The sequence below is a fragment of the Mesorhizobium sp. M0217 genome (assembly GCF_040321955.1).
GTDB lineage: Bacteria > Pseudomonadota > Alphaproteobacteria > Rhizobiales > Rhizobiaceae > Mesorhizobium.
The window spans coordinates 1-57454 of record NZ_JAMYSN010000029.1 but is presented as its reverse complement, the minus strand read 5'-3'; the positions used below and the strand labels follow the sequence as shown (position 1 = coordinate 57454).

Annotated in this window: 49 protein-coding genes and 2 pseudogenes (1 of these 51 cut by a window edge); 28 read left to right on the top strand and 23 right to left on the bottom strand. The window is 63.0% G+C overall.

All coding sequences use genetic code 11. The features are described 5' to 3' along the window. From NKJ18_RS28545 to NKJ18_RS28535, 3 genes are all read left to right on the top strand, one after another. On the top strand, positions 1 to 188 hold the end of the coding sequence (locus tag NKJ18_RS28545) for a right-handed parallel beta-helix repeat-containing protein (RefSeq protein ID WP_027049642.1). 778 nt of this gene lie to the left of the window's left edge; only the last 188 of its 966 coding nucleotides appear in the window; its start codon lies off the left edge, out of view; it ends in the stop codon at positions 186 to 188. A 433-nt stretch (positions 189 to 621) separates the two neighbouring features. After that, positions 622 to 1587, top strand: coding sequence for a right-handed parallel beta-helix repeat-containing protein (locus NKJ18_RS28540; RefSeq protein ID WP_023698007.1), 966 nt, complete (start codon positions 622 to 624; stop codon positions 1585 to 1587). 159 nt (positions 1588 to 1746) lie between these two features. Next, entirely contained in the window at positions 1747 to 2349 is a 603-nt protein-coding gene (locus NKJ18_RS28535; protein WP_352760977.1) for a YqhG/Tai3 family protein, read from the top strand. A 219-nt stretch (positions 2350 to 2568) separates the two neighbouring features. On the opposite strand, the gene queF is transcribed toward NKJ18_RS28535, so the two are convergent. Next, positions 2569 to 3030 carry a preQ(1) synthase gene (gene queF / locus NKJ18_RS28530; RefSeq protein ID WP_023682931.1) on the bottom strand — a complete coding sequence of 154 codons (462 nt, stop codon included), beginning with the start codon at positions 3028 to 3030 and terminating at the stop codon, positions 2569 to 2571. A gap of 140 nt (positions 3031 to 3170) precedes the next feature. On the opposite strand from queF, the gene NKJ18_RS28525 reads away from it, so the two are divergent. Further along, positions 3171 to 5216, top strand: a complete 2046-nt coding sequence (locus tag NKJ18_RS28525; protein WP_023734222.1) for an oxidoreductase — start codon at positions 3171 to 3173, stop codon at positions 5214 to 5216. A gap of 220 nt (positions 5217 to 5436) precedes the next feature. On the opposite strand, the gene NKJ18_RS28520 is transcribed toward NKJ18_RS28525, so the two are convergent. After that, positions 5437 to 5844 (bottom strand): hypothetical protein, encoded by a 408-nt coding sequence (locus NKJ18_RS28520; RefSeq protein ID WP_023745497.1) that lies wholly within the window; start codon positions 5842 to 5844, stop codon positions 5437 to 5439. Between the two features lie 192 nt (positions 5845 to 6036). On the opposite strand from NKJ18_RS28520, the gene NKJ18_RS28515 reads away from it, so the two are divergent. Next, a complete protein-coding gene (locus NKJ18_RS28515; protein ID WP_023672921.1) occupies positions 6037 to 6441 on the top strand; it encodes a MarR family winged helix-turn-helix transcriptional regulator in 405 nt (134 codons plus the stop codon). 21 nt (positions 6442 to 6462) lie between these two features. On the opposite strand, the gene NKJ18_RS28510 is transcribed toward NKJ18_RS28515, so the two are convergent. Further along, the gene (locus tag NKJ18_RS28510) at positions 6463 to 8529 is read right to left on the bottom strand and encodes a putative bifunctional diguanylate cyclase/phosphodiesterase (protein WP_023672920.1); all 2067 of its coding nucleotides are present in this window, start codon (positions 8527 to 8529) and stop codon (positions 6463 to 6465) included. Between the two features lie 309 nt (positions 8530 to 8838). Here NKJ18_RS28510 and NKJ18_RS28505 point away from each other — a divergent pair, with 309 nt between their 5' ends. Together NKJ18_RS28505 and tdh are read left to right on the top strand one after the other, a co-directional pair. Next, positions 8839 to 10026, top strand: a complete 1188-nt coding sequence (locus tag NKJ18_RS28505; RefSeq protein WP_023715232.1) for a glycine C-acetyltransferase — start codon at positions 8839 to 8841, stop codon at positions 10024 to 10026. Between the two features lie 169 nt (positions 10027 to 10195). Further along, positions 10196 to 11230, top strand: coding sequence for an L-threonine 3-dehydrogenase (gene tdh / locus NKJ18_RS28500; protein WP_023715233.1), 1035 nt, complete (start codon positions 10196 to 10198; stop codon positions 11228 to 11230). A gap of 224 nt (positions 11231 to 11454) precedes the next feature. Here tdh and NKJ18_RS28495 read toward each other — a convergent pair whose 3' ends face one another. Beyond that, a complete protein-coding gene (locus tag NKJ18_RS28495) occupies positions 11455 to 11889 on the bottom strand; it encodes a MarR family winged helix-turn-helix transcriptional regulator (RefSeq protein WP_031198143.1) in 435 nt (144 codons plus the stop codon). A 122-nt stretch (positions 11890 to 12011) separates the two neighbouring features. Between NKJ18_RS28495 and hmgA the strand changes: the two genes are divergently transcribed. The 6 genes from hmgA to NKJ18_RS28465 all read left to right on the top strand — a co-directional run bounded on the left by hmgA (position 12012) and on the right by NKJ18_RS28465 (position 16723). Then, on the top strand, positions 12012 to 13325 hold the full coding sequence (gene hmgA / locus NKJ18_RS28490) for a homogentisate 1,2-dioxygenase (RefSeq protein ID WP_023682923.1): 1314 nt from the start codon (positions 12012 to 12014) through the stop codon (positions 13323 to 13325). Between the two features lie 10 nt (positions 13326 to 13335). Next, a complete protein-coding gene (locus NKJ18_RS28485) occupies positions 13336 to 14223 on the top strand; it encodes an MBL fold metallo-hydrolase (protein ID WP_023715235.1) in 888 nt (295 codons plus the stop codon). Then, positions 14220 to 15233, top strand: coding sequence for a fumarylacetoacetate hydrolase family protein (locus NKJ18_RS28480; protein ID WP_023672913.1), 1014 nt, complete (start codon positions 14220 to 14222; stop codon positions 15231 to 15233). Before NKJ18_RS28485 ends, NKJ18_RS28480 begins: the two co-directional genes overlap by 4 nt. A 12-nt stretch (positions 15234 to 15245) precedes the next feature. Next, positions 15246 to 15542 carry a hypothetical protein gene (locus NKJ18_RS28475; RefSeq protein ID WP_023694415.1) on the top strand — a complete coding sequence of 99 codons (297 nt, stop codon included), beginning with the start codon at positions 15246 to 15248 and terminating at the stop codon, positions 15540 to 15542. Next, complete coding sequence (locus NKJ18_RS28470) at positions 15539 to 16090, top strand: DinB family protein (protein WP_352760961.1); 552 nt, start codon at positions 15539 to 15541, stop codon at positions 16088 to 16090. The genes NKJ18_RS28475 and NKJ18_RS28470 overlap by 4 nt, the downstream gene beginning before the upstream one ends. Positions 16091 to 16177: 87 nt before the next feature. Next, complete coding sequence (locus NKJ18_RS28465) at positions 16178 to 16723, top strand: hypothetical protein (RefSeq protein WP_023805054.1); 546 nt, start codon at positions 16178 to 16180, stop codon at positions 16721 to 16723. A 96-nt stretch (positions 16724 to 16819) separates the two neighbouring features. Here the strand turns inward: NKJ18_RS28465 and NKJ18_RS28460 are convergent. The 3 genes and pseudogenes from NKJ18_RS28460 to hppD form a co-directional block, all read right to left on the bottom strand. Beyond that, positions 16820 to 17142: pseudogene (locus NKJ18_RS28460) on the bottom strand (IS5 family transposase); the annotation flags it as partial. A gap of 75 nt (positions 17143 to 17217) precedes the next feature. Further along, entirely contained in the window at positions 17218 to 17583 is a 366-nt protein-coding gene (locus NKJ18_RS28455; protein WP_352760958.1) for a hypothetical protein, read from the bottom strand. Positions 17584 to 17720: 137 nt separating this feature from the next. Beyond that, positions 17721 to 18836: a 4-hydroxyphenylpyruvate dioxygenase gene (gene hppD / locus NKJ18_RS28450; protein WP_352760955.1), complete on the bottom strand. Its 1116-nt coding sequence runs from the start codon at positions 18834 to 18836 to the stop codon at positions 17721 to 17723. A gap of 139 nt (positions 18837 to 18975) precedes the next feature. Here hppD and NKJ18_RS28445 point away from each other — a divergent pair, with 139 nt between their 5' ends. Beyond that, on the top strand, positions 18976 to 19443 hold the full coding sequence (locus NKJ18_RS28445; RefSeq protein ID WP_023826112.1) for an Lrp/AsnC family transcriptional regulator: 468 nt from the start codon (positions 18976 to 18978) through the stop codon (positions 19441 to 19443). Between the two features lie 223 nt (positions 19444 to 19666). Here NKJ18_RS28445 and NKJ18_RS28440 read toward each other — a convergent pair whose 3' ends face one another. After that, a complete protein-coding gene (locus NKJ18_RS28440) occupies positions 19667 to 20005 on the bottom strand; it encodes a protein tyrosine phosphatase family protein (RefSeq protein ID WP_023672907.1) in 339 nt (112 codons plus the stop codon). A 207-nt stretch (positions 20006 to 20212) separates the two neighbouring features. On the opposite strand from NKJ18_RS28440, the gene NKJ18_RS28435 reads away from it, so the two are divergent. Beyond that, complete coding sequence (locus NKJ18_RS28435; protein ID WP_023682919.1) at positions 20213 to 20557, top strand: RidA family protein; 345 nt, start codon at positions 20213 to 20215, stop codon at positions 20555 to 20557. A gap of 124 nt (positions 20558 to 20681) precedes the next feature. Here NKJ18_RS28435 and hutC read toward each other — a convergent pair whose 3' ends face one another. Together hutC and NKJ18_RS28425 are read right to left on the bottom strand one after the other, a co-directional pair. Continuing rightward, a complete protein-coding gene (gene hutC / locus NKJ18_RS28430) occupies positions 20682 to 21422 on the bottom strand; it encodes a histidine utilization transcriptional repressor HutC (protein ID WP_023698022.1) in 741 nt (246 codons plus the stop codon). Beyond that, entirely contained in the window at positions 21419 to 22771 is a 1353-nt protein-coding gene (locus NKJ18_RS28425) for a formimidoylglutamate deiminase (RefSeq protein WP_352760951.1), read from the bottom strand. The genes hutC and NKJ18_RS28425 overlap by 4 nt, the downstream gene beginning before the upstream one ends. An 88-nt stretch (positions 22772 to 22859) precedes the next feature. Between NKJ18_RS28425 and hutI the strand changes: the two genes are divergently transcribed. From hutI to NKJ18_RS28375, 10 genes are all read left to right on the top strand, one after another. Next, complete coding sequence (hutI, locus tag NKJ18_RS28420; RefSeq protein WP_023682916.1) at positions 22860 to 24095, top strand: imidazolonepropionase; 1236 nt, start codon at positions 22860 to 22862, stop codon at positions 24093 to 24095. Beyond that, entirely contained in the window at positions 24092 to 25630 is a 1539-nt protein-coding gene (gene hutH, locus NKJ18_RS28415; RefSeq protein ID WP_023682915.1) for a histidine ammonia-lyase, read from the top strand. Before hutI ends, hutH begins: the two co-directional genes overlap by 4 nt. 1 nt (position 25631) lies before the next feature. Beyond that, positions 25632 to 26444, top strand: coding sequence for an N-formylglutamate deformylase (gene hutG, locus NKJ18_RS28410; RefSeq protein ID WP_352760948.1), 813 nt, complete (start codon positions 25632 to 25634; stop codon positions 26442 to 26444). 28 nt (positions 26445 to 26472) lie between these two features. Continuing rightward, positions 26473 to 28143, top strand: coding sequence for a urocanate hydratase (gene hutU / locus NKJ18_RS28405; RefSeq protein WP_352760945.1), 1671 nt, complete (start codon positions 26473 to 26475; stop codon positions 28141 to 28143). A gap of 12 nt (positions 28144 to 28155) precedes the next feature. Further along, the gene (locus NKJ18_RS28400; protein WP_352519332.1) at positions 28156 to 28734 is read left to right on the top strand and encodes a HutD/Ves family protein; all 579 of its coding nucleotides are present in this window, start codon (positions 28156 to 28158) and stop codon (positions 28732 to 28734) included. Between the two features lie 313 nt (positions 28735 to 29047). After that, positions 29048 to 37627: a glycoside hydrolase family 94 protein gene (locus NKJ18_RS28395; protein ID WP_352760943.1), complete on the top strand. Its 8580-nt coding sequence runs from the start codon at positions 29048 to 29050 to the stop codon at positions 37625 to 37627. Between the two features lie 344 nt (positions 37628 to 37971). Beyond that, complete coding sequence (locus NKJ18_RS28390; protein WP_352760940.1) at positions 37972 to 39744, top strand: glucan ABC transporter ATP-binding protein/ permease; 1773 nt, start codon at positions 37972 to 37974, stop codon at positions 39742 to 39744. Positions 39745 to 39910: 166 nt separating this feature from the next. After that, complete coding sequence (locus NKJ18_RS28385) at positions 39911 to 40672, top strand: heme ABC transporter permease (RefSeq protein ID WP_023715243.1); 762 nt, start codon at positions 39911 to 39913, stop codon at positions 40670 to 40672. A gap of 192 nt (positions 40673 to 40864) precedes the next feature. Continuing rightward, the gene (locus tag NKJ18_RS28380) at positions 40865 to 41536 is read left to right on the top strand and encodes an outer membrane protein (RefSeq protein WP_023816258.1); all 672 of its coding nucleotides are present in this window, start codon (positions 40865 to 40867) and stop codon (positions 41534 to 41536) included. A 35-nt stretch (positions 41537 to 41571) separates the two neighbouring features. Then, positions 41572 to 43203, top strand: a complete 1632-nt coding sequence (locus NKJ18_RS28375) for a tetratricopeptide repeat-containing sulfotransferase family protein (RefSeq protein ID WP_352760937.1) — start codon at positions 41572 to 41574, stop codon at positions 43201 to 43203. A gap of 47 nt (positions 43204 to 43250) precedes the next feature. Here NKJ18_RS28375 and NKJ18_RS28370 read toward each other — a convergent pair whose 3' ends face one another. The 3 genes and pseudogenes from NKJ18_RS28370 to NKJ18_RS28360 form a co-directional block, all read right to left on the bottom strand. Continuing rightward, complete coding sequence (locus NKJ18_RS28370; RefSeq protein WP_023672893.1) at positions 43251 to 43547, bottom strand: addiction module antidote protein; 297 nt, start codon at positions 43545 to 43547, stop codon at positions 43251 to 43253. Next, positions 43540 to 43838: pseudogene (locus NKJ18_RS28365) on the bottom strand (type II toxin-antitoxin system RelE/ParE family toxin). The gene NKJ18_RS28370 and the pseudogene NKJ18_RS28365 overlap by 8 nt, the downstream one beginning before the upstream one ends. A gap of 69 nt (positions 43839 to 43907) precedes the next feature. Continuing rightward, a complete protein-coding gene (locus NKJ18_RS28360) occupies positions 43908 to 44966 on the bottom strand; it encodes a D-TA family PLP-dependent enzyme (RefSeq protein WP_023750475.1) in 1059 nt (352 codons plus the stop codon). A gap of 150 nt (positions 44967 to 45116) precedes the next feature. Here NKJ18_RS28360 and NKJ18_RS28355 point away from each other — a divergent pair, with 150 nt between their 5' ends. Beyond that, positions 45117 to 45803, top strand: coding sequence for a D-lyxose/D-mannose family sugar isomerase (locus NKJ18_RS28355; protein ID WP_352760935.1), 687 nt, complete (start codon positions 45117 to 45119; stop codon positions 45801 to 45803). A gap of 315 nt (positions 45804 to 46118) precedes the next feature. Here the strand turns inward: NKJ18_RS28355 and NKJ18_RS28350 are convergent, their stop codons facing one another. Genes NKJ18_RS28350 through NKJ18_RS28320 form a run of 7 tightly spaced genes read right to left on the bottom strand, consistent with a single transcriptional unit; the run spans position 46119 to position 52536 of the window. Next, a complete protein-coding gene (locus NKJ18_RS28350; RefSeq protein WP_155929737.1) occupies positions 46119 to 46553 on the bottom strand; it encodes a hypothetical protein in 435 nt (144 codons plus the stop codon). Positions 46554 to 46579: 26 nt separating this feature from the next. Next, positions 46580 to 47446: an RDD family protein gene (locus tag NKJ18_RS28345; protein WP_352760933.1), complete on the bottom strand. Its 867-nt coding sequence runs from the start codon at positions 47444 to 47446 to the stop codon at positions 46580 to 46582. Continuing rightward, positions 47433 to 48452, bottom strand: coding sequence for a stage II sporulation protein M (locus NKJ18_RS28340; RefSeq protein ID WP_023730516.1), 1020 nt, complete (start codon positions 48450 to 48452; stop codon positions 47433 to 47435). Before NKJ18_RS28340 ends, NKJ18_RS28345 begins: the two co-directional genes overlap by 14 nt. After that, entirely contained in the window at positions 48449 to 49759 is a 1311-nt protein-coding gene (locus NKJ18_RS28335; RefSeq protein ID WP_352760930.1) for a DUF58 domain-containing protein, read from the bottom strand. The genes NKJ18_RS28340 and NKJ18_RS28335 overlap by 4 nt, the downstream gene beginning before the upstream one ends. Beyond that, complete coding sequence (locus tag NKJ18_RS28330; protein ID WP_352760928.1) at positions 49756 to 50712, bottom strand: AAA family ATPase; 957 nt, start codon at positions 50710 to 50712, stop codon at positions 49756 to 49758. Before NKJ18_RS28330 ends, NKJ18_RS28335 begins: the two co-directional genes overlap by 4 nt. Continuing rightward, positions 50699 to 51907 (bottom strand): DUF4350 domain-containing protein, encoded by a 1209-nt coding sequence (locus NKJ18_RS28325; RefSeq protein ID WP_352760925.1) that lies wholly within the window; start codon positions 51905 to 51907, stop codon positions 50699 to 50701. Before NKJ18_RS28325 ends, NKJ18_RS28330 begins: the two co-directional genes overlap by 14 nt. Next, complete coding sequence (locus tag NKJ18_RS28320) at positions 51904 to 52536, bottom strand: DUF4129 domain-containing protein (RefSeq protein ID WP_023682900.1); 633 nt, start codon at positions 52534 to 52536, stop codon at positions 51904 to 51906. The genes NKJ18_RS28325 and NKJ18_RS28320 overlap by 4 nt, the downstream gene beginning before the upstream one ends. A gap of 144 nt (positions 52537 to 52680) precedes the next feature. Between NKJ18_RS28320 and NKJ18_RS28315 the strand changes: the two genes are divergently transcribed. Next, positions 52681 to 53538, top strand: coding sequence for a hypothetical protein (locus NKJ18_RS28315; protein ID WP_352760922.1), 858 nt, complete (start codon positions 52681 to 52683; stop codon positions 53536 to 53538). A 77-nt stretch (positions 53539 to 53615) separates the two neighbouring features. Further along, positions 53616 to 54485 (top strand): hypothetical protein, encoded by an 870-nt coding sequence (locus NKJ18_RS28310; protein ID WP_352760920.1) that lies wholly within the window; start codon positions 53616 to 53618, stop codon positions 54483 to 54485. Positions 54486 to 54522: 37 nt separating this feature from the next. On the opposite strand, the gene NKJ18_RS28305 is transcribed toward NKJ18_RS28310, so the two are convergent. The 3 genes from NKJ18_RS28305 to NKJ18_RS28295 form a co-directional block, all read right to left on the bottom strand. Further along, on the bottom strand, positions 54523 to 54876 hold the full coding sequence (locus tag NKJ18_RS28305; protein ID WP_023821145.1) for a tetratricopeptide repeat protein: 354 nt from the start codon (positions 54874 to 54876) through the stop codon (positions 54523 to 54525). Positions 54877 to 54942: 66 nt separating this feature from the next. After that, positions 54943 to 55347, bottom strand: a complete 405-nt coding sequence (locus tag NKJ18_RS28300) for a hypothetical protein (protein WP_352760917.1) — start codon at positions 55345 to 55347, stop codon at positions 54943 to 54945. Positions 55348 to 55518: 171 nt separating this feature from the next. Then, positions 55519 to 57159, bottom strand: a complete 1641-nt coding sequence (locus NKJ18_RS28295) for an ABC transporter substrate-binding protein (protein WP_352760915.1) — start codon at positions 57157 to 57159, stop codon at positions 55519 to 55521. Positions 57160 to 57454 lie beyond the last annotated feature (295 nt).

Sequence of the window (57454 nt, the reverse complement as noted above, 5' to 3'; positions counted from 1 at the left end):
ACGGCGTGGTCGGCGGGCTGCGTGTCGATGGCGCCAACGCAACCATCCGCGTCGGCCGCTCGACGATCTCCGGCAATGGCACCGGCACGGTCATCGTCAACGGCGGCTTGATCTCGTCCTACGGCACCAACCAGCTCAACGGCAACACTGCTGAAGGTCCCAATCCGCCAACCATCGCGCTGAAATAGCTGCAGGGGTTAACTGTTGATAGCAACGCTTGGCGCGGCAACACCGCGCCAAGTGCATTTTATGGCTGGACGCGCAACCAGCTTGAATGACCGGGCGGGTCCCGGAGTACTGCCACCAGTCCTCTCTGTCGTTGTCGACTGCCAGTCCTGATGACATGATCTCGAGGCAGGACCACGCGAAGTAGGGCGTGGCTGACGGCCAGATTACAAGACGACCGAAATCGATGTCTTGCCAAGGGCGCCCGATTTGTCGGTCCGCTCCACCGGGCTGTCAGTGAGACCATCGCAATCTTCGCGGGGATCGCTTTTGCCGGCCGAGAAACAGAGCCGATTTCAGATTGAATTGTGGTCTAGTTGCTCTTTTGGCTGTGGTGTGTTAGATTTCTATTGCATATCTGCAATAGTAGTTGTTTTCCATTGAGGGGGTGAGAAGATGAATAAAATTGTATACATGGTATCTTCTATTTTAATCGCCATGGTGATGGCTTGTCTTGCCACGCCGGCGTCCGCGCAGGCGCCCCGGACGTGGGTTTCCGGCGTTGGCGACGACGTCAATCCGTGCAGCCGCACCGCACCTTGCAAGACTTTCGCCGGCGCGATTTCGAAAACGGCTGCCGGCGGCGAAATCAATTGCGTCGACCCGGGCGGCTTTGGCGCGGTGACGATCACCAAGTCGATAACGATCGCTTGCGAGGACGTCGAGGCAGGCATATCGAATGCGGGGACGCAAGTGACCATCAACGCGTTGGCGACCGACGTCGTCGTTCTGCGCGGTCTCGATATCGACACAGCGACGGCATCGCCTGGAATCAATGGCGTCCGCTTTCTCGTCGGCGCCGCCTTGCACATCGAGGATTGCGTCATTCGTGGCAACAGCTCTGCGGCGCCGAACGGCAACGGCATCCTGTTCGCACCGTCGGGCGCGTCCGAACTCTATATCACCAATAGCTTCATCACCGGCAACGGCGCGGACGGCGTTCATATCCAGCCGACCGCAGCCGGCGTTGCCAAGGTCATCATCGAGAACTCGACGATCGAGAACAACAACCTGGCCGGCGTGAAGGCTGACGGCACCAGCAACACGGGCGGCTCCAACACGACGATCGTGGATAGCAGCGTGTCGGGCAACACGAATGCCGGCATCAGCATCCTGAATCCGGTCGGCGGGCCTGCGATCAACATCATGGTTGACGGCGTTGCCGTGGCCAACAACGGAGCGGCAGGCGGCCTGCGTGCCGACGGCGCCAACGCGACCATCCGGGTCGGCAGATCGACGATCTCCGGTAATACGACGGGCACGGCCATCGTTAATGGCGGTGTCATATCGTCCTATGGCACCAATCAGCTCAACGGCAACACGGCTGACGGTCCGAACCCGCCAACCATTGCGCAGAAATAGGTTTGCGGATTGCAGCGCTTCGCGCGGGAACCACCCGGGCGAAGCAAGCAATCGAGGGCTTGTTAGCTTCCTCAAAGTCTGCATCTTTGCCGCCAGGCGCCGATGACATGGCTGAACGTTCGGCCGGTATGTGACTGATCGGGCCTGGAGTGATGCGTGATGGCCCATAGCGGTCTTCCGACTTTGTTGACTGTATGCCTGCTGGCAGGATTGAACACGGCTGCCGCTCAAGGGCTGCTCGGTCCGCCACCTGCAAATGCCCCGGCCGAGACAGTGCCGGGCGGCGCAGTACCGCCCGCAAATCCACCCGGGACAGCGGTGGAACCGGCGACACCGCCGGTTGGGTGGCCGCCGGCCGAGCCGGCCGCGCCCGTCCTGGCGGGCTCGCCGACGGCTGTGGTCAAGCCGTTCTACGAACATCTCGGACTGGAGCTCGATCCGACCCAGCGCAAGAACTTCGTCGACCCGGCCAAGACCGTACTCGACAAGAGCGACGCGTTGCGCAAATCCGGGCAGGGCGAATGCCTCGACCCCAACATGGCGCTCGACAATGCCGATTACGACAAGCTTGCGATCGACAAGAGCCTGAAGAGCATCGAGGCCGTCAATGGTGATCAGGCCAAGGTGGTGGTCGCCTTCGTCGTCGAAGGCAACCAGCACCGGCTGGAGTGGAAGCTGAAGAAGGTCGACGGCGACTGGAAGATATCCGATCTGCTTTCGGTGACCGGTGAATGGGCGCTCAGCCAGTATCAGTGCGAATAATGTTGATTGAGGGTCAGCGCCTGCGATCCTTCGCGCCCCCCTCTGTCCTGCCGGACATCTCCCCCACACGGGGGGAGATCAGCAGTTCCAGCGTCTCGCCCGCTCCGCATCATTTGAGATTAGCTAAAGCCTATGTGGCGGCCAATCTCCCCCCGTGTGCGGGAGATGTCCGGCAGGACAGAGGGGAGCGCTGTCCCGCTAAAGTTCCGCAAAATAGCTTCAGCCCCTTCCGCGATAGGGGGCAACGCCGGTGTCGGGCAACCAGGCGCCTTCGGGCGGAGCGCCGGTCTGCCAGAAGACATCGATCGGAATGCCGCCGCGCGGATACCAATAGCCGCCTATGCGCAACCACAGCGGCTTCGTTGCCGCCACAATGCGGCGGCCGATCATCACCGTGCAGTCTTCATGGAAAGCGCCATGGTTGCGAAACGAGGTCATGAACAGTTTGAGCGACTTCGATTCCACGAGCGTGGCATCGGGTGCGTAGTCGATGACGATATGAGCGAAATCCGGCTGTCCGGTTACCGGGCAGAGCGAGGTGAATTCCGGGCAGGTGAAGCGCACGATCGCCGGCGGTCCGTCGCCGCGCTGGAACGGCACGGTCTCCAGGACCGCGGTCTCCGGGCTCTGTGGCGTCTCGACGTGGGCGCCGAGCTGGGTGAGGGTTTTGGTATCGATCATCGTGGTTTTCCTGGGGATTTTCCGCGCTCATTAGCATCGGATCAAAAAGTGTGCAGCGATTTTCGGATAAATTCGATGCTCAAGACAAGAACTGGAGCAGCGCGCGCTGCTCCGACACAAACTGGAATGGCAGGAAGATGATGACCAGCAACGACCCGCTTCTCCAGCCTTACCAGCTCAAACACCTGACGCTGAAGAACAGGGTGATGTCGACCAGCCACGAGCCGGCCTATTCAGAGGACGGCATGCCGAAACAGCGCTACCGGCTCTACCACGCCGAAAAGGCCAAGGGCGGCATGGCGCTGACCATGACGGCGGGCTCGGCGATCGTCTCGCGCGACAGCCCGGCCGCCTTTGGCAATCTGCATGTCTATGACGACCGCATCGTGCCGTGGCTGGCCGAACTGGCGGACGCCTGCCACGAGCATGACTGCAAGGTGATGATCCAGATCACCCATCTTGGTCGCCGCACCGGCTGGAACAAGGCCGACTGGCTGCCGGTGCTGTCGGCTTCGCCGGTGCGTGAGCCGGCGCACCGCGCGTTCCCCAAAACCATCGAGGACTGGGACATCGAGCGCATCGTCGCCGACTATGCGTCGGCTGCGCAGCGCTGCCAGGCCGCCGGCCTCGACGGCATCGAGTTCGAATCCTACGGCCATCTGATGGACGGCTTCTGGTCGCCGGCCACAAACCATCGCGACGACGAGTTCGGCGGTTCGCTCGACAACCGGCTGCGCTTCACCGACATGGTGCTGGATGCCGTGCGGGCGGCGGTCGGCGAAAAATTCGTCGTCGGCATCCGTATGGTCGCCGACGAGGATTTTGACAAAGGCCTGTCGAAGGAGGAGGGCGTTGAGATCGCCCGGCGGTTGGCCGGTTCCGGCAAGGTCGATTTCCTCAACATCATTCGCGGCTCGATCGAGAGCGATGCGGCACTAACCAAGGTCATCCCGGTCGCCGGCATGCGCTCTTCGCCGCATCTCGATTTTGCCGGCGAGGTGAGGGCGGCGACGAAGTTCCCGACCTTCCATGCGGCGCGGATTTCCGATGTCGCCACGGCGCGCCACGCCATCGCCACCGGCAAGCTCGACATGGTCGGCATGACCCGCGCCCATATCGCCGATCCGCACATCATCAAGAAGGTCATGGAAGGCCGCGAGCACGAGATCCGGCCTTGCGTCGGCGCCACCTATTGCCTCGATCGTATCTATGAAGGCGGCGAGGCGCTGTGCGTCCACAATGCCGCGACCGGCCGCGAGGCCGAGATTCCGCATATCATCGTGAAGACCGAAGGGCCCAGGCGGAACGTCGTTGTCGTTGGCGCTGGCGCTGGCGGGCTCGAGGCAGCTCGCGTGATGGCCGAACGCGGCCATCATGTCACGGTGCTTGAAGCCTCCGGTCAGGCCGGCGGCCAGGTTCGGCTGGCGACGCAGAACCCGCGCCGCAAGGAGTTGATCGGCATCATCGACTGGCGGCTGGCCGAACTCGACCGGCTCGGCGTCGGGATCCGCTACGACACCTGGGCCGAGCAGGACGAAGTGCTGGCGCTGTCGCCCGACGTGGTGGTGATCGCCACCGGCGGCCTGCCACAGAACCCGCCGCTGACATCAGGCGACAATCTCGTCACGTCGAGTTGGGACATCATGGCCGGCAGCATCAAGCCGGCGGAGAACGTGCTGCTCTTCGACGACAATGGTGGCCACCAGGGCATGGGCGCGGCGGAGCTGATCGCCAATGCAGGGTCAAAACTGGAGCTGGTTTCGCCGGAGCGCTTCTTCGCCCCCGAAATGGGCGGCATGAACCACGTGCCCTATATGCGCGCCTTCCAGGAGAAGGGCGTCACCATCACCATCAACACCAGGCTGCGCTCGGTACGGCGCGAGGGCAACCAGCTGGTCGCCGAACTCGCCTCCGACTTTGCCGACGGCTGGCGCGGCGAGAGGCGGGTCGACCAGGTGGTGGTCGAGCACGGCACGGCGCCGCTCGACGATCTCTATCTTCAGCTGAAACCGCTGTCGAAGAATGGTGGCGCGGTCGACTATGAGCGGCTGGTCGGCGGCGGCGATATTTTTCCTTCACGCAATCCCGAAGGCGGCTTCGTGCTGTTGCGCATCGGCGATGCAGTCGCCTCGCGCAACATCCATGCCGCCATCTATGACGGCATCAGGTTCGGCTTGCGGGTTTGAGCCTACAAGCCGGCCTACGGCTTGTTCCAAAGCTCGATCTCACCCTTCCGGCGGGCGCAACTCGATCGATCAAAGTGATGGGTGGCGCGCAGCCAAACCTCTGTGCGGAGAGCCACCTTGCACATCCGTCCGAACTGCGCGCCGCGTACGCCATCAGCCGAGAGCCAGGCGACGCACGATGCGGAATGCTTTTCAACCGGGAGGCAACGCGCGGCAGGGCTCAAATCATCCTGGCCGTCGCCATGCAAAGTACGGTGAGTACCAGAAGCCAGGCGGCGATGCGCTCGCCGCGGGCCATTTTGGTGCGCAGCGCCGCTTCCGTTGCGGCGTCCGCGCCGGCAAGCTGCCGGCTGGTCTTGCGGACGACGACGCTGAGAACGCCGGCAGCGGCGAAGGCGGCCAGGATGCCCAGCGCCAGCACCATTTCCATCGAGCCGAAATAGGCGCCGTGGAAGAAATACCAGAGCAGGGCGCCGGTCACGAACACCATGCCGGCCGAGCCCATTTGCGGTCCGATAAAGCGCTCCGCCCTGATCTCGGGGTCGCGGGCAAGCGTGATGGTGGTGCCGGCCCAGAACACACCGGCCATGACGTGAAGGCCGATAACGACGATGTAGACATATTGCATGACCGCTTCCTCCTTGCCCGCCGCCCGTCCTCGGATCCCTGTCGAATGCAGGATGATACGAACTCGGCAGATCGACACGCATGATAGTTAGGTATCAAATGGTTCGATGTCAATGTATAATGCCGCGTTCCATCGCTCGGCGCCTTGTTCTACTGTCGGCGCATGACTCCCTTTGACCGTCCGCCAATCGGCATGAATCTCGCGCGCACCTCCAAGCTGGTGGCGCAGGCATTTGACGCCGCTTTGGTCGAGGCCGGGGGCACGCTGCCGGTGTGGCTGACCTTGCTTTCGGTCAAGTCGAGCGAGCTTGCCAACCAACGCGAACTTGCCGGCATGATCGGCATCCAGGGCGCCACGCTCACCCACCATCTCAACGCCATGGAGGCGCAAGGCTTGCTGACGCGCCGCCGCGATCCGGACAACCGCCGGGTTCATCTGGTCGAACTGACGCAGGCGGGCGAAACGATGTTCCTGAAGCTGCGGGCGGCGGCTCTCATCTTCGACAAGCGGCTGCGCGCGGGATTGCCGGACGACAGGCTGGCGGAGTTCGCCGAGGTGCTGGCGGCATTGCGGGCGAATGTCGCGCCGGCCAAATGACCGGCACCGGTGGGCAATAGTCTAGGCTAAATTGCCCTGAAGCACCTTAAGCTTGGCTTTCTTCGGGCTGCGCGCCAGCAGCCATTCGCGCGCTTTGTCCTGCGGCATCGGGAAGGCGATGGAATAGCCCTGCACCTGGTCGCAGCCGATTGCCATCAGCGAATCGAGCTCGGCTTCGGTTTCCGCGCCCTCGGCGACGATCGAAATGCCGAGACCGCGCGCCAGCTCGGTGATGGCGCGCACGATCTTGGTGTTGTCGCCATTCTCGTTGATGTTCTGGACGAAGCGGCGGTCGATCTTCAGCCGGTCGATCTCGTTGGGATTGACGTGGCTGAGCGAGGCATAGCCGGTGCCGAAATCGTCGAGCTCAAGATGGACGCCAGCAGCGCGGATGTGGCGCAGCTTCGCCGCGATGCCCGTCTTCTCGTCGTCGAGAATGACGGATTCGACGATTTCAAGCGACAGTTTCTGCGGCGCCAGGCCGGCCTTTTCCAGCGTCGCGAACAGGAAGCGGTCGAAGTCGGGTTCGCGCAGCTCGGTGCCGGACACGTTGACGGCGAGCCGGCCGAAGGCAATGCCGGCGCGATCCCATTCGGCTGCTTGCTCGATCGCCTTCGTAAAGACTATGCGGCCGATCTCGGGCATGAAGCCGCATTTTTCGGCGACCGGAATGAACTCGCCCGGCGCAATCATGCCGCGCTCGGCATGCTTCCAGCGCACCAGCGCCTCGATGCCGCTGATGGCGCCGTTGCTCAGCGACACCTGCGGCTGGAAATAGACCTGGAAGGCGTTCTCCGAAATGGCGACCTTGATGTCGTGCTCGAGCTGCTTGCGGTAATCGAGTTCGCGCCTGAGTTCCTCGGAGAAGAACGAGAAGCTGCCGCCGCCGAGCTTCTTGGCGGAATAGAGCGCGAGGTCGGCGTGGACGAGCAGATCCTCGGCATTGTCGGCGTCGATGGGATAGACGGCAATGCCGGCGCTGGCCCCCGGAAGGATGGTCGTGCCCTGGAAGGTAATCGGCTCGTTGATCTCCTCCAGGATGCGACGGGCCAGCATGTTGATGTCCTCGGGGCCGCCGGCGCCATTGAGGATCATCACGAATTCGTCGCCGCCAAGGCGCGCGCACAGATCCGACGCGCGGCAGGAATCACGCATGCGCTGCGCGGTGACGACCAGAACATAGTCGCCTGCGGCGTGGCCGAGCGTGTCGTTGATCTGCTTGAACCGGTCGAGGTCGAGCTGGATGACCGCCAGCCTCTCACGCCGGCGATGCGCGCCCTTGATCAGCGTTTCGAAGTGGTCGGTCAGGAAGGTGCGGTTGTGCAGGCCGGTCAGCCCGTCATGTACGGCGATGAAGGCCATCGAGTTGCGGGCATCGACAAGCTCATGGGTCTTGCGCAGGATCGCCTTCGACATCGGCCGGAAGATGAAAAGCGCCACCAGCACGATGACGCCGATGGTGGCGTAGAACAAGGTGCGGTGGAGATCGAGGAGCTTTTCCGACCGCTCGTCGGCAAATGCGGCGATGCGTTGGCCGAGCGCGGCATAACCCGACAGCGTCGCATTGGCGACGGAAGCATCGAGATTGACGCGCTCGCCGCCGCCCTTGTAGGCGGCATTGCCGGAGAGCTGGGATTCGAAGGACGAGATCAGCCTTTCGCCATTGGCGACCAGCCCGACCGAGAAATAGTCGAGGTGGAACGGCTTGCCGTAGAGCACGCTCTCGATCGACTTTGGATCGGACAATGCTGGCGACAGTGGGTCGGCTCCCGTCTGTTTGAGCAGCAGGTCGTAGTTCGTCTCGAACTCGGCGGTCGCCTGTTTCAGCGCGGCAACCAGGGCCGGCTGCTTGTCACGCGCGGCGGAGCCGGTTGCGCTGGTCAAAAAGACAATGCGCTGCGACAGCGCCTTCTGGGTGCTGACGATGTCGAGCAGAGTATGGTTGTGCTGTTGCGCCGCCATCATCTGCTGCAGCAGGATGAAGGAGGCCATCACCATGGCGGCGATGATCAGCAGCGCCAGCCAGTAGCCGCTCTTGATCAGCAGGATGAGTTTGCCCGAGACGGTTTGCGCCGGCTGCTGCGACATATTCTAGGTGACCCCTCGGTCGACGGATTTCTGCCACCGATTCGTGGCAAGAACACCATTGCCTTGAAAGGGTTAACAGGTCTGGAAGCCGGCGGAACTGCTGCTTCCGCAGTAAACGAAAGCTGCCGAGATGGTTATCATGTTATTTCGCGGCATGGCCGTATTCGCGTGCCTGCTACTCCAGCATGCTGGCCATGCGATCGGATCGCGCCAGGGTTGAGGCAGCCGCGCCACCGAAGCGGTCGCTTTTGCGGTGGATTTTTAGTGCGCGTAGCGCGACAGTCGCGCCAATCTCAACAGGACCTGATCATGAGCGCGGCATTCCTCTCCCATATCGACAACGAACTGCAAGGGCTGAAATCCGCCGGGCTCTACAAATCCGAGCGGGTGATCACCTCGACCCAGTCGGCTGAGATCGAAGTCGGCGGCGACAAGGTGCTGAACTTCTGCGCCAACAACTATCTCGGCCTCGCCGACAGCGCCGAGTTGCGCACCGCGGCCAAAGGCGCGCTCGACCGCTACGGTTACGGCATGGCCTCGGTGCGCTTCATCTGCGGCACGCAGGAAGAGCACAAGCAGCTTGAATCAACGATTTCATCCTTCCTCGGCCTGGACGACACCATCCTTTACGGCTCCTGCTTCGACGCCAATGGCGGCCTGTTCGAAACGCTGCTCGGCGAGGAGGATGCGATCATCTCCGATGCGCTGAACCATGCCTCGATCATCGACGGCGTGCGGCTGTCGAAGGCCAAGCGCTTCCGCTATGCCAACAACGACATGGCCGACCTCGAAGCGCGGCTGAAGGAGGCGAAAGACTGCCGCTTCCGCCTGATCGCCACCGACGGCGTGTTCTCCATGGACGGCATCATCGCCAATCTGAAAGGCGTCTGCGACCTCGCGGAAAAGTACGGCGCCATGGTGATGGTCGACGACAGCCATGCCGTCGGCTTCGTCGGCAAGAACGGCCGCGGCTCGGCCGAGCATTGCGGCGTCGAGGGCAGGGTGGATATCATCACCGGCACGCTCGGCAAGGCGCTCGGCGGCGCCTCCGGCGGCTACACCTCCGGCAAAAGCCAGGTCGTCGACTGGCTGCGCCAGCGTTCGCGGCCTTATCTCTTCTCCAACACGCTGATGCCGGCGATTGCCGGCGCTTCCATCAAGGTGTTCGAGCTGATCCGCAATGGCGACGCCCTGCGCGAACGCCTCTATGCCAATGCGGCGCGCTTTCGCTCCGAAATGGGCAAGCTCGGCTTCACGCTGGCCGGCGCCGATCATCCGATCATTCCGGTGATGCTGGGCGATGCCAGCCTGGCGCAGGAAATGGCGGCGCGCATGCTGAAGCGCGGCATTTATGTCATCGGCTTTTCCTTCCCGGTGGTGCCGAAAGGCCAGGCGCGCATCCGCACGCAGATGTCGGCGGCGCATTCCAGCGCCGACATCGACCGCGCCGTGGCAGCGTTCGCGGCGGTCGGCAAGGAACTGGGCGTGATTGGCTGAGAGTTTTACCCTCCCCCTTTGTGGGGAGGGTCGACTTCCGACCGCTTGCGAAGCAAGCGGGCGGGAGGCGGGGTGGGGGTCTGCAGGGTCACGACCTCCGCCAGTTTTTGACCCCCACCCGGCCCTTCGGGCCACCCTCCCCACAAGGGGGAGGGTAAGGAGTTGTAGCATGTCGAACATGATGAAGGCGCTGGTGAAGGCCAAGGCCGAACCGGGCATCTGGATGGAAGAGGCACCGGTGCCGGAGATCGGCCCCAACGACGTGCTGATCAAGGTCAAGAAGACGGCGATCTGCGGCACCGACGTCCACATCTACAATTGGGACCAGTGGGCGCAGAAGACCGTGCCGGTGCCGATGGTGACCGGCCATGAATTCGTCGGCACGGTGGCCGATTTCGGCGCTGCGGTCACCGAATACAAGGTCGGCCAGCGTGTCTCCGGCGAAGGTCACATCGTCTGCGGCCATTGCCGCAATTGCCGCGCCGGCAGGGGGCATCTCTGCCGTAACACGCTCGGCGTCGGCGTCAACCGCCCCGGCGCCTTCGGCGAATATCTGGCGATCCCGCAGCACAATGTCGTGCCGATCCCCGACGATGTGCCCGACGAGATCGCCGCGATCTTCGATCCCCTGGGCAATGCCGTCCACACCGCTCTGTCCTTCGACCTGGTCGGTGAAGACGTTCTGGTCACCGGCGCCGGGCCGATCGGCATCATGGGCGCGCTCGTTGCCCAATGTGTGGGGGCGCGAAAAGTCGTCATCACCGACATCAACCCGGTGCGGCTGGCGCTGGCCAAAAAGCTCGGCGTCCAGCATGTCGTCGACGCCTCGAAGGAAAAGCTTAGGGATGTCATGCCGGCGCTCGGCATGACCGAAGGTTTTGACGTCGGCCTGGAAATGTCGGGCGCCGCGCCCGCCTTTCGCGACATGATCGACACCATGAACAATGGCGGCAAGATCGCCATTCTGGGCATCGCGCCGACCGGCTTCGAAATCGACTGGAACAAGGTCATCTTCAAGATGCTGCACTTGAAGGGCATCTACGGCCGCGAAATGTTCGAGACCTGGTACAAGATGATCGCCCTGGTGCAGGGGCCGCTGGATGTGTCGGGTCTGATTACGCACCGCATTGGGATCGACGATTTCCAGACAGGGTTCGATGCGATGAGGAGCGGCAGTTCGGGTAAGGTGGTGATGGATTGGTAGGCGCAGAGGCACGTTCTAGCTGGAGAAGCCGGCGGGACAGCACCCCCCTCTGGCCTGCCGGCCATCTCCCCCGCAAGGAGGGAGATTGGCAGCTTTGACGGCTCGCCAACCTCTGCAACATTGGAGATTGGCGAAAGCCTTCGCGACATCTGATCTCCCCCCTTGCGGGGGAGATGTCCGGCAGGACAGAGGGGGGTGTGAAGGATCACGGCGGAGCAGATTCTTTATTCACCCAACGCTCCCTCCAGCGCCGCCACGCCGCTCACAATCGCTGTCCGCTCCTCTGTGCTCAGCCTCTCCAGCAACTCCCGTTCAAACGCCCTCGCCAGCGGCACCATCTCTTGATAGGCGGTCAGCCCGGCCTTGGTCAGCGCCAAATGATCCACACGCCGATCATTCTCGTCCGGCGTGCGCGTCAGCCAGCGCCGCCGCTCAAGCTCCGCCACCGCCCGCGAAACCTTGGTCTTGTGCATGGCCGACTGCTCGCCGAGCGCCGTCGCGGTCATCGTGCCGCGCTGTCCGAGCCCTGACAGCGTGCGCCATTCCGGCCGCGTCAGGCCGTGGCGGTCGCGGTAGATTTTTGAAAATTCGCGGCTGACGGCGTCGGCCAGCCGGTAGAGCCGATAGGGCAGGAAGCTTTCGAGTTCGAGGATTTCCATCTGCACCATGGATGCGGCATTCGCCCGTTGATAGTTACATTTTCGATGGTTACAAATGAAACCAGTTTGGTCAACATCGCCGGCAAGCAGCGCTTCGCGGGGCCGGGATCAGGGAGGATCGGATGACCTTTTCCTACATGCCGGGCTTCGGCAACGACTTCGAAACCGAGACGCTGCCCGGCTCGCTGCCGCAGGGGCGGAACTCGCCGCAACGGCCGGCTTACGGGCTCTATGCCGAACAGCTATCGGGCTCGCCCTTCACCGCGCCGCGCGGCACCAATGAGCGCTCCTGGCTCTATCGCATCCGGCCGAGCGTAAAACACACCGGCCGCTTCAAGGCGGTGAGCTATCCCTTGTGGAAGACCGCCCCCAATGTCGGCGACCACGAACTGGCGCTCGGGCAGTATCGCTGGAGCCCGGTGCCGATGCCGAGTGAGCCGACCGACTTCATCGCCGGCATGCGCACCATCACCACTGCCGGAGATGTGCTGGGCCAAAGCGGCATGGCCGCGCATGTCTATGTCGCCAACCGATCGATGGTCGACGATCATTTCTTCAATGCCGATGGCGAGTTGCTGATCGTCCCCCAGGTCGGCGCCTTGCGCTTCGTCACCGAGATGGGTGTCATCGAGCTGCGGCCCGGCGAGATCGCCGTGCTGCCGCGCGGGCTGGTGTTCAAGGTCGAGCTCATCGACAAGGAAGTGCGCGGCTATGTCTGCGAAAACTACGGCGCCAAGCTGACGCTGCCCGACCGCGGCCCGATCGGCGCCAACTGCCTGGCCAATCCTCGCGATTTCAAGACGCCTTGCGCCTGGTTCGAGGAGAAGGAAACGCCGTGCCGGCTGACGGTGAAATGGTGCGGCAATTTCAACGTCACCGAGATCGGCCATTCGCCGCTCGACGTCGTCGCCTGGCACGGCAACTATGCGCCCTACAAATATGATCTGGCGACGTTTTCGCCGGTCGGCGCCATCCTGTTCGACCATCCCGATCCGTCGATCTTCACCGTGCTGACGGCGCCGAGCGGCGAGGAGGGCACCGCCAATATCGACTTCGTCATCTTCCCGCCGCGCTGGCTGGTGGCGGAAGACACGTTCCGGCCGCCCTGGTACCACCGCAACATCATGAGCGAGTTCATGGGCCTGATCCATGGCCAGTACGACGCCAAGGAAGAAGGCTTCGTGCCCGGCGGCATCAGCCTGCACAATCTGATGCTGGCCCACGGCCCCGACGCACCTGGCTTCGAAAAGGCCTCGCGCTCCGAGCTGAAACCGGTCAAGCTCGACAACACGATGGCCTTCATGTTCGAGACCCGATTCCCGCAAATGCTGACCCGCTACGGCGCCGAGCTTGAAACAAGGCAGGACAATTACATTGACTGCTGGACCGACCTGAAGAAGCGCTTCAATGGCACGCCGGAGGGCGACTGGTCTTGAGATCAGCTCGATGAGCGACCGGCTGGTGCTTCTCGGCTCGAAAGGCGGCCCGGCATTGCGGTCGGGCGGGCCGTGGCCGAGTTCGTCGCTGCTGGAGCTTGGCGGGCGGACCATCGTCGTCGATTGCGGGCTGGGTGTCACGCGTGGCCTGGTCGATGCCGGCGTCAGCCTGAAGGCGCTCGACCTGATCTTCGTCACCCATCTGCATTCCGATCATGTGCTGGAACTGGGGGCGCTGCTCCACACCGCCTGGACCGCCGGTCTGGCCAATCCGGTGACGTTGTTCGGACCGCCCGGCACCGGGCATTACTGGCGGCGCTTCTGCCAGGCGATGGAGTTCGACATCGAGATCCGAATCGTCGACGAAGGCAGGCCGGACATTCGCGAAATGGCTTCGATCGTGGAATTCGGCGAGGGCGAGATTTTTGCGCAGCGCGGCCTGAAGGTCTCGGCACTGCGCGTCGACCATCCGCCGGTCACGGACTGTTTCGCGCTGCGTTTCGACCACGCTGGCAAAAGCATCGTCTTCTCGGCCGACACAGCCTTCTTTCCGCCGCTCGCAGGCTTTGCCCGAAATGCCGACATTCTCGTCCATGAGGCCATGCTGGAAGAAGGCATCGAGCGGCTGGTCGCCAGGACCGGCAATGGCGCGCGGCTGAAAGAGCATCTGCTTGCCAGCCACTCATTTGCCGAGCAGGCAGGTCGCATCGCCAGCGATGCCGGGGTGAAGAGGCTGGTGCTCAACCACCTCATTCCGGCCGATGATGCCGCGATCGGCGAGGCCGACTGGGAGGCGGCCGTCAGGAAATCGTGGGCGGGTGACTTGACGATTGCCCGCGACGGCCTTGTTGTGAACTTAGACGGCGCCAAAGCCGCATTAGGAGAGGAAACCGCATGAAGCTTGCCACATTGAGGGACGGGACGCGCGACGGAAAGCTTGTCGTCGTCTCGCGCGACCTGACGCGCTTCACCGACGCCTCGTTCCTGGCGCGCACGCTGCAGGCGGCACTCGACGACTGGCAGCGGATTTCGCCGCACCTGGCGACGATCGCCGAATCGCTGGAGAACAATGCGGTGCCGTCGGCACGCTTCCATGAGCATGACGCCCATTCGCCGCTGCCGCGCGCCTATCAATGGGCCGATGGTTCTGCCTATGTGAACCATGTCGAGCTGGTGCGCAAAGCCCGCGGCGCCGAGATGCCGGCAAGCTTCTGGACCGATCCGCTGATCTACCAGGGTGGCTCGGATTCCTTCATCGCGCCGCGCGAGCCGATCCGCACGGCGGACGAAGCCTTCGGCATCGACATGGAGGCGGAAGTCTCCGTCATCGTCGACGATGTGCCGATGGGCGCCAGCCTCGACCAGGCGCGCGCCGCCATCCGGCTGGTCATGCTGGTCAATGATGTGACGCTGCGCGCGCTCACCGGACCCGAGCTCGCCAAGGGGTTTGGCTTCTTCCAGTCGAAGCCGTCCTCGGCTTTTTCGCCGGTGGCGGTGACGCCGGACGAACTCGGCGACGCCTGGGATGGCGGCAAGGTCAACCTGCCTCTGCTCGCCGACGTCAACGGCAAGCCGTTCGGCCGTGCCAATGCCGGCGTCGACATGACCTTCGACTTCCCGGCGCTGATTGCCCATGCCGCAAAGACACGGCCGCTGGTTGCCGGCACCATCATCGGTTCCGGCACCGTCTCCAACAAGCTGGATGGCGGGCCGGGCAAACCGGTGGCGGCCGGCGGCGCCGGCTATTCCTGCATCGCTGAACTGCGCATGATCGAGACCATTGAGTCTGGCGAGCCCAAGACGCCGTTCCTGCGCTTTGGCGATACGGTGCGTATCGAGATGAAGAATAAAAGCGGAAACTCGATCTTCGGCGCCATCGAGCAGAAGGTCGAGAAGTCCCAGGCATAAGAGGGGGCAATAGTGACGGGAGAGGCGTTCTACCTGCTGGCCGGCGTCTGGGCGTTGGCCATTCTGGTGGTCTTCATCCAGGCGATCCGGCTGAGCTACCGCATCGAGGCGCGCTCGCCCGATCTGACCAACCGCAGCGGCTACCCGCGCAAGGCGATGATGTTCCACACCATCACCAACACCAATGTGGCGCGGGACGAGGAGACGCAGGCGATGCGGCGGCGCATGAACCGGCTGCTGCTGATCGTTGTCGCCGGCTTCGCGGTGATGGCGGCTGGCATTGGCCTGATCAGACGAATGAACGCGTGACCCTGCTCGAGCATTTCAGCCGCATGGCCGGCAACAATCTCTGGTCGAACGACCGGCTCTATCGGGCCGTGCTGCAGCTAAAGCCCGGCGAATTCGAAGCCGAACGCACCAGCTTCTTCCCGTCGATCAAGGCAACGCTCAACCACATCCTCGCGGTCGATCATCTCTATCTCGATTTCCTTGAGGAGGGCGGCGTCGGCGCGGCCGCCCATGACGATTACGTGCCGTTCGATGACCCGCAGGCGCTGTTTGCCGCTCAGGTCGCGGCCGACTGGCGCCTGATCGCCTTTTGCGAGAAGCTGTCGGAAGCGGATGTCGACCGTCAGGTCATCACCGACCGGCGCGAGGACGGCATGATCCCGGAAAAGATCGGCGACATCCTCGGTCATGTCTTCCTGCACGACATCCACCATCGCGGCCAGGTGCACGCGATGCTCTCGGGCAGCTCGGTCGCGCCGCCGCAGCTGGACGAGTTTTTGCTCGATTATGATTTGAAGGTGAGGAAAGGAGAGGTCGAGCGGTTGGGATTGAGTCGTCGGATCGTCTGAAACCACCTTGGTTCGCCCACATTTCGCCGATGTTGGTAGCGATCTTGTCGTAGCCTTTTTGCTGGCCCCAAGACTTGAGTTGCGCCGATGCTCTTTCAGCACTTCATGCCGCAACGCCTACTGGCCACATTTGCTATTCTTTGTCTGACGCAAGGCGCTGCTGCGGCTTGCCAGAAGCTGCCCAAGGCGGAGAGCGAGGACATGGAAGCGCCAGAAGTGCTTGTGGTTCGCGCCAAGGTGACATCGCTCAAGGTTAGGGTTGGTCATGAGGAGATTTGCTATGACGTCAGCTACGATGTGCAGGAAATCTATCACGGCTCGATAAAAGGTCCGCTTTCGATATCGAATTGTGCTTCCATCGACGCCGAAGAAGCCTTGGCTTTGTCCCAGCGACCCGAGAAAGAGCGTCAGGCCGAGGCCGATTTCGAAGGCACCGAAGTGGTAGCTGGCTTCACCTCCAGACCACCGCCGAAAGTCTCCAAACTGAAACCTCAGAAGTCGGGAAAGCTGCGTCTGCTGGTTCCTTCATGCTGGGGGCCGATGATATATCCGATCGATAAAATGTCCGAATCGGAACGCGCGGAAATAATCAAGGCGGCCAAAGATCCGCAGCAATACCGCAACTTTGACTGATGTATCAGGACTTCAAAAAATTGAGGTCGAGGGGTGGGCTCTAGTTGTAGGCGATCGGCCCATTCGAAACCGAGCGACCGAGACAATGATCTCGACCCCCCTTTTTGCCGTCGCGCCCTGCTGATGGACGCGAACAATGGAGGTGTCGATCATCTGCACCGTGCCGTCATGGGCTTTTGTGATGGCATCCATGAGGCGGTCCCACACACCTGCTTTCCGCCATCGAACGAAGCGATTGTAGCAGGTGGTGCGAGGGCCGTACTGCTCCGGCAGATCGCGCCATGGCGCACCCGACCGCAGTATCCAGAAGATGCCGTTCAGCACCCTGCGGTCATCAACGCGCGGCACGCCGCGCACCTTGTTGGGCAGATGCGGCTTGATCGCGCGCCATCGAAGTCAGTCAGGTCATATCGGCTCATGCGGAGTCTGAATCAGGTTTCGCCGCGATAGGAAAGCCGGGAGTCGCAAAGCTACCCTATAGAAAACATCCACACTCAGCGCCTCTGACGAAACACGCCCAGAAGTGGTTCGGACGAGCGGGGCAAGGTGCGTTCGCCGGTCTCAAGCTCAATCAGCAGGTGCTGCATGATCTCTTCGAGTTTGAACTGTAGTGAGCCAAATTCGGTGATCTCGCCGGGGCGTTCGTAGGCAGTGCGTTGAAAGCCGTCCTCATGATCGTTGAACCAGATTGCGATTTGCCCAACTATCCCGACAACCCAAAAGCCGCCATTGTGCCTGCCATATGGCTCTTGCATCCATCGAGTTGGCTCGACACGGATCATCTCCCATAGCCGCTTTTGAGGGAACGACATGCGTTCCCAAGCATCGTTCATCAAGTCCCAGAGCTTAGCTTCGTCCATAGCGGAGTCCACGTGACACGCCAGATCTTATCCATATCGCATGCTGGAACCCACACTTCCACCCGTTTTGGCCATGCCGCTTTTATGGGTTCACGGCCTAGATCAAAGCCGATCGAGCCGCAAACAAGCTTACGGTTTCAGGCCGCTTTCCCGTCCACCTTGATCACGCCGCGCTTGATCTGGTCCTGTTCGATCGATTCGAACAGCGCGCGGAAATTGCCTTCGCCAAAGCCTTCGTCGCCCTTGCGCTGGATGAATTCGAAGAAGATCGGGCCGATCACCGTCTTGGAGAATATCTGCAGCAGGATCTTGGTCATGCCGCCGTCGACCACGCCTTCGCCGTCGATCAGGATGCCGTGCTTCTTCATCCGCTCGATCGGCTCGTCATGCCCGTTCACCCTGTTGTACGACATGTCATAATAGGTCCCCGGCGGACCGGGCATGAACTTCAGCCCGTTGTCGGCAAGCTTGTCGGTGGCGGCGTAGATGTCGTCGGTGCCGACGGCGATGTGCTGGATGCCCTCGCCATTGTATTTCTTCAGATACTCGGCGATCTGGCTGGTGTTGTCCTTGGACTCGTTCAGCGGGATACGGATCTTGCCGCAGGGCGAGGTGATGGCGCGGCTGACCAGGCCGGTGATCTTGCCGTCGATGTCGAAGAAATGGATCTGCTTGAAGCCGAACAGTTCGCGATAAAAGTCCCACCATTTGTCCATCTGGCCGCGATAGACATTGTGGGTGAGGTGGTCGAGGAAATAGAAGCCGACGCCTTGCGGCCGCGGGTCGCGTTCGCCCAGCCACTCGAACTCGGCATCATAGGCCGAGCCCTTCTTGCCATAGGCTTCGATGAAATAGAGCAGTGAGCCGCCAATGCCGACAATGGCCGGCGCGTCGAGCGCCTTGTCGTCGCCTTCATAGGGCGTCGCGCCTTTCGACACCGCATGGTCGAATGCGTGCTTGGCATCGACAACACGCCAGGCCATCGAGGCGGCGCAAGGGCCGTGTTTGTCGACGAACTTCATCGCATGCGAGCCCGGCTCGGCATTGACGACATAGTTGATATCGCCCTGGCGCCAGACGGTGATGTCCTTCGTGCGGTGCTTGGCCACCGCGACATAGCCCATGCGGGTGAACAGTTCGGCTAGCTTCTGCGGCTCCGCATGCGCGAACTCGACGAACTCGAAACCGTCGGTGCCGGCGGGGTTTTCCTTGCTGATCTTTGCGGGCGGGGCGTCGTGCGGGAAGGGACCCATGGCATTCCTCCAAACGGATGGTGGCCGCATCGGACCACGAGATGACGCATGATAGTGCGAAGCGACCGCACGGTGCTTGCATTCAAACGCTTGAGATGATCATCTCGTGCGTAATTCATGCATGATTGGGGATAAATCCATGGATGACGCGCGCATAGACCAATTCGACCGCAAGATAATGGCTCTCTTGCAGGGCGACGCGCGGCTCACCAACAACGATCTCTCGGAGCGCGTGAACCTGTCGGCATCGCAATGCTCACGCCGCCGCCAGCGGCTGGAGGAAGACGGCTACATCAAGGGCTATCGCGCCGTGCTCGACCGCGACAAGCTCGGCTTCTCGCTGGTCAACGTCATCTCGGTGACGCTCGCCACCCATAACCGCGACAATGCCAGGCGCTTCGGCGAGCTGCTGGCGCGGCTGCCGGAGGTGCAGGAGGCGCACGCGCTGACCGGCGAGATGGATTATATCTTGAAGGTGGTGACGCCCGATCTCAAATCATTGTCGGAATTCGTCAACGGCGTGCTGTTGCCGCACGACTCCGTGCAGCATGTAAAGACGGCGATCGTGCTGGAGACGCTGAAGGAGACCGGGGCGCTGCCGATCTAGTTTGAGAGAGTTTCAGTTGATACGTCGGCGGGACAGCACCCCCCTCTGGCCTGCCGGCCATCTCCCCCGCAAGGAGGGAGATCAGCAGCTTTGTCGATAGCGCTCATCCTGCAATGTCGGCGATTGGCGAAAAGCGAAGGCGACATCCGATCTCCCCCCTTGCGGGGGAGATGATGTCCGGCAGGACAGAGGGGGTGTGAGGGATCGCCAGCGCCTCAGATGCTCACCCCTTGGACTGCTGAATCAGCCCGTAGAGATTGGTGCAGCGCGCGCCCGAGCGGCAATAAGCAAACACCGGGCCTTCGAGCGCGTCGAGCGCTTCGGCCTGATCTTCGACATTCTCGGCTGTGATCTGGCCGCTGATTACCGGGATGTAGCGGAAGGCCAGCCCCGCGGCTTCGACCGCCGCCTTGACGCTGTCGGCCGAAGGCTGGTCGGGCTGCTCGTCATCCGGCCGGTTGCAGATCACGCTCTTGAAACCGGCTTCCTTGATGGCGGCGGCATCTTCGGGCTGGATCTGGCCCGAGACCGAATAGTCCTCGCTGATTTCTCGATATTCCATGGCTCTCATCCTCTCAACCTGGTTTGGCGCGAAGTCTTGCCACTCTCACACGAGGTCGGCAATCCGCGCCGGAAAGAAATACCTCGGCGCAGATAGACATTTGCGGCCCAAGATCCAACCCAGGCTCAAGAGGTTTCGCGCTGTTGGCCTTGCCCGGAGGCGGCAGCGACTCTAAACAGGCGCACCGACAAACGAAGGAACCATCCCATGAGCATTCGTCGCATCGATGTTGGCCCGCGCATGAGCCAGATCGTCATCCACGGCAACACCGTCTATCTCGCCGGCCAGGTCGGAACGCCCGGCGCCAGCGTTGGCGAACAGACCAGGTCGATCCTCGCATCTATCGACGAACTGCTGGCCAAGGCCGGCACCGACAAGACCAAGATCCTGCAGGCGATCATCTGGCTGGCCGATATGGGCACCTTCGCCGAGATGAACAAGGAATGGGACAAGTGGGTCCCGCAAGGCAACACGCCCGCCCGCGCCACGGGCGAGGCCAAGCTTGCAGGGCCGGAATATGTGGTCGAGATTATTGTTACGGCGGCGATTTAAAGTGCAGCCTTCTACCTCCCCCTTGTGGGGAGGTCGGACCGAAGGTCGGGGTGGGGGGGCTTGGCGCCGACCCCCACCCCGCTGCTTCGCAGCGACCCTCCCCACAAGGGGGAGGGTAAAGGAGCTACCCCTGCGAAGGCCTGAACCGCGCCACCAGCGTGTGGCTCTCCGCGGCATAAGTGAACCTCACCTGCGTCACCGGGTGCTCCGCGCTCCAGGTCCGGCGTTCGACCACCAGGCACGGTGCGCCGGTTGCGACGTCGAGGGCTTCGGCAATATGCCTGTCGGCCGCCACCGCGCGGATGCGGTGCTCGGCCTCACTCCATGGCACGCGGCCGATCAGCCAAGGGCCGGGGGCGATGTCGAGAAACTCCTCCTCGGCGGCTTCCGCGACGGCGGCGAGATTGATCAGCCGCTGTTCGTGCGCGAATGGCCGCTTGCCGGCGAAATGCCGGCATTCAAGCGCCAGCACCTGTCCGGCTGCGTCCAGTTCCAGCAAGGCGCGATCCTCGGCGCTGCTGCGCCTTTTCTGCCGCGCCAAGCGCTCGTAACGATAAGCCAGGCCAAGCGACTCAACCTCGATCCTGATGTCGTGGATTTCCAGCACCGCGGCCTGCGACTGCGGCTGGCGGACAAAGCTGCCCGAACGGCGACGGCGCTCTATCAGCCCGGCCTTGGCCAGTTGCGACAGCGCCTTGTTCACTGTCATGCGCGAGCAATTGTATTCGGCCGTCAACTCGTGCTCGAACGGGATGCGGTGACCCGGCGCCCAGGCGCCGGACATTATTTTCTCGCTGATGTCGGACAGGATGCGCTGGTGCAGCGAACCGCCGCCTTCCACAGCCGCTGTCTCTGATATGCTCATGCCGAAAGCGCCGTCATCACATGGCGAAAGCGCTCGGCGATCGTCTCACGCGCTGCATGCCGGCCGCCGCTGACCTGTTTTTTTCCGTGCACCCAGACGCAATCGACCTTGCCGCCATTGGCAAAGATCCAGGCGTCGAGGATCGCATCGCCACTTTTTCCGGCCAGCGAAGGATGGTTTTCGTCGAGGGAGACGAAATCAGCCGCGGCGCCGGCGGCGATCCGCGACGGGCCGGCGCCGAGTGCGGTGCTGCCGCCATCGAGGGCGGCGTCGAACAGAGCCCGCCCGGTCGAGCCGCCGGTCACCGCCAGCACATTGCGGGCGCGGTGTGCGAGGCGCTGCGAATATTCGAGCTGGCGCAATTCATCCGGCAGGCCGATCAGCACGTTGGAATCCGAGCCGACGCCGAAGCGGCCGCCATGTTCGATGAACAGAGGTGCTGAAAAGGTGCCGTCGCCGAGATTGGCCTCGGTGATCGGGCAAAGCCCGGCAATGGCGCCGCTTCTGGCCATGCCGGTTGTCTCAGCCTCGGTCATGTGGGTGGCGTGGATCAGGCACCAACGCTTGTCGATCCCGGCATTGGCGAGCAGCCATTCGACCGGTCGCGCACCCGACCACGCCAGGCAATCCTCGACCTCCTTCGCCTGCTCGGCGACGTGGATGTGGATCGGTCCGTCCGGCGCAATGGCGGCAACAGCGCTGAGTTCCTCCGGCGTCGCGGCGCGCAGGCTGTGCGGGGCGACGCCGACGACAGCCTGATTCAACGCACGAACCGATTCGCGGCTTTTCTCAAGCAAGCGTTCGAACCGATTCACATCGTTGATGAATCGCCGCTGGCCTTCGTTGGGCGCAGCGCCGCCGAAGGAGGAATGGGCATAAAACACCGGCAGCAGCGTCAGGCCGATCCCGGTTTCGCCGGCGGCCGCGGCAATACGTTCGGCCATCTCGGCAAGGTTGGCATAGGGTTTTCCGTCGCGATCGTGGTGGAGATAATGAAATTCGCCGACGCGCGAGAATCCGGCCTCCAGCATTTCGACATAAAGCTGGGCGGCGACCGCCTCGACCTGGTCCGGCGTCATCGACAGCGCGAAGCGGTACATCACCTCGCGCCAGCTCCAGAAGCTGTCGGCGGAGGGACCGCGCAGTTCGGCAAGCCCGGCCATGCCGCGCTGGAAGGCGTGGCTGTGCAGGTTCGGCATGCCGGGCACCAGAATGGCGTGGCGTTCGTCACCGCTCCGCGGCGAAGAACCTGGCTCCACCTTCGCGATCTGACCGCCGCTCAGCGAGATCCGCACCTTGTCATGCCAGCCATCGGCCAGCAGCGCCTGTTCCGCAAAGATCGCCGTCACGTTTTTCTCCGCATTCCATCAACAATGCACTTGCAGCGCGTTTCAATATGTATATACATAATCGCCATCCAAGCAACGGAAAAAGATGATGGCGGCACAAGACAAAAGCCGGGCAGGGGGCCTTCAGCTTTGGCGCGATGCGCGCCTGGCGACCATGGCCGAAGGCGTTGCCGGAGTTGGCATCGTCGAAAAGGGCGCGATCGTCGCCCGTGACGGCGTCATCGTCTATGCCGGTCCGGAAGCCGACATGCCGTCAGCGTTGGCTCAGGGCGGCGAGACTACCGATTGCGAAGGCCGCTGGATCACGCCCGGCCTGATCGACTGCCACACCCATCTCATCCATGCCGGCAACCGTGCCAACGAGTTCGAGATGCGGCTGGCCGGCGCCACCTATGAAGAAGTCGCCCGTGCCGGCGGCGGCATCGTCTCCTCGGTCAAATCCCTGCGTGCCGCGAGCGAAGACGCACTGGTTGCGCAGACGCTGCCACGCCTCGATGCGCTGATGGCCGAGGGTGTCACCACGGTAGAGGTAAAGTCGGGTTACGGGCTCGATCTCGAAAATGAACAGAAGTCGCTTCGCGCCGCGCGGCAGCTGGACAAGCAACGCCCGGTCACGGTCCGCACCACCTTCCTCGGCGCGCATGCGCTGCCGCCGGAAGCAAAAGGCGACAAGGACGCTTTTGTCGATCTCGTCGCCAACACGATCCTGCCCGCAATCGCCGCCGAGGGCCTGGCTGACGCCGTAGACGGCTTTTGCGAGGGCATTGCCTTTTCGCCGGAACAGATTGCCCGCGTCTTCGACAAGGCTAAGGCGCTTGGCCTGCCGGTCAAACTCCATGCCGACCAGCTGTCCAATTTGCATGGCGCCGAACTCGCCGCCCGCTATGGCGCGCTGTCGGCCGACCATCTCGAATACACCGACGAGGCCGGCGCCGCAGCGATGGCCAAGGCCGGCACCGTGGCGACCATTCTGCCCGGCGCCTACTATTTCATCCGCGAAACCAGGAAGCCGCCGGTCGGCCTGTTCCGCCAGCACGGCGTCAAGATGGCGGTCGCCACCGACAACAATCCCGGGACGTCGCCGCTGACCTCGCTGTTGCTGACCATGAACATGGCGGCGACGCTTTTCGGCCTGACCGTCGAGGAATGCCTGGCCGGCACCACTCGCGAGGCTGCCCGCGCGCTTGGGCTGCTTGGCAAGACCGGCACGCTTGAGGCAGGAAAATCCGCCGACCTGGCGATCTGGGACATCGAGCGTCCGGCCGAACTCGTCTACCGCATGGGCTTCAACCCGCTCCATGCCCGCATCTGGAGAGGACAATGACCGAACTTAACCTGAAGCCCGGCAATGCGACGCTGGCCGACTGGCGCGCTATCTATCGTGGCGCCATGCCGAAGCTCGACGCCTCCTGCCGGCCAAAAATCAAGGCCAGCGCCGAGGCTGTCGCCCGCATCGTCGCCAAGGGTGAGCCGGTCTATGGCATCAACACCGGCTTCGGCAAACTGGCCAGCGTCCGCATTCCGGCCGAGGATCTAGAGACCCTGCAACGCAACATCGTTTTGTCGCATGCCGCCGGCGTCGGCGAGCCGATGCCGGTCGCTGTGGTTCGGTTGATGATGGCGCTGAAGCTCGCCAGCCTGGCGCAGGGTGCGTCGGGCGTGCGGCCGCAAACCATCGAATTGCTGGAAGCGATGCTGGCCAACGACGTCATCCCCGTCGTGCCGGCGCAGGGCTCGGTCGGCGCCTCCGGAGATCTCGCGCCGCTGTCGCACATGACTGCGGTGATGATCGGCGTTGGCGAATGCATTACACCGCATGGCCGCTTCCCGGCCAAGGTCGCTTTCGTCTCGCACGGCCTGGAGCCGGTGACGCTTGGCGCCAAGGAAGGTCTGGCGCTGCTCAACGGGACGCAGTTTTCCACCGCCTACGCGCTGGCCGCTCTGTTCGAAGCCGAAGTGCTGTATCAGTCGGCGCTGGTCGCCGGGGCGCTGTCGACCGACGCTGCCAAGGGCTCCGATGCACCCTTCGATCCGCGCATCCATCTCCTCAGAAAACACCCGGGCCAGATCGAGACGGCGGCAGCGCTGCGCAATCTGATGGCCGGCAGCGCTATCCGTGAATCGCACCGCGTCGGCGATGAGCGCGTGCAGGATCCGTACTGCCTGCGCTGCCAGCCGCAGGTGATGGGTGCGGCGCTCAGCGTGCTGCGCCAGGCCGCCGATACGCTCGGCACCGAGGCCAATGGCGTCACCGACAATCCGCTGATCTTCGCCGAGGACGATACTGCGCTTTCAGGCGGCAATTTCCACGCCGAGCCGGTGGCTTTCGCAGCCGACATGATCGCGCTCGCCGTCTGCGAGATCGGCTCGCTGTCGGAACGCCGCATCGCCATGCTCGTGGACCCGGCGCTGTCCGGCATGCCGGCATTCCTGACGCCGAAGCCCGGCCTGAACTCCGGCTTCATGATCCCGCAGGTGACGGCGGCGGCACTCGTTTCCGAAAACAAGCAGAAGGCCTATCCCGCGAGCGTCGATTCCATCCCGACCTCGGCCAACCAGGAAGACCACGTCTCGATGGCCGCACATGGCGCGCGCCGGCTGATCGGCATGGTCGAGAATGCTACAGCCGTCATCGGCATCGAACTCTTGGCCGCCGCGCAGGGCTGCGATTTCCATGCACCGCTGGCGTCGAGCGCGGCCCTTGAAGCCGTGCGCAAACTGGTCCGCGCAGAAGTGCCGCATCTCGACAACGACCGACATTTCCATCCCGATATGGAAAAGGCCATCGCCATGGTGCGCAGCGGCGCTGCCATCAAGGCTGCCGGCGCGGTGACACTGCCTTCGATTTCGGGAGTCTGACATGACCGACTGGCTGACAGTAACGGAAGGCACGGCACCCCTGTTGGTGTCGATCCCCCACACGGGTATCGATCTCGCCGGCATCGACAATCGGCTGGTCTCGCCCTGGCTCGGCCGCCGCGATTGCGACTGGTGGATCGACAATCTCTACGATTTTGCCGCCGGCCTTGGCGCGACTGTCGTGCACACGTCGATCTCGCGCACCGTCATCGACGTCAACCGCGATCCCTCCGGCGCCTCGCTCTATCCCGGGCAGACGACAACGACGCTATGCCCGACCGAGACCTTCGACGGCGATCCGCTGTATCTGCCCGGCGCGGAACCGACGCCGTCGGAGATAGACCAGCGCCGCATAGCGTATTTCATGCCCTACCATGAAATGCTGGCGGCCCAGGCCGTCAGGCTGCGCGGCCTGCATGAGAAGGTCGTCATTTACGATTGCCACTCGATCCGGTCGGTGCTGCCGCGCCTGTTCTACGGCACGCTGCCGGTGTTCAATCTCGGCACCAATGACGGCCAGACCGCGGATCCTACGCTGCAGGCGCTGGTTGGTCAGATCATGGCCGAGAGCGGTGAAAGCAATGTCATCAACGGTCGTTTCAAGGGCGGCTGGATCACCCGCTATTTCGGCAATCCGCAAGGCGGCTACCATGCGCTGCAGATGGAACTTGCCGATCGCGGCTATTTGCGCGAGCCCGAGGGCAAGGGCGAACCGGACAATTGGCCGGTGCCTTATGATGCCGAGTTCGCCGCGCCGATGCGCGCCACACTGACGAAAATCCTCCAATCCGCCATTGACTGGGCCGGGCGCTGAGACGCCGCCTTACTCCAAAGGGACAATGATGAACAATCCTCGCCACAACATCCGCGAAGTGCGCGCGCCCCGCGGCGACAAGCTCAACGCCAAATACTGGACGACCGAAGCGCCGCTGCGCATGCTGATGAACAACCTCGATCCCGATGTCGCCGAAAACCCCAATGAGCTCGTTGTCTATGGCGGCATCGGCCGGGCCGCGCGCACCTGGAACGATTTCGACAGCATCGTCGCCTCGTTGAAGACCCTCAATGAAGACGAGACGCTGCTGGTCCAGTCCGGCAAGCCGGTCGGCGTCTTCCGGACGCACACCGATGCGCCGCGCGTGCTGATCGCCAACTCCAACATCGTGCCGCATTGGGCGACCTGGGATAAATTCAACGAGCTCGATAAAAAAGGCCTGATGATGTACGGCCAGATGACGGCCGGCTCCTGGATCTATATCGGCACGCAAGGAATCGTGCAGGGCACCTACGAGACCTTCGTCGAGGCCGGCCGCCAGCACTACAATGGCAACCTTACGGGCAAATGGATCCTGACCGGCGGCCTCGGCGGCATGGGCGGCGCCCAGCCGCTTGCCGCCGTCATGGCCGGCGCTTGCTGCCTGGCCATCGAATGCAATCCGGACTCGATCGATTTCCGGCTGCGCACCCGCTATGTCGACGAGAAGGCCGAGACGCTCGACGAAGCGATGGAAATGATCGAGCGCTGGACCAATGCCGGCGAGGCGAAGTCGGTCGGCCTGCTCGGCAATGCGGCCGACATCGTGCCGGAAATGTTCAAGCGGGGCATCCGCCCCGACATGGTCACCGACCAGACCTCGGCGCATGACCCGATCAACGGCTATCTGCCCAAGGGCTGGACGATGGCTGAGTGGCGCGAGAAGCGCGTCTCCGATCCCAAGGCTGTCGAGAAGGCCGCCCGCGCCTCGATGCGCGAGCATGTCGAGGCGATGGTGGATTTCTGGAATGCCGGCGTGCCGACGCTCGACTATGGCAACAACATCCGCCAGGTCGCCAAGGACGAAGGCTTCGAGAACGCCTTTGCCTTCCCGGGCTTCGTGCCGGCCTATATAAGGCCGCTGTTCTGCCGGGGCATCGGCCCGTTCCGCTGGGCCGCCCTTTCGGGCGATCCCGAGGACATCTACAAGACCGACGCCAAGGTGCGCGAACTCACCCCTGGCAACACCCATCTGCACAACTGGCTGGACATGGCACGTGAGCGCATCGCCTTCCAGGGCCTGCCGGCGCGCATCTGCTGGGTCGGCCTCGGCGACCGCCACAGGCTGGGCCTCGCCTTCAACGAGATGGTGGCCAGGGGCGAACTCAAGGCGCCCGTCGTCATCGGCCGCGACCACCTCGATTCCGGCTCGGTCGCTTCGCCGAACCGCGAGACGGAAGCGATGAAGGACGGCTCCGACGCCGTCTCCGACTGGCCGCTGCTCAATGCGTTGCTCAACACCGCGTCGGGCGCAACCTGGGTGTCGCTGCATCATGGCGGTGGCGTCGGCATGGGCTTCTCGCAGCATGCCGGCATGGTCATCGTCGCCGACGGCACGCCGGACGCCGCAAGGCGCCTGCAGCGCGTGTTGTGGAACGATCCGGCGACAGGCGTCATGCGCCACGCCGATGCCGGCTACGACATCGCCATCGAGTGCGCGAAGGAGCACCAGCTCAATCTGCCCGGTATTTTAGGCTGATTGGCTTAAATGATGCGCATCCTACGGGCCGCCGACTACCGGGTCATGCCGTGGAAGAATGGCGGCGGCACGACCACCGAGATCGCCGTCTCGCCGGACGGCGCCGGCCTGGACGATTTCGACTGGCGCGTTTCGATGGCGCGAGTCGAGGATAGCGGGCCGTTCTCGGGCTTTGCCGGCGTCGACCGCACGCTGGCCGTGCTGGAAGGCGAGGGCATCGTCCTCGACATTGCTGGCCGGCGGCCGGCCGAAGTGACGGCGGCTTCCGCCCCGCTGTCCTTCCCGGCCGATGTGCCGACCACGGCCGCGCTGATCTCCGGTCCGATCACCGACCTCAACGTCATGACCCGCCGCGGGCGGGCAACGCACTCGGTCCAGCGTCTGATAGTTTCGGTTCCGACCGATATCCGGCCGACCAGCGCTATGACCCTGATCCTGCCGTTCGACGGTGAGGTCGGCGTGACCGGCGCGACATCGTCGCGCCTTGGACCTCGCGACACGCTGTTGCTCGGACCGCAGGCCGCGAAACTGCGGCTTGAACCGGTGCGGCCGACGATCGTGTTCGTCGTCCGGATAGCCAGCCTGGGCTAGCCGCACCGCCAGCACAACGATTAACGCCTGTTGCCAAACATGATCGCACGCCGGAGAAATCTGGCGTAAGCTGTTGTCTGGATCACGAAAAAGCCCGAATCCTTCCGTCGTTCCAAGGCGGACGGGAGGGCAGGGGTGCTCGTCCTTGAGTTGTCGAAAGCCCCACTTAAAATGTCGAAGGGATAACGCCTCTGGCGTGGTGCGAAGCAAAACTTTCGGCCAGTGTAATCATGCAACCAATTGCATTTGAATCGGTTTTAGGGACATTGCCGTGGCGGTGGCGCCGCATCGCGTCCCCCATGCGGAATTTTCAATGAATATCCAGACAAATCCTGCCCATATCGAAAAGTCCAGCGCCGGCTTCCCGGTCATCACCGAAGAGCCGATACGCTCCAATTTCCTGCCCGAAGAGCGGCTGCGGGCGCTGGGCGAAAGCCTTGCCAAGGGCGACGTCAAGGACCTGTTCGGCCTGACGCCGTTCGATTTCCAGGCCCGCATCCGCGACAGCGCCAAGAAAATCCTCGAAGTCTACCGCTCGACCAATGCCGCCCAGGCCAAGGGCGAAACCATCACGCCTGCCGCGCAATGGCTGCTCGACAACAATTATCTCGTCGAGGAGACGATTTTTCAGGTCAAGCGCGACCTGCCGCGCCGTTTCTACCGGCAGTTGCCGACCCTGGAAGTGGCCGATCGCGCCGCGGTGCCGCGCGCGCTGGCCTTGGCCTGGAGCTATGTTGCCCATTCCGACAGTTCGGTTTCGGCGACCATGTTCAAATCCATCGTCGAGGGTTTTCAGTCGGTCGAGCCGCTCAAGATCGGCGAGCTCTGGGCGCTGCCGTCGCTGCTGCGCTTCGTTTTGATCGAGAATCTGCGCCGCATCGCCGTGCGCGTCGACCGCACCAGGCAGATGCGCCATATCGCCAACGAGGTCGCCGACCGCGTGCTGGCGACCGACGACAATGCAGACCGCCGGAAGATCCTGTCGGGCTACGGCGCGCATGCGCAGGACACCACCTTCGCCACCCAGTTGCTCTACCGCCTGCGCGACGGCTCGCAGAATGCCGGCAGGGCGCTGGAATGGCTGGAGGTCGAGCTCGAGAAAACCGGCTCCGACGCCGAGGAAATCATCATTTCCGAGCATCGCACGCTGTCCAGCGGCAATGTCACCACCGGCAACATCATCCGCGGCCTGCGCCTCATCAACGACGTCGACTGGACGGTGTGGTTCGAGGGCGTCAGCCGCATCGACACGCTGTTGCGCGAGCGCACCGATTTCGCCGCGCTCGATTTCTTTTCGCGCGACCAGTACCGCACGTCGATCGAGCAACTGGCGCGCCGCTCCGACCTGTCCGAATTCCGTGTCGCCGAAAAGGCCATCGAGCTGGCCAGCCATGTTCCCGGGGTCACCGATGCCTCCGGCGTGCCGGATGCATCAGCCGATCCGGCCATGCATACCGATGTCGGCTTCTTCCTGGTCGGCCCGCGCCGGCCGGATCTGGAAAAGGCGATCGGCTATCGGCCGCCCTTCCATGTGACCTTCAAGCGCGCCTTCACCGCCACGGGCTGGCTCGGCATCGTTGTGCCGGTCTTCCTGCTGACGGTGCTGCTGCTGGTTGTCTCCGGCAATGCGCTTGCCCATCTCGGCCTGTCGGTGGAATCCATCACGCTGATGCTGGCGCTGTTTGCGGTGCCTGCCAGCGAAGGCGCGCTCGCCTTCTTCAACACCGTTGTTTCACTGTTCCTGAAGCCGACGCGGCTCGTCGGCTATGATTACAAGCACGGCATTCCGGCGGCATCACGCACCTTGGTCGTGGTGCCGTCGCTGATCGGCTCGCGCGATGATGTCGAGGAAAACATCCGCAACATCGAGGTGCATCACCTCGCCAACACGGCCGAAGAAATCCATTTCGCGCTGCTGTCCGACTGGCCGGATTCCAAGACCGAGATCGACGCCGCCGACATCGAGATCCTGCAATATGCGCGCGACGAGATCGCCAGGCTCAATGCCCGTTATCCCTCGGAAGGCGCGCCGCGTTTCTATATCCTGCATCGCCGCCGGCTCTACAACCAGGCGCAGGGCGCCTGGATGGGCTGGGAGCGCAAGCGCGGCAAGCTGCATGAGCTGAACCTTCTCTTGCGCGGCGACAGCGACACCACCTTCCTGCCGCTCGACGTGCCGCTGCCGGAAAAGGTCGTCTATGTCATGACGCTCGACGCCGACACGCGCACCACGCGCGACGCCGTGTCGTCACTGGTCGGCAAGCTCGCCCATCCGCTCAACCGCCCGCATTTCGACGCGACAAAGCGCGTCGTTACCACCGGCTACACCATTCTGCAGCCGCGCATCACAGCCTCGCTCACCAGCGGCGACGACGCTTCTTTCTTCCAGCGCGTCTTCTCGTCCAACAGCGGTCTCGATCCTTACGTCTTTGCCGTCTCGGATCTCTACCAGGACGTCTTCAGCGACGGCTCCTTCACCGGCAAGGGCCTTTATCACGTCGACGCTTTCGAGGCGGCGCTGCAGGGCCGCATCGAGGAAAACACCGTCCTCAGCCACGATCTGCTCGAAGGTGCGTTGGCGCGCGCAGCACTTGTCACCGATGTCGAACTGGTCGAGGACTATCCTACCCGCTACTCGGTCGACGCCTCGCGCCACCACCGCTGGGCGCGCGGCGACTGGCAGCTGCTGCGCTTCATCTTCTCGCCGCGTTCCGGCGTGCCGGCGCTGTCGCGCTGGAAGATGGTCGACAATCTGCGCCGCTCGCTGACCCCGATCTTCTGGGTGATGGCGGCGATCGCCGGCTGGACGCTGCTGCCCTTCACGCAGGCCGCGCAGTGGCAGGCGCTGCTGATCCTGTCGCTGTTCATGGCGCCGACCTTCGATGTCGTCAACGCCATCCTGCCCAAGAGCGGCGACCAGACGCCGCGCGGCCATTTCTCCGCGCTGGCGCACGACACCGTCTTCGGCACGGCCCTTGTGGCGCTGAAAGTGCTGTTGATGGCGCACAATGCCTGGATGATGGGCGACGCCATCGTGCGCACGCTCTACCGCCTGTTCGTCAGCCGCCAGAACCTGCTGGAATGGCGCACCGCGTCGCAGGCGCACAAGGGCGGCGACAACGATATCGGCTCCTATTACAGCATGATGTATGGCGCCGTGATCATCGGCGTCGTCGGTCTCGCTATCCCCGTGCTGGCCGATTCCACCGGTGCCTTCGTCGCCTTCTTCTTCGCTCTGTTCTGGATGGGTTCGCCGGCGGTTGCCTGCTGGATCAGCCGCTCGGCCGAGACCGAGGACCGCCTGCGCATATCGGAGGCCGACATCCACGCGCTGCGCACCGTGGCGCGCCGCACCTGGCATTATTTCGAAACCTTCGTCACGGCCGAGCACCACAATCTGCCGCCCGACAATTTCCAGGAAAGCCCGGCGCCGGTTGTAGCGCCGCGGACGTCGCCGACCAATATCGGCGTCTACCTGCTGTCGGTGGTGTCGGCACGCGATTTCGGCTGGATTGCGCTGTCCGACGCCATCACCCGGATCGACGCCACGATGACGACCATCGAGAGCATGCCGCGCAACCGTGGCCACCTCTTCAACTGGTACGACACCACGACGCTCAAACCGCTCTATCCGCTCTACATCTCCGCCGTCGACAGCGGCAATCTCGCCGGACATCTGGTCGCGGTGGCGGCTGCCTGCGCCGAATGGGCGGAAGCCCCGTCCGTTCACCTGCAGGGCGATTTCGAAGGCGTCCTCGACACGGTGAGCATCCTCGACGAGAGCCTCGAGGAATTGCCTGACGACCGCCGGCAACTGCGGCCGTTGCGCCAGCGTCTGGCCGATCGCCTCGATGGCATGCGGCGCGCCGTCATGACCATCAAGGCGCAGCCGGAGATGGCCTCGATCCGCACGATCAACCTGGCCGTGCTTGCCGGCGAGATCCGCAAGCTCGCCACCGCCATCCACACCGAGGCCGGATCGCAGCGGAGCGACATTATCGCCGACTGGGCGGCACGGCTGGAAGCGACCTGCGAGGCGCATGTGCATGACTCGCACAGCGACGAAAACGCCGTCGAAGCCTTGCGCGCCAAGCTGCTGGCGCTGCGCGAACGCTGCCGCCGCTATGCCTTCGAGATGGATTTCTCTTTCCTGATGCGTCAGGAGCGCAAACTGCTGTCGATCGGCTACCGGGTGGAGGAGCATCAGCTCGACGAGAGCTGCTACGATCTTCTCGCCTCCGAGGCGCGGCTGACCAGCCTGTTCGCCATCGCCAAGGGTGACCTGCCCACGGAGCATTGGTTCCGGCTTGGAAGGCCGATTGTCGAGATCGGCTTCCAGGGTGCGCTGATGTCCTGGTCGGGCTCGATGTTCGAGTATCTGATGCCGCCTTTGGTAATGAAGGAGCCGCAGGGGTCGATCCTCAACCAGACCAGCAAGCTGATCATCAAGCGCCAGATCCAGTACGCGCGTTCGAAGAACGTGCCCTGGGGCATTTCGGAAGCGGCCTACAACGCCCGCGACCGCGAACTGACCTACCAGTATACCAATTTCGGCGTGCCCGGACTTGGTCTCAAGCGCGGCCTTGGCCAGAACACGGTGATCGCGCCTTACGCCACGATCCTCGCGGCGCAGTTCACACCGCGCGAATCCGTCCAGAATCTGGCCAGGCTGCGCTCCATCGGCGCTCTCGGCCGGCATGGCTTTTATGACGCCGTCGACTTCACGCCGCAGCGCGTGCCGGAAGGCACCGACCATGCCGTTGTCCTGAACTACATGGCGCATCACTCCGGCATGTCGATCGCCGCCGTTGCCGACGCCATCTTCGAGGGCAGGCTGCGCGACCGCTTCCACAGCGATCCGGTGATCGAGTCTGCCGAACTCCTGCTTCAGGAGAGGGCGCCGCGCGACATCCCGACCGCCACGGTCAGGACCGAAGCCGACGAGCGCTCGAAGGACGAGACCGAGGTCGAGAGCCCGGATTCGCGCATCGTCCTCGACCCGCTGAGGGCGTTGCGCGCCACCAGCGTCATGTCCAATGGCCGCTACTCCGTCATGGTCTCGGCCACCGGTTCCGGTTACAGCCGCTGGGGCGAACTCGCCGTCACCCGTTGGCAGCCCGACCCGACCGAAGACCGGCTCGGCTCCTACATCTTCCTGCGCGACGCCGGCAGCGGCGACTGGTGGTCGGCCACCGCGGAGCCGAAGCAGGCGACCGGCGAGAGAGTGCAGACGCTGTTTTCCGACGACAAGGCGAGCTTCGTCAAAACAGTGGGCTCGCTGCGTTCGGAGGTCGAATGCATCGTCATCTCGGAAGGCAATGGCGAGGGACGACGCGTCACGCTCTACAACGACGGCGCCACTGACCGGCATATCGAGGTGACCTCCTTTGCCGAGCTGGTGCTGGGCAACGAAGCCTCCGACAATGCCCATCCTGCGTTCTCGAAAATGTTTATCGAGACCGAGATCGCTGCCAATAACGGCGCCATCTTTGCCACCAGGCGCAAGCGCGAGAAGAACGAGCCTGACGTCACCATGGTGCATTTCGTCACCGATCCCTCCGGGTCGGCGCGCGATGCCGAGGCCGAAACCGACCGCCGTGCCTTCATCGGCCGTGGCCGTACCATCGCGGAAGCGGCGGCCTTCGATCCCGGCGCCAAGCTTGGCGGTCACCACGGCTTCACCCTCGATCCGGTAGCGGCCCTGCGCCGCCAGGTGCGGGTGCCGGCCAACAAGAAGATATCGCTGACCTTCTGGACCGCCCTCGGCGCCAACCCCGCCGAACTGGAGGAGGCCATCGCCAGGCTCGACCATCCCGAAAGTTTTGCCCGTCAGGCGATGCTTGCCTGGACGCGTTCGCAGGTGCAGACCCGCCATCTTGGTCTCAGCCTGACCGACGCCGCCAATGTGCAGAAGCTAGCGCGTTTCCTGATCTATCCCGATCCGTTCCTGCGCCTGCCCGGCGAATCCATCGCTTCTGGGCTGGGCAAGCAGTCCAGCCTGTGGCCGACCAGCATTTCGGGCGATTTCCCGATCTTCCTGGTCCGCATCGGCGACGTGGCCGACCTCGAAATTGTCGCCCAGGCGCTGCGCTTCCAGGAGTATATGCGCGCCCGCGGCATGATGATCGACTTCGTGGTCGTCAACGAGCAGGCATCGTCCTATGTCCAGGACCTGCAGCGCGCGGTCGAGACGCTGTGCGAAAACAGCCGCCTGCGCGGCAAGGAACTCGGGCCGCGCCAGCACATCTTCGCCGTGCGCCGCGACCTGATGGACGAGGCGACGTACAAGACGCTGCTGGCGGTTGCCCGCGTGGTTCTGCACACGCGCAACGGCACCATCTTCGACCAGATCGAACGCGCCGAGGCGGCAGCCTTGCAAGCGCGCGATGCCCTGCAGCCGGTGGCCCCCGCGTCGCTGCGCGAGCCGTCTCTGCCGGTGCCGGCGGCGCCTGCATACCATGCCGCGTCCGACAGCAGCGCCGACGGCAGCGGCCTCAGCCAATGGAACGGCTTTGGCGGTTTCGACGGCGACGGCCGCCACTATGTCACCCGCCTTGCCGGGCGGCGCTCGACGCCGCAGCCCTGGATCAACGTCGTCTCGAACGCCTCGTTCGGATTCCATGTCTCGGCCGAAGGCGCTGCCTTCACCTGGAGCCGCAACAGCCGCGATTACCAGCTGACGCCATGGTCGAACGATCCGGTCACCAACCGGCCGGGCGAGGGCATCTACATCTACGATCAGGCCAGCGGCAAGGCATTCTCGCCGCTGGCTGCCGTGGTCCGCGATCCCTCGATGACCTATGAGACATGGCACGGCCAGGGCTTCTCCACCTTCCGGTCCAAACGCGGCCCGCTGTCGATGGATCTGACGCACGTCGTCGATCCCGTCGATCCAGTGAAGATCACGCGGCTGCGCATCCAGAACTCAGGCTCGGCGCCGGCGCGGCTGCGCGTCTATGCCTATGCCGAATGGGTTCTCGGCAGCCATCGCTCGAGCACGGCTGCGACCATCATCCCGTCCAGGGATCCAGCGACCGGCGCGCTTCTGGCGCAAAACCCCTACGGTCTCGATTTCGGCGACCGGGTGGCCTTCCTGGCCGCCACCGGTCCGGTGCATTCGGTGACAGCCGATCGTGGCGAGTTCATCGGTAGGCACGGCACCAGCGCCTTCCCGCACGCTGTCGTCAGCGGCGCCGGCCTGTCGGGCCGCGTCGAGGCCGGCGACGATCCGTGCGCAGCTGTCGCCAGCGACATCGACATCCCTGCCGGCGGCGACGTCACGCTGGTCTGGCTGGTTGGCGACGCCGCTACATCAGCCGAGGCGAGCGCGTTGGTGCAGACCCATTCGGGCAAGGATTTCGACCAGCGGCTGGCCGACAATGAACGCGTCTGGCGCGGCTTCCTCGACACCATCCAGGTCGAGACGCCCGACAAGGCGCTCGACGCCATGGTCAATCACTGGCTGCCCTATCAGAGCCTGGCCTGCCGCATCCGCGCCCGCTCGGCCTTTTATCAGGCAAGCGGCGCCTTCGGCTTCCGCGACCAGCTGCAGGACACGCTGGCCCTGCTTGCGCATGATCCGAAACTGGCGCGCGACCAGATCCTCAATGCGGCGCGCCGGCAGTTCCCCGAAGGCGATGTCCAGCATTGGTGGTTGCCGCGCACCGACGCCGGCGTGCGCACCATGATCTCCGACGATGTGGTCTGGCTGGCGCATGCCACCAATCGCTACATCGAGGTGACCGGCGATACAGGGATCCTGAAGGAGCAGCTGCCTTTCATCGACGGGCAGGTGCTGGGCGAAGGCGAGCACGACGCCTTCTTCACGCCGGAAATCTCCAAGACGAACGCTTCGCTCTACGACCATTGCGCGCGCGCGCTCGACCTTGCGGTCAAGCGCAGCAGCCCGGCTGGGCTGCCGCTGATCCTCGGCGGCGACTGGAACGACGGCATGAACCGCGTCGGCGAAGCCGGCAAGGGGGAGAGTGTCTGGCTCGGCTGGTTCCTTTTGAAGACGCTGGGCGACTTTACCACCGTGGCCAAGGGGCAGGGCGACACCAAGCGGGCGCAGGCCTGGACAAAACACGCCGATGTGCTGAAGCGGGCGCTGGAAAGCACCGCCTGGGACGGCCAGTGGTATCGCCGCGGCAGCTACGACGACGGCACGCCGCTTGGCTCGCACAATTCGGACGAGTGCAAGATCGACTCCATCGCGCAGTCGTGGAGCGTGCTCTCCGGCGAGGGCGACCCCGCGCGCTCGACCACGGCGATGCAGCAGGCGACGAACCTGCTGGTCGACGACAAGCTCAAGATCGTCAAACTGTTTACCCCGGCCTTCCAGAACACGAGAAAGGACCCTGGTTACATCAAGAGTTATCCGCCGGGCGTGCGCGAGAACGGCGGCCAGTACACCCATGCGGCGACCTGGTTCGTGATCGCGCTCGCCGAAATGGGCCGCACCGACGATGCCTATCGCTGCTTCTCGATGCTGAACCCGGTCAACCATGCGCTCGACGATGCATCGGCCGAGCATTACCGCGTCGAGCCGTACGTCGTCGCCGCCGACATCTATTCCGGTGAGGGCAAGGGCGGTCGCGGCGGCTGGACCTGGTATACGGGCTCAGCGGGATGGCTCTACCGTGCTGCGGTCGAAGGAATTCTGGGCATCGAGCGGCGGGGCAAGCAGATCACGTTCCGGCCGAAACTGCCCAGCCATTGGGACGGCTATTCTGCCACGCTGAAGATGCTGGGGTCGGAGATCAAGGTTCGCGTCATCCGCGACAAAAAGGCCAAATCCATCTCGCTCGAAGTCAATGGAACCAAGACAAAGTCTTCCGGTTTTCAGCCGAAGGCCGGCGACAAGACCGAGGTGGTCGTCAAGATACCCGCGTAAAATCAAGGGCTTCAGATTGTTGACGCGCGCCTTTCGAGGCGCGCGTTTTCTACTTGGGCATGCTCCTGGCGCAGTACGGCGTGCCTTCCCGGATACCGGCGGGCCAAGCGTGCAGTGATTAAAAATGTGGCAGCGCTAGATGCTGCCATGATTTTGCCGCAAGACTGACATTTCACCTTTTATCTCAAACCGTTAGGTGATCACGGCAGATTTCGCAACGTCGTCATCTTTTGTTCGCAGAATGGGAACGGAAGAGGTAGACGGGCATTGTTTTGCGACCCGTTAACCGGTACGTGTCAAGAAATGGTGCGGTGCACAATAATGTTTTGGGCGGAGTAGCTGAAGTGTCACTTCTGCAAATCTACTGGAGAGCGCTGGGTTATCTCGCAGCCGACAGGAAGCGCGTTGCGTTTATCTGCGGTGCGAATGTCGCGCTCGCCATTATCGCCATCCTCGAGCCGATCATGTTCGGCCGGGTAATCGACGCCATCTCCGATAAGGGTTCGGTGTTATCGACGCTGGCGCTGTGGGCCGGTCTCGGCGCCTTTAACATCGTCGCCTTCGTGCTGGTGGCGCGCGGCGCCGACCGTTTTGCCCACAAGCGGCGCAGCGAGGTGCTGTGCCAGTCGTTCGAGCGCGTGATCACCATGCCGCTCGCCTGGCACCACCAGCGCGGCACCTCCAACGCGCTGCACACGCTGCTGCGCGCCGTCGAGACGCTGTTCAGCCTGTGGCTTGAATTCATGCGCCAGCATCTGTCGACGGCGGTTGCGCTGGCTCTGCTGATTCCGACCGCGATAAGCATGGATCTTCGCATGTCGCTGGTGCTAATGGCGCTGGGCGTTCTCTATGTCGGCATCGGCCGACTTGTGATGAAGCGCACCAAGGCGGGCCAGGCCGCGGTCGAGCGTCACTACCATCAGGTCTTCGCGCATGTGACCGACTCGGTCAGCAATGTCGCCGTGCTGCAGAGCTACAACCGTCTCGGCCACGAGGCCGATACGCTGCGCCGCTATGTCAAGAACCTGCTCGACGCGCAGAACCCGGTGCTCGACTGGTGGGCGATGGCCAATGCGTTGCACCGCCTGTCGTCGACCATATCGATGATGGTTGTGCTTTTGATCGGCGCCTATCTGGTCACCCATGGCCAGCTCAAGATCGGCGACGTCATCGCCTTCACCGGCTTTGCCACGCTGCTGATTGCCCGCCTCGACCAGATGTCGGCTTTCGCCAACCAGATTTCGGAAGCCCGCGCCAAGCTCGAGGACTTCTATCACCTCGAGGATTCGGCCGCCGACTCCGCCGAGCCGGACGGCTTGCGCGACCTCACCAACGTCACCGGCCACGTCCGCTTCGAGAATGTCGGCTTCGAGTTTGCCAATTCGAGGCAGGGCGTCGACGACGTCTCCTTCGAAGTCCAGGCCGGGCAGACGGTTGCCATCGTCGGCCCGACCGGCGCCGGCAAGACGACGCTGATCAACCTCTTGCAGCGCGTCTTCTCGCCGTCTCATGGCCGTATCCTGATCGACGGCATCGACACCCGCACGGTGACCCGCAAGTCGCTGCGTCATTCGATCGCCACCGTCTTCCAGGATGCCGGCCTGCTCAACCGCTCGATCGAGGACAACATCCGCGTCGGTCGTGCCGAGGCGACTTATGACGAGGTTCACGCCGCCGCCAATGCGGCTGCCGCGCAGGATTTCATCCTTGCCAAGAGCGCCGGCTATGACACCGTCGTTGGCGAGCGCGGCGGCCAGCTTTCAGGCGGCGAGCGTCAGCGCATCGCCATTGCCCGCGCCGTGCTCAAGGACGCACCGATCCTGGTGCTCGACGAGGCAACGAGCGCGCTCGATGTCGAGACCGAGGACCGCGTCAAGGAAGCCATCGACGAACTGAGGCGCAACCGCACCACCTTCATCATCGCCCACCGCCTGACCACCGTCCGCGACGCCGACCTGGTCGTGTTCATGGACAAGGGCAAGGTGGTCGAGATGGGCGGCTTCGCCGAACTGTCGCTGCGCAATGGCCGTTTCGCCAGCCTGCTGCGCGCCGGCGGCCTGCTCAACGACGAGGAAGTCCGCCGTCTCAGCCGCACGGTGACTATCGAAGCTGCGTAAGCTTTTTTACCTCCCCCTTGTGGGGAGGTCGGACCGAAGGTCCGGGTGGGGTAGTGCCCGCCACCCCACCCCGCTGCTTTGCAGCGACCCTCCCCACAAGGGGGAGGGTAAGCACTGCGACAACCGCTCGATTGCCCCGAACGCGCCGCCGGTCTATCTAGACCTTATGAGCGACACCTCCTCACGCCTCGCCGGCTGGACCGACCTCGCCAACCCGACGCGCTTTGTCGGGCTGGCCGACAGGCTGGTGCCGTGGCTGGCGTCGATCGCCGCGATCCTGCTCGCCATCGGTCTCTATATGAGCTTTGCCGCGCCTGAGGATTTCCAGCAAGGCATCACGGTGCGCATCATGTATATCCACGTGCCTTTCGCCTGGCTCGCCATGATGTGCTACACGGTGATGGCGGTCGCCGCGCTCGGTACGCTGGTCTGGCGCCATCCCTTGGCCGATGTCGCCCTGAAATCGGCAGCCCCGATCGGCGCCACCTTCACCGCGCTTGCGCTGGTCACCGGCTCCATCTGGGGCAAGCCGATGTGGGGCACCTGGTGGGTCTGGGACGCGCGTCTGACCTCGGTCTTCATCCTCTTTCTTATGTATCTCGGCATCATCGCGCTGACGCGTGCGCTCGACGACGCCAGCCGTGCCGCCTGGGCCGCCGCCATCATCACGCTCGTCGGCTTCATCAACATCCCGATCATCAAATTCTCGGTCGACTGGTGGAACACGCTGCACCAGCCGGCCTCGGTGTTCCGGCTCGGCGGACCGACGATCGATCCCAGCCTGCTATGGCCGCTGCTGGTGATGGCGCTCGGCTTCACCGTGCTGTTCTTCGCGCTGCATTTGACGGCGATGCGCACCGAGATCCGCCGTCGGCGAGTGATCGCCATGCGGCGCATCGCGGCGCGGCAGGCAGAGCAACGCGACTAGGCGGTTCTCTTTTCCGGCCACTCGAATGACAACCGAACAGCAGCCTTTGCCTGTCTCCGTCTAAATTAGAATATGCTGCTATGTTGCTGTATAGCAACGAGGATTGCTGAAAGAGTGCCCTGACTGCGTCTGCTTATTGACAGCTCCAACCGCAGGCGAGCAAGTAGCTGGAAGGCTACGAGGGAATCGACGATGAAACTGCTTCTACTGGCTGGTGTGTCGACAACGGCATTGGTGCTTGGCTGGAGTTCGGCGTACGCCGCCGACGCGATCGTCGACGTTCCGAGGGCAGAGGATCTCTGGTACGTCACGCTCTTCGGCGGCGCCAGTTTCCCGAACCATGTGAAAACGGACTACAATGGTACTGGCTATTCAGTCGATCTTGATACCGGGTTCGTAATCGGCGGCGCTGTCGGTCGGCGCATCAACGATGTGTTTCGTGTCGAAGGCGAACTGTCCTACGCGCGCTACAAGGCAAGCGAATACAGCTACACGGGCGTCGGCAACTATCCGGCTTCCGGCAATCTGTCGGCCACCTATCTTCTCGCCAACGTCTGGGCCGATGTTGCGCATTTTGGTGATGCCAAACTCTATGTCGGCGGCGGTGTCGGCGCGGCCTATGTTACCGCCGATACTCACTTTGATGGCCACGCCTTTGGATACGGGCCTGGCGGCTGGGGTTTCGCCGGCCAAGTGGGCGCCGGTGTTACCTACGCGGTAACGCAGAATGTCGACCTCGATTTCGGTTACCGCTTTAAGGCCGTGACAAGCGTGGATCTAGACGACAATGATGGCGGCGGCACATACGAGAACGCCAAATTGTACTCCCACAATCTCCAGCTTGGCGTTACCCTGAAGTTCTGATTGGTTCGTCGCAGGCCGCGACCGGGATTTGACGGATGCCGCTCTTGCCACGCCGGCAACCCCTGGGCCTGCCGGCAATGATCCCAGCTTCGCTGCCGTCCGCCGGTGAACCGGCGGAAAAGACATTGCAGCGCGGCATCGACCTGCAACGGCGCAAGCGTTTTCGCGAGGCCGAGTTCTGCTACCAGACGGTGCTTCGCACGCAGCCCAAAAATGCCATGGCGCTGAACCTGATGGGCACGCTGGCCATCGAGGCCGAGCATCATGACGCCGCCATTGCCTATATGGAAAGGGCGGTCAAGCTCGAACCGGACAACGCCATCTTCCGCAACAATCTCGGCAACGCCTACAATGTAACCGGCAACATCGACAAGGCGCGCAGACATCTGAGAAAGGCGATCGAGCTCGATGGAGGGCTCATCGAAGCGCTGTGCAATCTCGGCCGCTCCTACCGCAGCCAGCTCGAGGGCGACATTGCCGAAGGGTTCTATCGCCAGGCGCTGGCTATCGACGGCCAGTCGGTGATGGCACTTGCCGGTATGGGCGATTTGCTCACCGACATTGGCCGGCCGGCCGAGGCGGTCGAATGCTTCAGCAAGGCCCTTGCCATCGACCCGGGCCATGTCGAGGCGCTGGCTGGAATGGCGCTTGCGCGCCGGGCGGTCAAGGACGATCCGGCGTTGCCTTTGGTGCTGAAACGCCTGGAATTGCCGACAACCACCGATCGCGAGCGGGTAGTGCTGCACCACGCCGCCGGCAAGATGCTCAATGATCAGCGCGAGTATAGCCCGGCCATCCGCCATTTCGCGAGGGCCAAGGCGATTTCCGGCAATGATTTCGACATCGACCGGCACACCCAGCTTTACGACAGCTTCATCGACACTTTCGACGCCGGCTTCTTCGAGGCGCGAGCCAATTTGGGAAATCCATCCAGACGCCCGGTCTTCATCGTCGGCATGCCACGGTCGGGAACGACGCTGACCGAGCAGATATGCGCCAGTCATCGCGATATCCATGGCGCCGGCGAGTTGTCGACCATTCGTTCACTTGCCGGCGAACTTGGGTTCGACAAGCTCGACCCAGCCATTTTCACCAAGGCCATGGCGGCGCTCACTGCGGCCAAGGCCAAGGAGCTTGGATCGAAATATCTCGACGATCTCAAAAAGCGCAACAACACGGCGCGGCTTGTCGTCGACAAGATGCCGCATAATTTCGAGCTGCTGGCCTTCATCAGCCTGATCTTGCCGAATGCCCGCATCATCCATTGCCGGCGTGACCCGATGGACAATTGCGCGTCCTGTTTCATGCATAATTTTTCCGAGGCGCACGGCTATAATGCCGATCTTACCAAGCTTGGGCAGTATTACCGGGAGTATGACCGCCTGATGCGCCATTGGACCAAGGTCATCCCGCTGAATATCCACGACATGCCCTACGAAGAAACGGTCGCCGATTTCGAAAATCGCGCCCGTGGATTGATCGGATTCCTCGGCGTCGAGTGGGACGATGCCTGCCTGCGTTTCAACGAGACCGAGCGCACCGTGCGGACGCCGAGCCGCTGGCAGGTGCGCCAGCCGATCTATTCATCCTCGGTCGAGCGCTGGAAGCTGTATGGCGACGCGCTGGATCCGCTGAAGGCGGCGCTGGGTCCGGTTTATCCGTCCTGATTTCAGTTGGCCCGAACAACCTCGCGCTCGACGCGCGCTGGCGTAGATTAGACCTGAGTTGCATCGTGCTTTGGGGCCAAATGAAAGCCGAATGCTTTCATGACCGCCAGTGTGGTTTCCAGCGTAGGATTACCGTTTTCGCTGAGCGAGGTATAAAGATGCTCGCGAGCCAAGCCGGTCTTTCTGGCAATGTTGCTCATCCCCTTGGCGCGGGCAACGACACCGAGGGCGGACGCGACGAATTTGGCGTCTCCGGTTTCCATTGCCTCTGCCAGAAACGCCTCGATTGCCGTATCGGAATCGAGCATTTCGGCGGGATCGAAATCATAGATTTTTTCAACCATTGTCGTCACTCCATTCTACGGCCAGGCGCTTTGCTGTCCGTATGTCGGTTTCTTGTGAACTTTTATCCCCGCCGCACAGGAGCAGGATGACCGTTTCACCGCGCTTGTGAAAATAAACGCGATAGCCGGGCCCATAGTGAATGCGCAATTCACTGATGCCTTCACCCACTAGTCGCCGGGATTTCCTACAATCAAACGTTGCAGCCGAACGGCAATTGCCGCCTTGGCTCTTCCGTCTTTCAGCTTTTGGTGCCACCTCCGAAAGGTGGCTGTCTGCTTCAGGATTGCCATGGGGACTAGTAAGTTATAAATTACAATTCGTCAATGTCGAAATAGGGCGAGCCTCCAAAACGAAAAGCCTCACCCCATCCGCCCACGCGCTTCCACCTTCAGCGTTTCCAGCACCTTGTCACCATCGATCAGATGCACCTGGTCGAACAGGTTGGTCACGACGCAGCAATGATCAGGCACCACGCGCACGCGCTCGCCAATGCGAAGCTTCGCACCATTTCCAAGCGTGACCGTGCCATGTTCCTCGCTCAAGCTGGTGACGCGGGCGCCGGGCATGCCGAGCAGCTCGCCAAAATCGGCGAGCCCCAGCGTGTCGCTGGACAGCGCCTTGCTGCCGCTGTCCAGGATGGCGCGGGCCGGCGTCGGATGGCTGACCACGGTGGCGAGCACCGTCAGCGCACAATCGTCGAGCGTGCCGACGCCTTTGGCGACCTGGTAGCGGTCGAGGTAGATGTAGGTGCCGGGGCGGTATTCGGTCACCACGCTGTCCTCGCCCGAGCGCCACATGTCAGGCGTGCCGCCGCTGGAGATGCGTTCACAGGCGAGGCCCGAGGCCGCGAGCGTTTGTTTGGCGCCGGCCAGCCACGATTCAGCCTCGGCGGCGCGGCCTGCCGCGGGGTAGGTCATCAGTCCGCCGAAGGTGAGCCCCTTGGCCTGGTCGATCATTTTCGCCAAGGCCAACGCCTCGGCGGCGCTCTGCACACCGCAGCGGCCCATGCCGGTGTCGCATTCGACCAGCACGGGCAGGGGCCGCCCGGCATCGATGAAAGTAGCGGCGAGCCCCTCCAGCGTTTCGCGGCTGTCGGCCGTCACCGACAGCGTCACACGACCATGCAGCGCCTTGAGGCGCTCCAGCTTGGCGCGGCCAAGGATGTTGTAGGGCAGAAAGATGTCGGAGAGCCCGGCATCGGCCATCACTTCCGCCTCGCCGATTTTCTGGCAGGTGATGCCGACCGCGCCGGCCGCCATCTGCTTCTTCGCCCAATAAGGCAGCTTGTGCGTCTTGATGTGCGGCCTGAGTTTCAGCCCGTGGCGGTCGGCATGCGCCTGCGCTCGTGCGATGTTGGCTTCGGCGCGGGCCGCGTCGATGAGGATCGCCGGCGTGTCGAGGTCGTCTATGCCTTGCATGAAATATCACCTTGGGAAATCTGGCTGACTTATGGCCCCGATCCGCACGGATGTCATGGGGCCAGCACGCAGTTTGCGTCGACACCGCAGCGCTGTTCGGCTATGCGCTTCAGATAACTCCAGGGAACGCGACGCGAAGGGATCACGATCATGAAACGCTCCACCGTCAACGACATCATCCGCGATGCAGACGCCTTCATCCGCTCGTTCGGCTACATCATGCCGCCCTTCGCCTACTGGAGCCCGGAAGAGATGAAGGCGCGCAAGGCCGACTCCGCCGCCATTTTCACCTCGCGGCTCGGTTGGGACATCACCGATTACGGCCAGGAAAAATTCGACGAACTCGGCCTGTTCCTGTTCACCGTTCGCAACGGCGTCTATGCCGACATGAAGAAGGGCATGGGCATGCTTTATGCCGAGAAGATCATGATCTCGCGCAAGGATCAGCTGTCGCCGATGCACCGCCACAACATCAAGGCCGAGGACATCATCAACCGCGGCGGCGGTAAGCTCGTGCTGGAACTGTTCATGCACGATCGCGACGGCGGCATCGATCCGAAGGCCGAAGTGACGGTGCCGGTCGACGGCACCATCCACAGGCTGCCGGCAGGCGGGCTCCTGAAACTCGACCCGGGCCAGAGCGTGACGCTGCTGCCCGGCGTCTGGCACGCCTTCTGGGCCGAGGGCAAGGATGTGCTGATCGGCGAGGTCTCGACCGTCAATGACGACCTTACCGACAACGTCTTCCGCGAACCGATCGGCCGCTTCTCCAACATCCACGAGGACGTTGCGCCGGTGCACCTGCTGGTGTCCGACTATGAAAATTGGGTGGGGTAGGCGGCCTCGCCGCTTTTACTTCGTTTGATTGAGAAGTGCGCCCAGCCTGCGCACTTCGGCGATCAGGCGAGGCATGTCCTGCCGCGCCGCAGCCATGAAATCCTGGTCTTCGGCCGTGGCGCTGGCCATTTCGATATCATCGCCGCGATCCGCGCCTTCGTCGGTTTGAATGAAATTCGATCTGCTCAGCAAATCCCGACCCTCGACCCATGATTTCCATGGGCCGGGCTGAGCTGCGGCAGCACGCGCGCCTCCATTTCCTGGAGTTCGAGCTCGGATGGAGAGGTGTTCATGGTGACCGATTACTCGACGCTGTTAACGACAAAGCGCAATGCACTCTCGAACAGCACGCCCGAGATCCTCTGGCGTATCTGTTGAAGACAAGATCGTGTCCAGCGGCACGGCACTCTCTCTGTTGACTTTGGCATAGGGGGTAAGTGTGAATTTGTCGTCCCTTCCCTGGTCGACCGACATCTGACGGGATTTCCGAAGGAGGGAGTTGTACGACTTGAAGCCGAACCGCGAAGCCGAGCTGTCAAGAAGAACCGTGTGTACGATGTCGTCGGGCACATCGCTGGCATAAGCACCAAGCGCGTTGAGTGTTGCTAGACCGATCTCTTTGTCGGAGACCGAAGGTAGCTCGCCAATCAAAATGACGGGACCTGCGAACTTCTCCCAGCCGTCGCGGGTGGTAGCCATCGGAATTGCAAACACACTTTTATTAACTATGTTCAGGAAGCAATGTCTCATGTATCGACTCCCATCTGAGGCACAGCTCACCGCTGATACTTATCCGCCTTGCGGTTGCCCAGCAAAAGCTTGCGTTCGAGTTGAGCCCGCAACTCGCCATAATAGGCGGTCAGGAAGGCCCTGGAATCGACCGGCTCGACCATCATGCCGATCTTGCGCCCGATCGTTTCGGCCACGGCTTTCAGTGCGAAATAGTCGTCGCGGCGCAGCACCTCTTCCAGCTTGTGCAGTTCGGCGATGCCATAGGCATCGAGCTGCGCCTGGGTGAAGCGGAAGGCGCGGGTGGTGGTGTCCTGGCGTTGCGACAGGTCTTCGACCAGCGCCAGTTTCGGCGCCTCGACCACCCAGGTTCCGGCAAGCAGATCGCCGATCCGCATACGGTCGCGGTTGAACAGCGGGAAGAGCGCAAACAGCAGCGTCCAGACCAGCCCGAAGATCGTCGACAACGTGTCGGCGAGCCCCATCTCGCTGCGGCCGAGGATGATCGACAGCGGCAGGAAGATCTCGATCTCGCGCATCAGGTTGCGGGCAATGACCTGATCGACTGACAGGCCGGCGCCGCTGCGCGATGCCACCCGGATGCCGAGCATCCGTTTGCCGGGTGTGGCGGCGCGGCGGCCGGCTTCGAAGACGATGAAGTAGGCGTTGCGCAGGAAGAAGATCAGGATGATCCAGACGATGAACAGCGGCTGCGCGCCTTCGCCTTTGAGGCCGGCCAGCCCGAACAGTGCAACGATCGAGATCACGATCGCCGTGACGATGATGATGACAAAGTCGAGCAGGAAGGCGGCGGCGCGAGTGCCGGCATCGACGAGCTTGATCCGGAGATCGACCCCTTCCGGCGTGATCAGCGGCCGTATTGTCGAGACGGCAGCACGCCTAGCGGTTGCCATGCCGCACCACCCTGAACACATAGAAATAGCAAAGCCACAGCGTCAGCATGACGCCGCCAATGGCATAGCGTGTCACGTCGCTGGTGATCACCTGCCTGCCGATGCCTTCGAGCAGGCCGGCAAACAAAAGCATGATCGTCACCCCGACCATGGTGGTGGCGGCCACGCGCCCGGCATAGGCAGCAGCCGTCATCCGCGTCAGTTCGCCGGGGAAGGCGATGCGCGTGCCGATGCGCATGCCGGCGGCGCCCGCCAAGGCGATCGCGAACATCTCGGTGGTGCCGTGGATGGACAGCCAGCCGCCCAGCTCCAGCCCGAGCCCCTTGGCGATGTAGATCTGGAACATCGCGCCAAGCAGGCAGCCATTCATCAGGATCAGGAGCACGCTCGGCACCGCGAAAGCAAAGCCGAGCGCGAAGGCAAGGATCGCCACCTGGACATTGTGCGTGAACAGATAGGCGGCGAAGCCCGACAGGAAATTGCTGTCGGCGCCGTCATAAAGCACCTGTCGCAGGACTTCGACCGAGGCATCCGGGTTGCGCCCGCCGGCCAGGCTCGGCGGAATGATGGCGTCGAACCAGCCCTTGTCTTTGGCCACCAGCCAGTAGCCGGCGCCGGCGCCGACAAAGGTCAGGACGACCGACAGCAAGGTCTCGCGCCACAAATCGCGAATGGCATGCGGCCAGTCATGCAGAAAGAAATCGCCGATGCGCTGCCGCAAGCCGCGACGCGCGCCATAGAGGTAGAAGTAGCCGCGCAGGCACAGCGCTTCGAGATAGCTGACCAGCGCATTGTCGAGCGACGTCGCCCGCGCCACCGAGAGCGAGGACAGCGCCGAGCGGTAGAGCAGCGGCAGCGACAGCAACTCGTCTTCCGAGAGCGTGCGCGGCGCGCGTTTCTCGACCCGGGCGAGCAGCGCCTCGAACGCCTTCCAGTCGGCCTCGCGCTCCGAACGGAAGCTCGCCAGCGACTGGCGCACGGCATCCTTGCCGACCAGCGCGTTCACAACAGATCCTCTCGCTTGAGTTCGAGATAGCGCTCGACCAGCGCCGGTCCGAGCCTCTGGTAGTCGGCTTCGATGACGTGCGCGCCGAGCAGCCTGAGCCTGCCGATGACGACCTGCCTTTCGCGCAGCAGCCCGCCGGCGACGACGGAGCGCGCCACATCCTCCGGCGTGTCCGGCGGCATGTCGGCCAGTGTCTCCAGCTCGACATCCTTCATCATCATGAACAGCACCAGATGCCGTTCGGTGAGCCGGCCTACGGTGCGCAGCATCAGTTCGGCGCTGATCGGATCGACAAAATCGGTGAAGATGATCACCAGCGAGCGCCGGTCGAGCCGCGCCGCCAGCGTCGTCAGCGCCAGGGTGAAATTGGTCTCTTCGGTAGAATAGTCGATCTCCGCCGCCCGCTTCTGGATCATGGCGAAGCTGGCCGAGCCGCGCACGGCGCCGCTGGAAACGCGCGGTCGCGCGTCGAAGCCGAACAGGCTGACCATGTCGCCGCCCTTCAGCGCAATGAACGCCGACAGCAAAGCGGCGGTGACGGCGCGGTCGACCTTCGGCACGCCGTCGACGGGCTCGCACATCAAGCGGCCGCTATCGATGGCCAGCACGATGTTGTTGTTCTCCTCGATGCGGAATTCGCGCGCCAGAAGCCTGCCGTGGCGGGCGCTGCGCTTCCAGTCGATCATGCGCCGGCCCATGCCGGGCTGGTAATCCTTGAGCGCCTCGAATTCGCGGCCCTGGCCGGCTCGGCGCTGCGCATGGCCGTCGGGCAGCGCCTGTCGCTGCAAAAGCGTGATCGCCTCGTCGCGGGCGCTGCTGACGTCGGGCAGCACCGCCACCTTGCTGTCCATCGGCAGCACCACCTGGTTCCAGACCAGCCCGAACGGCCCGCGCCAGCGCACCCACAGGCGATCGAACCTGGCGATGCCGCGCCGCAGCGCCTGAAATTTGAGATCGAGCGATGCGCTGCCGGCCTCGGCGGTCGATGCGCCGCCGGTGCCGCCCAGCGGTTCCAGCCGCTCGTCATGGCCAAGACGCGCCTGCACCGCGCGCGACCGTCCGCTGAGCCTGGCGGTGACATTGACGGTGAACTGGCCGCCGACGCTGACTTGCGGCGGGGCATGGATGCTGGCGTTCAGAGAAGCCCGTCCGCGCCCGGCGGCCGCGTCCACGGCCAGGAAAGCAAGCAGCGCGCAGATCCACAACAGGCCGAGATACCACAGCGACGGCAGCGCGAGCGCGATCAGGAAGGCCGGTATTGCACCGGCCGCACCTGCCCAGACTGCCCGGCCGCTCGGATAAATCAACGTGGCGCTTCCGTCTGGTCTACAAGGTCGGTCACGATCTGTTCGACCAGGCGGCCGTCGATCTGCGCCGCCGGCGACAGGATAACGCGATGGCGCAGCGCCGGCACGGCAAGCGCCTTGACGTCGTCGGGGATGACATAGGCACGCCCGTCGAGCGCTGCCCGAGCCCGTGCAGCTCTCGCCAGCATGGCGCCCGCGCGCGGGCTGGCGCCGACCTCCAGATCGGGGCTGGCGCGCGTGGCCCGCACCAGCCTTGCGATATAGTCCACGACGTCGTCGACAAGCGTGACCTCGCCGACGGTCGCCAACGCCTTTTCCAGCGTCTTGCGGTCGGCCTGGGCGGTGATGCCGTATTGCTTGATATCGTGCGAGGCGGTGCCGCCGCCATGATGGATGATGATCGCCTTTTCCTCTTGCGCGCCGGGGTAGCTCACCCGGTGCTTGAACAGGAAACGGTCGAGCTGGGCCTCGGGCAGGGGATAGACGCCCTGATGCTCGATCGGGTTCTGCGTCGCCACCACCATGAAATTCTGGCCGAGCGCATGGGTGGTGCCGTCGAAGGTGACGGCATGTTCCTGCATCGCCTCCAAAAGGGCGGCCTGGGTCTTGGGCGGCGTGCGGTTGATTTCGTCGGCGAGCAAAAGGTCGCAGAAGATCGGGCCGCGCGTCAGCGTGAATTGCCCGGTCTGGAAATTGTAGATGTTGGAACCGACGATATCGCCGGGCATCAGGTCGGGCGTGAACTGGATACGGCCATAGGCGACCCCCAGCGCCTGGGCAAAGCAGCGCGCCGTCATCGTCTTGGCCGTGCCCGGCGGTCCTTCGAGCAATATATGCCCGCCGGCGAACAATGCCATCAGCATCAGATCGACCGTATCGTGTTGCCCGGTGATGGCCTTGGCCACCTCTTCCCTGATCTGTGTCGCCAGGGCCTTCACATCATCGACGTTCACCGAGCCTCCTTGCCGTCCAGTCGTGCAGCTTTTCGGCTGCATCATGCATTTGTGTCAGGGTCTTTGCCGCGTTCGCCGCTTGCAGGCGGGTCGTGAACCCGCCGGTTTCGCCCTTATCGCGGGAATCGAGCCAGCGGTCGAGCGCTTCGCCCTGCAAACCGTGCGGCGCGCCGAGCAGCGCGCCGGCGCGCACGCGCGCCAGTGCTCCATAGCGGTCGCCCAGTTCCTCCAGCCGGCCGGCGCGGCGCAACAGCATCGCCGTGGTGTCGACCAGCGCGCGCTTGCCGAAGGCGATGGCGCGCTGATCGGCCCGTGGCGGCCCGAACCGGCCAAGACCATGCAGGAAGGCAAGTGCCGCCGCCGCCAGGATGGTCAGCGTCAGCGCCAGGAAAGGCGGTTCGACCAGAAGCTTGGCGAGATCGTATTTTCGCCCGACGCCATGCAGCGTCAGGTCGAACATGACGGCACCCTCTTCGGGCTGCAGGAGCTCGATCAGCTTGAGCGCCGCCGCCGCCTTGTCGGGATCTTTCAAGCCAGCGTTGTTGATGAGATCGGGGTCCGTCAGAATGTAGAACCGCTCGTCTTCGACCTCGGTCAGCACGGCCTTGCCGTTGCCGGCGGCAATCAGCGGGTGTTCGTCGGCCACCCATTGCAACTGGTCGGGAACGCTGACCATTTGCCCTGAGACGTCGAGTTGCTTGGCCGTGCTTTCGCCTTCGCCGAGCTTGGCCTTGGCGATGCGGCCGAGCCAGTCGTTGACCACCACATCCGGCAGTCGCTGGATCTTCATCTCCCAGCCTTCGTGCAAGGCCAGCGGCAAGGTCGCCCATTTGGGCAGAACGAACAGCGTATCCAGGCCCTTGCGAAGCTTGATGATGTTGGCAAGCGCATCCGGGTCGCTGTCGGGCGAAATGGTGACGATCAGGAGGTTCGTGTCGATCTGAAGATCGCTGTCGGACCGCGCCATGTCGGGCGCTTCGCCGGTCAGCTCCAGCCATTCCGCCAAGCCGGCATAGCCGATGCCGCTCTTCGACAGCGGGGTTGCGCCACCGACGCTCGGCTGGCGAAAGTCGGGCGCATAGGTGGACAACAGGAAGAAGCCTGCGGCCGCGAGCAGGCTGGCGAAAATGCCCCAGAACAGCGTCCTGCGGCTGAACGGCTCCTGCTGGGCGATGTCGGCTGTCGCGTCACTCACGTCCAGGCATCCCTGAAGACGAATCGCTCATAGGCGCTGCGCGCCTCCTGCCAGCCCTCGGGCCCGACCGGCCGGCGCGCGAACAACGCCGCCTCGACGATGCGCGCGATCTGGGTAAAGGCGCCACGCGCCCGCGTTGGCAGCGACGCCGCTCCCGCGATATCGCGCGCGGTCAGCGACGGGCGCAGGAAGTCGGGCAGGCGGCCGGCAATGTCGGCAACGCTGCGGCGCAGCAGGAGATGCACCGCCTCGTCATACTCGCCCCGGGCGGCCAGCGCATCGGCTTCCGACAACAGGATCTGCGCGGCGCCAACGTCGGGGTGCCATATCGCTTCCGCCTCGGTCACGCTCTTTTTGCGCCACCAGGGCAGGCGCCAGGCGACGCCTTTCACTTCAAGGACAATCAGCAGCAGAATGATCGCGGCACCTGTGATCACCGCGCCCCAGAACAGGTAGATCATGTACGGGCCGAGCGATTTCAGGAACTCGCCCAGCGGTCTCAGCCACTCGGGTGTCTCGGGTGGTCTGTAGGCCGGCAGGTCGAACTGGATCGAATCGTCTGACAGCAACTGCTTGTGCAGTTTGGCCAGCCATTCGGCTTGCGCAGCGTCCGGCTGTGCAGCAGTCACCTTTTCGCCCCCATGCAACCTGCGGTTCGCGGGCCGACACTGGCAATACGCCAAGGCAATTGCAAGCGGCGGCAACCGCAAGTATCAATATCGGTGATTTATACTTTCTGATTTCGGGTATCCATTAGTCGGGGGGAATGTAACATGACGTCAATCGCGAGCGAGCGGCCGGAACGGTTCAGCATCGGCAGGGCTTTCAGCAATACGTTTTCGGTAATCGGACGAAGCTTCGTCCCACTTGCCGCCATCGTCGGCCTTTTTTCGACGCTGCCTGCGCTGCTGTACAACATCTGGAGCTTTAGACAGATTGCAAAGATAGCAGTACCTGGGGCGAGCTTCGAGCAATCGGCGATGGCGGGCTATGGTGCCGTTTCGATGATTGCCGGCCTGGTGCTCCTGATCTTGGCCTTTCTGGCGCAGGCGGCGCTGGTACGAGCGACAATCGAAGATTTGAACGGCAAGCGCCCGTCGATTGGCGATTGCATTCAGATAGCCTTGCGCAGCTTCCTCCCCACGCTCGGAATTGGTATTGTGATCATCGTGGCAATGTTTCTGGTGGCGATGATATTAACGGTCATCACCATGGCCATCCCCATCGTCGGCGGTGTGATTGCACTTCTGTCGCTCATCCCCATAGCCATGTGGCTGATCAGCATATCGGTGGCTGTGCCCGTCGCAGTTCAGGAAAGGCCTGGCGTCTTCGCCTCGATTTCGCGAAGCAGGGCGCTGACGAAGGGAAGCCGCTGGCGGATATTCGCGCTGTTTCTGGTCCTCGGCATTGTTGCGATAGGGCTACAAGTGGTTTTCACCTTGCTGTTTCAGGCTGCTATTGCGAGCGGCGGGATCAGCACGACCGGACTCATTGCCGCCGCCATCGGAAGCAGCCTGCTGTCGACAATCGTTTCGGCGGTGATTTCGGTGGCGATTGCCGTCACCTATGTCGAGCTGCGCCAGGTCAAGGAAGGCACCAGCGTCGACGAACTGGCGCAGATATTCTCGTAACGAAGATTTTGGCCCGAGAACAGCCAGTCATGTTGGCGCGATTGGCCGGGATCTAGCTCGGGCCGGAAGGGGTAATCGTGGCATCGACGGCGGCGGCGCGGCTTGAGAAGTTCCAGATCGGCAGGGTTTTCAACAACACCTTCGCCGTGATCGAACGCAATCCCGGTCTGATGATTGCTTTGGCGGCGCTTTTCCTGGTCCTCCCAGCAGTTGCGCTCAATCTGTCGAACCACTGGAATGCCGGCCCCAACGGCTACATCGCCACACCTCCACTCGGCGCGAAGTGGGTCATTATGAGCAGCTCGTTCTTATCGCTCGTTTCAAGCCTGATCTATTTCGTTTGCGCGCTGTTGTTCCAGTCCTCGCTGGTGCAAGCGACGATAGAGGACCTGAACGGCAAGCGCCCGGTGATCGGCGACTGCATCCAGATAGCCTTGCGCAGCATATTGCCGACGTTGGGGGTGGGGCTGATTGTCTTTTTGGCCATGATCCTTGGCCTCATCGTGATGGGCATCGCCGGAATGTTGGTGCCGATCTTCGGAGCGATCATTGCCTTCGTGGTGTTGCTCGTTGCCGGCATCAGGTGGCTACTCGGCATATCGGTTTCCGTGCCGGTGCTGATGCAGGAGCGGCTTGGCGTGTTTGGCGCGATGTCGCGCAGCCGTGCTCTGACCAAGGGCAGCCGCTGGCCGATGTTCGGTGTCTTGCTGATCCTGTTTTTGGCGGCGCTTGCCTTCCAGATGATGTTTGCCCTGCTGATCGGCCTGATTTTCGCTTTCTTCAGCGGCCTCTCGACGGTCGCCCTGATTTTCGGCGCTTTCGGAAGCGTCCTTATCGTGACGGTCGTGTCCACGGTGGCATCGGTGGCCATTGCGGTCGCCTATCTTGAACTGCGCCAGGTTAGGGAAGGTACCAGCGTAGATGAACTGGCGGAGATTTTCTCTTAGAAGGCGAAGCCGACTCGGCTGGTCGGGCGGCGGGATTTCAGTGACAACAGCTTGGCCCCGCCTCCGCGCTCGTCCGACACAGGCACGACGAGGTGATCGCCACATCCCGCGCGAGCTGGACATGGTCGAAGCAGCGTTTGGCCGCACGGTCTGCCTCGTCCTTGCCGTGCTCGTTCCAGGTGAGGTTGTAAAAAGGCCCGGCGGCATAGGCGATGCCCCAATGCACGAAGGCGCAATCAGGATCTGTCTCCAGCGCCTTCTCGAAGCACTTTATGCCTTCCTCATGGTTGAAGCCGTAGCACCAGTTCAGCCCGATATCGAACCAGCGCTGCGTCTCGGCCGAGGCGGTGGAGATTGGACGGCGATAGGTGCCGAGGTCGAAGTGGTCCATGCGTTCTCGTGCAAAATATCGCGGCCAAAGTGTATCAGGCCTTGAACTCAATCTTGGGGTGCTGACCTAGGTAAAGTGCGAAGCAATCTGTTCGACACGGTCCTTGTCTGGGCGCACCAAAAACCAGAAGATCAGCCCTGTAGCGCCACCGAGTATCCCTATGAAGGAGCATGCATAGAGAACTCCGCCGATTCCCAATGGAGGACTCCACTTACTGAGGCCGAAGACAAACGCTGGAACAAAAACTGCCAGAAAGCCAACGACGACGTATACCCAAAAAAACTGCCAGCGCCGTCGGGTCAGGACATAGAAGGCCGGAATTCCTACCACCGCCTCCACAACATAGAAAACAAGGGTTACGAAGATGAAGCCCGACAACGGCCCCGTCTCTGGGTGGTTCGCATGCCAATTGTAGCCGGGCAGGATCGCCGGAATAATGGGTGCAAGAATGAAAGCCCAACGGGCGCGCATGTGTATTCTCCGGAATGACGCGAGCACAGCGGCGCCTCGTCGACACACCAGACCGATCCACGGTCGCTGCGTCAAGACAGACACCGTCGTAAATGCTCGGAGTGCGCTGCAGGTATCTACCTGAGCGACATACCGCTCAGGTGCCAGCCGGTATGCGGCGTCCCCGAAGGATCACCCCTCCAGCCACACCTTCTCAAAATGCTGCTCCAGCGACTGGTGCTGTTCGCAACCTTGCACGCCCTTGCGGTAGGTGCGGTAGACCGAGCGCCAGTAGGGCTGGATGATGATGCCGGAATCGCGCAGGTTCTGCTCGATCTTGGCCATGATCTCCTTGCGCTGGGCGGCGTCGGGCGCTGCCAGCGCCTTGTCGAGGAGTTCGTCGAACTCTTTGTTGGCGTAAGCGCTTTCGTTCCAGGCGGCGCCCGATTTGTAGGCGAGCGCCAGCACCTGGACGCCGAGCGGGCGGCCGAGCCATTCGGTGGTGGAGAAGGGGTATTTGCTCCAGTCGTTCCAGAAGGTGGCGGCCGGCAGCACGGTGCGCTTGATCTTCAGGCCGGCTTCGCGCATTTGCGCGGCAATCGCATCGCCGGTGCTTTTTTGCCATTCGACGTCGACCGAGATGAGCTCGAATTCGTGGTCGGCCTTGCCGGCCTCGGCGAGCAGTTTCTTCGCCTGATCCATATCTCGCTTGGCCGGACCGATATCGGCAAACTCAGGATGCATCGGACCGACATGGTGGTTGTCGGCGGGCTTGCCGCGACCGCCGAGGCCCAGCGCCAGCACGGCGGAATTGTCGACGGCAAGCTGGGCGGCGCGGCGCACCTTGACGTCGTCATAGGGCGCGTTGCCGACATTGAAACGGGCAACGATGGTCGATCCGGTGGCGATCTCGGAATTCAGCAAGCCCATCTGCTCGGTCTGCGACACGGCGTCGGAGGCGGTCTCGTGGTCGGTGTCGATCTCGCCGGATTCGAAGGCCGACAGCATCGCATTGGGATCGGAGCCGTAGTCGACCCATTTGATGCCCTCGAGGTAGAAGTCGCCCTTCCACCAGGGCTTGTCCTTGCGCTTCACCTCAGCACTGGTCTCGGCATTCCAGCTGACCAGTTCGCAAGGGCCGGTGGTGATCGCCAGCGCCTTCATCGGGCCGTCGCCGCCCTCATAGGAGCGGTGCATGATCAGCGCGGGATAGTCGGCCATGCCGGCGATCAGCGAAATGTCGGGTTTCGGCAGATTGAGCTTTACGGTGAAGTCGTCGACCTTCTCGATGCCGCCGTCGACCGGTTTCTTGGTGTCGGCATTGATCAGCGCACCCATGCGCGCGGCGACCGAGTTGCCGGCGACGGAAGCATCGCACCAGCGGGTGAGATTGTGGATGACGTCGTCGGCGTTGAAGGTGTCGCCATTCGACCAGGCGATGCCCTTGCGCACATGCAGCGTCAGCGTCCTGGCGTCGTCGCTGGTTTCCCAGCTTTCGAGCAGCCACGGCTCGAAGGTGAAGTCGCGGTTCCAGCGCACCAGATATTCGTTGCAATGGCGCGCCACATTGGACATCTCGACACCGTCGAAGGTGCGCGGATCCTTGAAACCCTTGACGTTCATGGCGACGCGCAAGGTGCCGCCGCGTTTCGGCTCTTCGGCCCGGGCAGGCGAAGGGGAAAGGCCGCCCAGCGCCAGCGCGCCGGCGGCACTGACGCCAAAGCCGGCCATGATGGCGAGATATTCGCGCCGGTTGACGCCGCCCTTCCTGAAACCATCGGCAACGGGCTTCGCCTGCGGGTGCAAATTGCGGTCGGTCAGCATGAATTTCATCGTCGTTCCCTCTTTTGTTGGGCGCCCCGACGGTCCGCCTCCGCTGGGGTGGTTGGCGATCGCCGAGGCGCCGCTGCCTGAGCAGGCGATGATAAAGCGGGCCGACCCCGGGAAATGTTCGCTTTTCCGCAATTCTTGTGCACTGCTCCGCAGTGGTAGATGGCCAATCTCCCCCCTTGTTGTGGGGGAGATGTCCGGCATGTCCGAACCGGATAGATAGGTAACAGAATGGACCGATAGCATGGGTGACAGTTTTCTCCTTCGCCGGGAGGACCGGCGATGGTTTGGCGAGAGA

What these genes read in the sequence shown, in the direction of transcription:
- NKJ18_RS28540 (WP_023698007.1), top strand. Translation starts at nt 622, where the DNA reads ATGAATAAAATTGTATACATGGTATCTTCTATTTTAATCGCCATGGTG.
- NKJ18_RS28535 (WP_352760977.1), top strand. Translation starts at nt 1,747, where the DNA reads ATGGCCCATAGCGGTCTTCCGACTTTGTTGACTGTATGCCTGCTGGCA.
- queF (WP_023682931.1), bottom strand. Translation starts at nt 3,030, where the DNA reads ATGATCGATACCAAAACCCTCACCCAGCTCGGCGCCCACGTCGAGACG.
- NKJ18_RS28525 (WP_023734222.1), top strand. Translation starts at nt 3,171, where the DNA reads ATGACCAGCAACGACCCGCTTCTCCAGCCTTACCAGCTCAAACACCTG.
- NKJ18_RS28520 (WP_023745497.1), bottom strand. Translation starts at nt 5,844, where the DNA reads ATGCAATATGTCTACATCGTCGTTATCGGCCTTCACGTCATGGCCGGT.
- NKJ18_RS28515 (WP_023672921.1), top strand. Translation starts at nt 6,037, where the DNA reads ATGAATCTCGCGCGCACCTCCAAGCTGGTGGCGCAGGCATTTGACGCC.
- NKJ18_RS28510 (WP_023672920.1), bottom strand. Translation starts at nt 8,529, where the DNA reads ATGTCGCAGCAGCCGGCGCAAACCGTCTCGGGCAAACTCATCCTGCTG.
- NKJ18_RS28505 (WP_023715232.1), top strand. Translation starts at nt 8,839, where the DNA reads ATGAGCGCGGCATTCCTCTCCCATATCGACAACGAACTGCAAGGGCTG.
- tdh (WP_023715233.1), top strand. Translation starts at nt 10,196, where the DNA reads ATGTCGAACATGATGAAGGCGCTGGTGAAGGCCAAGGCCGAACCGGGC.
- NKJ18_RS28495 (WP_031198143.1), bottom strand. Translation starts at nt 11,889, where the DNA reads ATGGAAATCCTCGAACTCGAAAGCTTCCTGCCCTATCGGCTCTACCGG.
- hmgA (WP_023682923.1), top strand. Translation starts at nt 12,012, where the DNA reads ATGACCTTTTCCTACATGCCGGGCTTCGGCAACGACTTCGAAACCGAG.
- NKJ18_RS28485 (WP_023715235.1), top strand. Translation starts at nt 13,336, where the DNA reads ATGAGCGACCGGCTGGTGCTTCTCGGCTCGAAAGGCGGCCCGGCATTG.
- NKJ18_RS28480 (WP_023672913.1), top strand. Translation starts at nt 14,220, where the DNA reads ATGAAGCTTGCCACATTGAGGGACGGGACGCGCGACGGAAAGCTTGTC.
- NKJ18_RS28465 (WP_023805054.1), top strand. Translation starts at nt 16,178, where the DNA reads ATGCTCTTTCAGCACTTCATGCCGCAACGCCTACTGGCCACATTTGCT.
- NKJ18_RS28455 (WP_352760958.1), bottom strand. Translation starts at nt 17,583, where the DNA reads ATGGACGAAGCTAAGCTCTGGGACTTGATGAACGATGCTTGGGAACGC.
- hppD (WP_352760955.1), bottom strand. Translation starts at nt 18,836, where the DNA reads ATGGGTCCCTTCCCGCACGACGCCCCGCCCGCAAAGATCAGCAAGGAA.
- NKJ18_RS28445 (WP_023826112.1), top strand. Translation starts at nt 18,976, where the DNA reads ATGGATGACGCGCGCATAGACCAATTCGACCGCAAGATAATGGCTCTC.
- NKJ18_RS28440 (WP_023672907.1), bottom strand. Translation starts at nt 20,005, where the DNA reads ATGGAATATCGAGAAATCAGCGAGGACTATTCGGTCTCGGGCCAGATC.
- NKJ18_RS28435 (WP_023682919.1), top strand. Translation starts at nt 20,213, where the DNA reads ATGAGCATTCGTCGCATCGATGTTGGCCCGCGCATGAGCCAGATCGTC.
- hutC (WP_023698022.1), bottom strand. Translation starts at nt 21,422, where the DNA reads ATGAGCATATCAGAGACAGCGGCTGTGGAAGGCGGCGGTTCGCTGCAC.
- hutI (WP_023682916.1), top strand. Translation starts at nt 22,860, where the DNA reads ATGGCGGCACAAGACAAAAGCCGGGCAGGGGGCCTTCAGCTTTGGCGC.
- hutH (WP_023682915.1), top strand. Translation starts at nt 24,092, where the DNA reads ATGACCGAACTTAACCTGAAGCCCGGCAATGCGACGCTGGCCGACTGG.
- hutG (WP_352760948.1), top strand. Translation starts at nt 25,632, where the DNA reads ATGACCGACTGGCTGACAGTAACGGAAGGCACGGCACCCCTGTTGGTG.
- hutU (WP_352760945.1), top strand. Translation starts at nt 26,473, where the DNA reads ATGAACAATCCTCGCCACAACATCCGCGAAGTGCGCGCGCCCCGCGGC.
- NKJ18_RS28400 (WP_352519332.1), top strand. Translation starts at nt 28,156, where the DNA reads ATGCGCATCCTACGGGCCGCCGACTACCGGGTCATGCCGTGGAAGAAT.
- NKJ18_RS28395 (WP_352760943.1), top strand. Translation starts at nt 29,048, where the DNA reads ATGAATATCCAGACAAATCCTGCCCATATCGAAAAGTCCAGCGCCGGC.
- NKJ18_RS28385 (WP_023715243.1), top strand. Translation starts at nt 39,911, where the DNA reads ATGAGCGACACCTCCTCACGCCTCGCCGGCTGGACCGACCTCGCCAAC.
- NKJ18_RS28380 (WP_023816258.1), top strand. Translation starts at nt 40,865, where the DNA reads ATGAAACTGCTTCTACTGGCTGGTGTGTCGACAACGGCATTGGTGCTT.
- NKJ18_RS28375 (WP_352760937.1), top strand. Translation starts at nt 41,572, where the DNA reads ATGCCGCTCTTGCCACGCCGGCAACCCCTGGGCCTGCCGGCAATGATC.
- NKJ18_RS28370 (WP_023672893.1), bottom strand. Translation starts at nt 43,547, where the DNA reads ATGGTTGAAAAAATCTATGATTTCGATCCCGCCGAAATGCTCGATTCC.
- NKJ18_RS28360 (WP_023750475.1), bottom strand. Translation starts at nt 44,966, where the DNA reads ATGCAAGGCATAGACGACCTCGACACGCCGGCGATCCTCATCGACGCG.
- NKJ18_RS28355 (WP_352760935.1), top strand. Translation starts at nt 45,117, where the DNA reads ATGAAACGCTCCACCGTCAACGACATCATCCGCGATGCAGACGCCTTC.
- NKJ18_RS28350 (WP_155929737.1), bottom strand. Translation starts at nt 46,553, where the DNA reads ATGAGACATTGCTTCCTGAACATAGTTAATAAAAGTGTGTTTGCAATT.
- NKJ18_RS28345 (WP_352760933.1), bottom strand. Translation starts at nt 47,446, where the DNA reads ATGGCAACCGCTAGGCGTGCTGCCGTCTCGACAATACGGCCGCTGATC.
- NKJ18_RS28315 (WP_352760922.1), top strand. Translation starts at nt 52,681, where the DNA reads ATGACGTCAATCGCGAGCGAGCGGCCGGAACGGTTCAGCATCGGCAGG.
- NKJ18_RS28305 (WP_023821145.1), bottom strand. Translation starts at nt 54,876, where the DNA reads ATGGACCACTTCGACCTCGGCACCTATCGCCGTCCAATCTCCACCGCC.
- NKJ18_RS28300 (WP_352760917.1), bottom strand. Translation starts at nt 55,347, where the DNA reads ATGCGCGCCCGTTGGGCTTTCATTCTTGCACCCATTATTCCGGCGATC.
- NKJ18_RS28295 (WP_352760915.1), bottom strand. Translation starts at nt 57,159, where the DNA reads ATGAAATTCATGCTGACCGACCGCAATTTGCACCCGCAGGCGAAGCCC.